Origin of the sequence: Clostridium sp. AF37-5 (genome assembly GCF_003477605.1) — a bacterium.
In the GTDB taxonomy this organism is placed as follows: domain Bacteria; phylum Bacillota; class Clostridia; order Lachnospirales; family Lachnospiraceae; genus Eubacterium_F.
In genome coordinates, this window is the sequence record NZ_QUDR01000004.1 from 1 (window position 1) to 57671 (window position 57671).

56 protein-coding genes, 1 tRNA gene and 1 pseudogene (1 of these 58 running past the window's edge) are annotated in these 57671 nt (G+C 41.1%); 13 read left to right on the top strand and 45 right to left on the bottom strand.

Annotated features, from left to right (window positions below):
• Positions 1-276: 276 nt before the first annotated feature.
• The 18 genes and pseudogenes from DW019_RS15610 to DW019_RS03655 all read right to left on the bottom strand — a co-directional run bounded on the left by DW019_RS15610 (position 277) and on the right by DW019_RS03655 (position 16428).
• Positions 277-408, bottom strand: coding sequence for a hypothetical protein (locus DW019_RS15610; protein WP_279217635.1), 132 nt, complete (start codon positions 406-408; stop codon positions 277-279).
• A 25-nt stretch (positions 409-433) separates the two neighbouring features.
• Entirely contained in the window at positions 434-658 is a 225-nt protein-coding gene (locus tag DW019_RS03580) for a motility associated factor glycosyltransferase family protein (protein WP_118442542.1), read from the bottom strand.
• Positions 633-980: pseudogene (locus DW019_RS03585) on the bottom strand (6-hydroxymethylpterin diphosphokinase MptE-like protein); the annotation flags it as partial. The pseudogene DW019_RS03585 and the gene DW019_RS03580, both read right to left, overlap by 26 nt.
• Before the next feature lie 14 nt (positions 981-994).
• A complete protein-coding gene (locus tag DW019_RS03590) occupies positions 995-1432 on the bottom strand; it encodes a hypothetical protein (protein WP_147353005.1) in 438 nt (145 codons plus the stop codon).
• A 12-nt stretch (positions 1433-1444) separates the two neighbouring features.
• Positions 1445-1567 (bottom strand): hypothetical protein, encoded by a 123-nt coding sequence (locus DW019_RS15615; RefSeq protein WP_279217636.1) that lies wholly within the window; start codon positions 1565-1567, stop codon positions 1445-1447.
• A gap of 67 nt (positions 1568-1634) precedes the next feature.
• Positions 1635-2123, bottom strand: coding sequence for a hypothetical protein (locus DW019_RS03595; protein ID WP_118442545.1), 489 nt, complete (start codon positions 2121-2123; stop codon positions 1635-1637).
• Between the two features lie 28 nt (positions 2124-2151).
• A complete protein-coding gene (gene fliS, locus DW019_RS03600) occupies positions 2152-2529 on the bottom strand; it encodes a flagellar export chaperone FliS (RefSeq protein ID WP_118442546.1) in 378 nt (125 codons plus the stop codon).
• Between the two features lie 24 nt (positions 2530-2553).
• Positions 2554-4704, bottom strand: a complete 2151-nt coding sequence (fliD, locus tag DW019_RS03605) for a flagellar filament capping protein FliD (RefSeq protein ID WP_118442547.1) — start codon at positions 4702-4704, stop codon at positions 2554-2556.
• An 11-nt stretch (positions 4705-4715) separates the two neighbouring features.
• A complete protein-coding gene (locus DW019_RS03610; RefSeq protein WP_118442548.1) occupies positions 4716-5129 on the bottom strand; it encodes a flagellar protein FlaG in 414 nt (137 codons plus the stop codon).
• A gap of 124 nt (positions 5130-5253) precedes the next feature.
• Positions 5254-5478, bottom strand: coding sequence for a carbon storage regulator CsrA (gene csrA / locus DW019_RS03615; RefSeq protein ID WP_022377334.1), 225 nt, complete (start codon positions 5476-5478; stop codon positions 5254-5256).
• Between the two features lies 1 nt (position 5479).
• A complete protein-coding gene (locus DW019_RS03620) occupies positions 5480-5935 on the bottom strand; it encodes a flagellar assembly protein FliW (RefSeq protein WP_118442549.1) in 456 nt (151 codons plus the stop codon).
• Positions 5936-5950: 15 nt separating this feature from the next.
• A complete protein-coding gene (gene flgL / locus DW019_RS03625; protein ID WP_118442550.1) occupies positions 5951-7438 on the bottom strand; it encodes a flagellar hook-associated protein FlgL in 1488 nt (495 codons plus the stop codon).
• Positions 7439-7494: 56 nt separating this feature from the next.
• Positions 7495-9375: a flagellar hook-associated protein FlgK gene (gene flgK / locus DW019_RS03630; RefSeq protein ID WP_118442551.1), complete on the bottom strand. Its 1881-nt coding sequence runs from the start codon at positions 9373-9375 to the stop codon at positions 7495-7497.
• A 4-nt stretch (positions 9376-9379) separates the two neighbouring features.
• Positions 9380-11203 carry a flagellar hook-associated protein FlgK gene (gene flgK / locus DW019_RS03635; RefSeq protein WP_182431034.1) on the bottom strand — a complete coding sequence of 608 codons (1824 nt, stop codon included), beginning with the start codon at positions 11201-11203 and terminating at the stop codon, positions 9380-9382.
• An 82-nt stretch (positions 11204-11285) separates the two neighbouring features.
• Positions 11286-11801: a flagellar protein FlgN gene (locus DW019_RS03640; protein ID WP_022377339.1), complete on the bottom strand. Its 516-nt coding sequence runs from the start codon at positions 11799-11801 to the stop codon at positions 11286-11288.
• 20 nt (positions 11802-11821) lie between these two features.
• Positions 11822-12091 carry a flagellar biosynthesis anti-sigma factor FlgM gene (gene flgM / locus DW019_RS03645; protein ID WP_022377340.1) on the bottom strand — a complete coding sequence of 90 codons (270 nt, stop codon included), beginning with the start codon at positions 12089-12091 and terminating at the stop codon, positions 11822-11824.
• Positions 12092-12201: 110 nt separating this feature from the next.
• Positions 12202-14484, bottom strand: coding sequence for a DNA topoisomerase (ATP-hydrolyzing) (locus tag DW019_RS03650; protein ID WP_022377341.1), 2283 nt, complete (start codon positions 14482-14484; stop codon positions 12202-12204).
• Between the two features lie 15 nt (positions 14485-14499).
• Positions 14500-16428: a DNA gyrase subunit B gene (locus DW019_RS03655; RefSeq protein ID WP_022377342.1), complete on the bottom strand. Its 1929-nt coding sequence runs from the start codon at positions 16426-16428 to the stop codon at positions 14500-14502.
• Between the two features lie 840 nt (positions 16429-17268).
• On the opposite strand from DW019_RS03655, the gene DW019_RS03660 reads away from it, so the two are divergent.
• Together DW019_RS03660 and DW019_RS03665 are read left to right on the top strand one after the other, a co-directional pair.
• The gene (locus DW019_RS03660; RefSeq protein WP_117477866.1) at positions 17269-18144 is read left to right on the top strand and encodes a phosphoribosylaminoimidazolesuccinocarboxamide synthase; all 876 of its coding nucleotides are present in this window, start codon (positions 17269-17271) and stop codon (positions 18142-18144) included.
• Between the two features lie 32 nt (positions 18145-18176).
• Positions 18177-19445, top strand: a complete 1269-nt coding sequence (locus DW019_RS03665) for a diaminopimelate decarboxylase (RefSeq protein WP_118442553.1) — start codon at positions 18177-18179, stop codon at positions 19443-19445.
• 94 nt (positions 19446-19539) lie between these two features.
• On the opposite strand, the gene DW019_RS14950 is transcribed toward DW019_RS03665, so the two are convergent.
• The 7 genes from DW019_RS14950 to DW019_RS03700 all read right to left on the bottom strand — a co-directional run bounded on the left by DW019_RS14950 (position 19540) and on the right by DW019_RS03700 (position 27477).
• Entirely contained in the window at positions 19540-21759 is a 2220-nt protein-coding gene (locus DW019_RS14950; protein WP_118442554.1) for a hypothetical protein, read from the bottom strand.
• Positions 21760-21989: 230 nt separating this feature from the next.
• Positions 21990-23435, bottom strand: a complete 1446-nt coding sequence (locus DW019_RS03675) for an NlpC/P60 family protein (RefSeq protein ID WP_118442555.1) — start codon at positions 23433-23435, stop codon at positions 21990-21992.
• Positions 23436-23559: 124 nt separating this feature from the next.
• A complete protein-coding gene (gene serS, locus DW019_RS03680) occupies positions 23560-24843 on the bottom strand; it encodes a serine--tRNA ligase (RefSeq protein ID WP_117477862.1) in 1284 nt (427 codons plus the stop codon).
• Between the two features lie 65 nt (positions 24844-24908).
• Positions 24909-25739: a prolipoprotein diacylglyceryl transferase gene (locus DW019_RS03685; RefSeq protein ID WP_117477861.1), complete on the bottom strand. Its 831-nt coding sequence runs from the start codon at positions 25737-25739 to the stop codon at positions 24909-24911.
• 68 nt (positions 25740-25807) lie between these two features.
• Positions 25808-26212 carry a hypothetical protein gene (locus DW019_RS03690; RefSeq protein WP_117477860.1) on the bottom strand — a complete coding sequence of 135 codons (405 nt, stop codon included), beginning with the start codon at positions 26210-26212 and terminating at the stop codon, positions 25808-25810.
• 218 nt (positions 26213-26430) lie between these two features.
• Complete coding sequence (locus tag DW019_RS03695; protein WP_022377350.1) at positions 26431-26742, bottom strand: hypothetical protein; 312 nt, start codon at positions 26740-26742, stop codon at positions 26431-26433.
• Between the two features lie 81 nt (positions 26743-26823).
• Positions 26824-27477, bottom strand: a complete 654-nt coding sequence (locus DW019_RS03700; protein WP_118442556.1) for an HAD family hydrolase — start codon at positions 27475-27477, stop codon at positions 26824-26826.
• A 173-nt stretch (positions 27478-27650) separates the two neighbouring features.
• Between DW019_RS03700 and DW019_RS03705 the strand changes: the two genes are divergently transcribed.
• Positions 27651-29384, top strand: coding sequence for a proline--tRNA ligase (locus DW019_RS03705; protein WP_118442557.1), 1734 nt, complete (start codon positions 27651-27653; stop codon positions 29382-29384).
• Between the two features lie 60 nt (positions 29385-29444).
• Here the strand turns inward: DW019_RS03705 and DW019_RS03710 are convergent, their stop codons facing one another.
• From DW019_RS03710 to DW019_RS03755, 10 genes are all read right to left on the bottom strand, one after another.
• Complete coding sequence (locus tag DW019_RS03710; RefSeq protein WP_181974906.1) at positions 29445-29948, bottom strand: CarD family transcriptional regulator; 504 nt, start codon at positions 29946-29948, stop codon at positions 29445-29447.
• A 454-nt stretch (positions 29949-30402) separates the two neighbouring features.
• Positions 30403-30837 (bottom strand): 3-hydroxyacyl-ACP dehydratase FabZ, encoded by a 435-nt coding sequence (fabZ, locus tag DW019_RS03715; RefSeq protein WP_117477857.1) that lies wholly within the window; start codon positions 30835-30837, stop codon positions 30403-30405.
• Between the two features lie 21 nt (positions 30838-30858).
• Positions 30859-32094, bottom strand: coding sequence for a beta-ketoacyl-ACP synthase II (gene fabF / locus DW019_RS03720; RefSeq protein WP_117477856.1), 1236 nt, complete (start codon positions 32092-32094; stop codon positions 30859-30861).
• 20 nt (positions 32095-32114) lie between these two features.
• Complete coding sequence (gene fabG, locus DW019_RS03725) at positions 32115-32858, bottom strand: 3-oxoacyl-[acyl-carrier-protein] reductase (protein ID WP_118442558.1); 744 nt, start codon at positions 32856-32858, stop codon at positions 32115-32117.
• A 22-nt stretch (positions 32859-32880) separates the two neighbouring features.
• A complete protein-coding gene (gene fabD / locus DW019_RS03730; RefSeq protein ID WP_118442559.1) occupies positions 32881-33813 on the bottom strand; it encodes an ACP S-malonyltransferase in 933 nt (310 codons plus the stop codon).
• A gap of 146 nt (positions 33814-33959) precedes the next feature.
• Positions 33960-34190: an acyl carrier protein gene (gene acpP, locus DW019_RS03735; RefSeq protein ID WP_022377358.1), complete on the bottom strand. Its 231-nt coding sequence runs from the start codon at positions 34188-34190 to the stop codon at positions 33960-33962.
• 109 nt (positions 34191-34299) lie between these two features.
• Positions 34300-34596 carry a hypothetical protein gene (locus DW019_RS03740; protein WP_117477854.1) on the bottom strand — a complete coding sequence of 99 codons (297 nt, stop codon included), beginning with the start codon at positions 34594-34596 and terminating at the stop codon, positions 34300-34302.
• Positions 34597-34699: 103 nt separating this feature from the next.
• Positions 34700-34772: transfer RNA gene (locus DW019_RS03745), tRNA-Thr, on the bottom strand.
• A 173-nt stretch (positions 34773-34945) separates the two neighbouring features.
• Positions 34946-36988 (bottom strand): molecular chaperone HtpG, encoded by a 2043-nt coding sequence (gene htpG / locus DW019_RS03750; protein ID WP_118442560.1) that lies wholly within the window; start codon positions 36986-36988, stop codon positions 34946-34948.
• Between the two features lie 89 nt (positions 36989-37077).
• Positions 37078-37524, bottom strand: coding sequence for a DUF5721 family protein (locus tag DW019_RS03755; RefSeq protein WP_118442561.1), 447 nt, complete (start codon positions 37522-37524; stop codon positions 37078-37080).
• Between the two features lie 89 nt (positions 37525-37613).
• On the opposite strand from DW019_RS03755, the gene DW019_RS03760 reads away from it, so the two are divergent.
• A complete protein-coding gene (locus tag DW019_RS03760; RefSeq protein WP_117477851.1) occupies positions 37614-37805 on the top strand; it encodes a hypothetical protein in 192 nt (63 codons plus the stop codon).
• On the opposite strand, the gene DW019_RS03765 is transcribed toward DW019_RS03760, so the two are convergent.
• Positions 37802-39658, bottom strand: coding sequence for an alpha-amylase family glycosyl hydrolase (locus tag DW019_RS03765; RefSeq protein ID WP_118442562.1), 1857 nt, complete (start codon positions 39656-39658; stop codon positions 37802-37804). The genes DW019_RS03760 and DW019_RS03765 overlap by 4 nt on opposite strands.
• A 149-nt stretch (positions 39659-39807) precedes the next feature.
• Here DW019_RS03765 and DW019_RS03770 point away from each other — a divergent pair, with 149 nt between their 5' ends.
• Positions 39808-40452, top strand: a complete 645-nt coding sequence (locus tag DW019_RS03770; RefSeq protein ID WP_022377364.1) for a phosphoribosyltransferase — start codon at positions 39808-39810, stop codon at positions 40450-40452.
• A gap of 64 nt (positions 40453-40516) precedes the next feature.
• Here the strand turns inward: DW019_RS03770 and DW019_RS03775 are convergent, their stop codons facing one another.
• Complete coding sequence (locus DW019_RS03775; protein ID WP_118442563.1) at positions 40517-41968, bottom strand: aminoacyl-histidine dipeptidase; 1452 nt, start codon at positions 41966-41968, stop codon at positions 40517-40519.
• A gap of 142 nt (positions 41969-42110) precedes the next feature.
• On the opposite strand from DW019_RS03775, the gene DW019_RS03780 reads away from it, so the two are divergent.
• Positions 42111-43214, top strand: coding sequence for a prephenate dehydrogenase (locus tag DW019_RS03780; protein ID WP_118442647.1), 1104 nt, complete (start codon positions 42111-42113; stop codon positions 43212-43214).
• A 3-nt stretch (positions 43215-43217) separates the two neighbouring features.
• Here the strand turns inward: DW019_RS03780 and DW019_RS03785 are convergent, their stop codons facing one another.
• Both DW019_RS03785 and queA read right to left on the bottom strand, forming a co-directional pair.
• A complete protein-coding gene (locus DW019_RS03785) occupies positions 43218-44111 on the bottom strand; it encodes a diacylglycerol kinase family protein (RefSeq protein WP_118442564.1) in 894 nt (297 codons plus the stop codon).
• 12 nt (positions 44112-44123) lie between these two features.
• Positions 44124-45155: a tRNA preQ1(34) S-adenosylmethionine ribosyltransferase-isomerase QueA gene (gene queA, locus DW019_RS03790; protein ID WP_118442565.1), complete on the bottom strand. Its 1032-nt coding sequence runs from the start codon at positions 45153-45155 to the stop codon at positions 44124-44126.
• Between the two features lie 173 nt (positions 45156-45328).
• Here queA and DW019_RS03795 point away from each other — a divergent pair, with 173 nt between their 5' ends.
• Positions 45329-46843, top strand: coding sequence for an exopolyphosphatase (locus DW019_RS03795; RefSeq protein WP_182431035.1), 1515 nt, complete (start codon positions 45329-45331; stop codon positions 46841-46843).
• 4 nt (positions 46844-46847) lie between these two features.
• A complete protein-coding gene (locus DW019_RS03800; protein ID WP_118442567.1) occupies positions 46848-48908 on the top strand; it encodes an RNA degradosome polyphosphate kinase in 2061 nt (686 codons plus the stop codon).
• On the opposite strand, the gene DW019_RS03805 is transcribed toward DW019_RS03800, so the two are convergent.
• Both DW019_RS03805 and DW019_RS03810 read right to left on the bottom strand, forming a co-directional pair.
• Positions 48898-49485, bottom strand: coding sequence for a ribonuclease H family protein (locus tag DW019_RS03805; RefSeq protein ID WP_117477844.1), 588 nt, complete (start codon positions 49483-49485; stop codon positions 48898-48900). The two genes, DW019_RS03800 and DW019_RS03805, sit on opposite strands and share 11 nt — an antisense overlap.
• Before the next feature lies 1 nt (position 49486).
• Complete coding sequence (locus DW019_RS03810; protein ID WP_022377372.1) at positions 49487-50194, bottom strand: pseudouridine synthase; 708 nt, start codon at positions 50192-50194, stop codon at positions 49487-49489.
• Between the two features lie 66 nt (positions 50195-50260).
• Here DW019_RS03810 and DW019_RS03815 point away from each other — a divergent pair, with 66 nt between their 5' ends.
• Positions 50261-50845 carry an N-acetylmuramoyl-L-alanine amidase gene (locus DW019_RS03815; RefSeq protein ID WP_022377373.1) on the top strand — a complete coding sequence of 195 codons (585 nt, stop codon included), beginning with the start codon at positions 50261-50263 and terminating at the stop codon, positions 50843-50845.
• Here the strand turns inward: DW019_RS03815 and DW019_RS03820 are convergent.
• On the bottom strand, positions 50834-51670 hold the full coding sequence (locus tag DW019_RS03820; protein ID WP_022377374.1) for an undecaprenyl-diphosphate phosphatase: 837 nt from the start codon (positions 51668-51670) through the stop codon (positions 50834-50836). The two genes, DW019_RS03815 and DW019_RS03820, sit on opposite strands and share 12 nt — an antisense overlap.
• A gap of 153 nt (positions 51671-51823) precedes the next feature.
• Between DW019_RS03820 and DW019_RS03825 the strand changes: the two genes are divergently transcribed.
• Genes DW019_RS03825 through DW019_RS03840 form a run of 4 tightly spaced genes read left to right on the top strand, consistent with a single transcriptional unit; the run spans position 51824 to position 55102 of the window.
• Positions 51824-52558, top strand: a complete 735-nt coding sequence (locus DW019_RS03825) for a phosphatase PAP2 family protein (RefSeq protein WP_243024092.1) — start codon at positions 51824-51826, stop codon at positions 52556-52558.
• Positions 52542-53582 (top strand): lysylphosphatidylglycerol synthase transmembrane domain-containing protein, encoded by a 1041-nt coding sequence (locus DW019_RS03830; RefSeq protein WP_118442568.1) that lies wholly within the window; start codon positions 52542-52544, stop codon positions 53580-53582. The genes DW019_RS03825 and DW019_RS03830 overlap by 17 nt, the downstream gene beginning before the upstream one ends.
• 17 nt (positions 53583-53599) lie before the next feature.
• Complete coding sequence (locus DW019_RS03835) at positions 53600-54223, top strand: CDP-alcohol phosphatidyltransferase family protein (RefSeq protein WP_022377377.1); 624 nt, start codon at positions 53600-53602, stop codon at positions 54221-54223.
• A 12-nt stretch (positions 54224-54235) separates the two neighbouring features.
• Positions 54236-55102 (top strand): phosphatidylserine decarboxylase, encoded by an 867-nt coding sequence (locus tag DW019_RS03840; RefSeq protein WP_118442569.1) that lies wholly within the window; start codon positions 54236-54238, stop codon positions 55100-55102.
• Positions 55103-55271: 169 nt separating this feature from the next.
• Here the strand turns inward: DW019_RS03840 and ptsP are convergent, their stop codons facing one another.
• The 3 genes in view from ptsP to DW019_RS03855 are tightly spaced (at most 41 nt apart) and all read right to left on the bottom strand, a layout consistent with a single transcriptional unit that may run on beyond the window.
• Entirely contained in the window at positions 55272-56888 is a 1617-nt protein-coding gene (gene ptsP, locus DW019_RS03845; RefSeq protein WP_118442570.1) for a phosphoenolpyruvate--protein phosphotransferase, read from the bottom strand.
• A 41-nt stretch (positions 56889-56929) separates the two neighbouring features.
• Entirely contained in the window at positions 56930-57187 is a 258-nt protein-coding gene (locus DW019_RS03850) for an HPr family phosphocarrier protein (protein WP_022377380.1), read from the bottom strand.
• A gap of 19 nt (positions 57188-57206) precedes the next feature.
• On the bottom strand, positions 57207-57671 hold the end of the coding sequence (locus DW019_RS03855) for a fructose-specific PTS transporter subunit EIIC (RefSeq protein ID WP_118442571.1). It continues 1584 nt past the right edge of the window; 465 of the gene's 2049 nt are visible here — the last part of the coding sequence; the start codon falls outside the window, past its right edge — the gene reads right to left on this strand; it ends in the stop codon at positions 57207-57209.

Here is a 57671-nt window from a genome sequence, read left to right on the forward strand (position 1 = left end):
CCTAACTGTCTGTTAGCGTTCATTGATGTAATGTTGTGTTGTACGATCATAATGATTACCTCCTTGTAATACACCGCAATTCCTTTTGCGGTTTGTTTTTAATTTTTTGTTATAATATCGAGAGGAGTAGCTTCCATCACAGCGGGCCCTGCCATGATTTCTCGCCCGCTCCGCTCGTTACTATCGTCTGTTTGGAAGTGTATTATCTTCCTAACACTATATATATCGGATAGACATCAACATACTTAACCCCTAAATTAAAATTTTTTTATTTTTTTATTCACCCTGTATTTCATGGTACAAAAGATCCGCTGCATATGTATAATCTGCCCGCTCAATCGCATCAAAAATCGGATTAATCAATGGGGCTGTGCTCCTATTTGTACCAAGTTTTGCTACATTTGCCATAAACAAGTCCATGCCGTCTGCAATTTCATTCTGATAAAAGCAAACCGCCTTTGGTTGCATTCGTCACAGTAATCGATGGGTAAAGGGCAATCATCTTCTCAAACCAGTCTTTAAATTCCAGCCAGTCCATGCGGGAATACACTTTATCTCCATAATAACCGTCTGTTTCAATTCCGCTCGCGTCTCCATAATATTCTTTTTTCCCATTTGTATGAGATGAACCATCAGATGCATATGCCAATTCCTGCACGTTTCTGCATCATCAAAATCTGCTCATGGTCAAATCCCCAGATTTTCTTTGCGGTATTACGGTTTAAAAATTCAGTTCTTGTATTGGAAGACCCTAATACAGGAATCAGGTTACTTCTCTCATCTTCAAAACAAAATAAACCTTTTCCCGCATCCACACTAGCAACTAAGTCCGGTATCACCTGATGAGAAAGCAGCGTCGGCAATGCAGCATCCGCACACCAAATCAGTGCATGTCCCTTCGCCTCTTTTAAATCTTCCACATTCTTCTCTAACGATGGTCCCGCAGACACTAAAATAACCGAAATATCTGCATTTTCCTTTCGGTAAAGGCGCCTTAATGGAACTCTTTTGTCATGTTCGGGAAATTCGCAATCTGGTTTTGTATCATCGCCACAGCAAAACGCTTTAGCGGTGCTCTCATAAAAGTAATATCATCACATATTTTCTGACAGATTTCCTGCACTTTCAAAAATTCTTCCTCATACCAGTCCACATAACCCAGATGCAGCGCAAGCATCGTTTCTTCCACCCAGTCATCATCCAGTAAATCTTTTGCAGTACAAGAAAATTTAGCATATTCGGATGCTTGAAAAATTTTCACACGGCGGCATTTCACCGCTTTTTTATACAGATTACTTGTTTGCATCTGTGAAAACACTAAGTTTTCCGGCTCATAAACTAATATCTGCCCCGGCACCTTTTCGATAAGTTCCAACACAATCCGGCAGTCCCCCATGCCAAACAAAATGATATTTTCCGTCCGTTTTGACACCACTTTTTCGCACTAGCATGACGCCGCAACCGCTCCATCATACATACTTCCAAGATGTCTTTTAAGTCCATCTCTTTCTAAAACCGGAACCGGATGACCGTCTTTTGCCCGCAGGATGGTTCCCTTTATATCCATTTATTTTCTCCCTTCATAAAACAATCTAGGACAGGTGAATAAGACCTGTCCTAGTCTGTCTAATGACTTATTGCTTTTCATTGAAATAATACGACTGCTCCGGTCGATGTGAATTTGCCATATTCTGATAATAACGTGATGCCGTCTGACTGTTCACATGATAATCATGTATCTGCTTGCGCTTTGACGCAAGATAGATTTTGAAACGTTCACTATTCTGCGCTTCCAGTGCCTGAATCCGCAGGCCCAAATCCGATACCGCAGAAATCAATTTCTGCATCGTAACAATCTCTGTCAAATAGTTTTTTTTGTGAACCGTGATTTCTTTTTCAACCTTCTTAAACAGAGCATCAAAACCTTCATCAATCTGATTCAGTTCATCGATTTGTCTTCCTTTTTCATCTAAATGTTCTTGAAAACGGTCGTAATCGACGTCCTCCTGTTTTAGAATTACTTCCTGTTCTTTTGTCTGTTCCAGAATCTGTTGCAAAATTTTTTCTTTTCTTTTCAGCACATCCACCATCATTCTCACATAGACACTATTGTTTGAATTCATTGGCATCCCCTCACATCTGTCCTGCCGGTTATTTTGCACCGGCAGCTTTCTTCATTACTTCCTTCCAAGTGTCACGCATCTCACGGATATACTTCAGAGCATCTTCAATCACATCAATCTCTTTGCTCATGTTCCCCTCTACGAGACGTCTGTAAATATAATCGTACACGCGGTCAAAATCTTCCCACACCGAGTACTTATGATCAAGTGTAACGCGGAGTTCGGAAATAATCGCCTGTGCTTTTTTCAGATTCACATGCGCCTTTTCCATATCCTTCTTTTCAATTGCCACAATTGCAATGTTGCAGAATTTAATCGCCCCATCGTAAAGCATCAACGTAAGTTCTGCCGGCGATGCCGTCAAAATAGCATTCCGCTGATATGCATTAATCGTATTTTGATTCATACTCAAACTTCTCCCTTATTTTTATCAATTACCAAAAAGACTTGACATAGAACTCTGCTGTGACTGCAGTTTCGCAAGTGCAGTTTCCATTGCTGTAAATTTGCTGTAATAACTGTCTTCCATCTCTGCCAGTCTGTCTTCCCAGTCCTCAATCTCATCGTCATACGATTTCACATCACTCTTCATCTTGATATCATTGTAGAAAGTCAAGGAACTGCTGTATTTCGTTGCCGACATCTTCTGGCTCATAGTCTCACGAAGTTTACCAAAAACACCGGTCAATGTTGCAATTACAGCATCCGGATCTTCATCAAGTGCTTTTTTTAGTTTATCATCTTTTGCTGAATATACAGAATCATCCGCATCTCCATAAATATGGAGCAGACCACCTTCCGTATAATCCGTTGATGTGATAATACCAAAACTGGAAAGTGCATATGTTTTGCCATCATATTCAACTGTTGACATCATAGCTGAACGCATTGAACTCATAATGCTGCTCAATGTTGAATCACTGCGAAGCAGGGAGTTTTTAATCTTATCCTCCCAAAGTTTCACATCGTCATCTGACATTGCCTCTTTTTCCTCACTGGTCAATGGCTCATAACCTTTGGCAGAATCCGCATTGTAAAGTGTGTTCATTTCCTTCATTACAGAATTATATTCTTTCAGAAAACTCTTAATGGAATTATAAACACTCTCCGTATCATTTGTTACAGAGAAAGTAATTGGCTCATCTGTTTTTGTCAATCCGGTCAGTGTGATATCCAATCCATTCGCCGAAACAACGGCTGAAGAGGATGTAAGCTCTGCCCCGTTCAAAATAATCTTGCTGTCAGAAGCTTCAATCAACGCCATCCCCTTTGGAATCGTGGAATTACTGCTGTCATTTGCTCCACCATTAACCGTAACATTTCCATCTGCATCGACTGCGATATCAGCCATACCAAGTCCGGATAAGGCGGAACCTGCCAGAACCTCATCACGGTCAGAAATAGAAGCATAATCCTGTACATAGGAAGTAAGGCGTTTTTTTTCGCTCTCCTCATCTACGCCATCCATACCGGTAAAGGCAGTTACCGTTTCACCATAATATTTCTTTACTGCCTCTTCACTGAAATCAGCCATATCCGCTTCCGTCTTGCCGGAAAAAGCTGCTTCATTAATTCGCAGCTTCACATCGCTATCATTTAACTGCGTTCCAACATACGAAGTTGTATCAGCATCTGCCTGTTTTGCCACTGCTGCATCATAAGCCTCTTGTGTCTTACCCGGTTTCAGACTGCCATCTTCTTCAAAATAGGTGTCTTTTAACTTCTCTTTTGCCTTTTCTTCATACTCACTATACTTCTCACTGTAAATTTTTGCTTTTACGTAAGTCGTCGCAGCATTTTCCGCTGACGTTTTCTTCGTCTCATAGGAAAGCTTTGCAATCGTATTTAATGCACTGTTATAATCATCGGTTCCTACACCCGACGTCTGCAGTTTCTCCATTGCAGAATCAAACAGTTTCTTATTGCTGCTTGTCATACTGCTGTAACCGGCCGCATCGCAAAGTGCCTTTCTGCCATTCACCTCCGCATCCGTAATACCAGATGTCGTGATAGAAAAAGCATTTTCAAGACCACTTTCTTTACTGCTGATAAACAGACGTTTCTGTGCATCGTCAAAATTTGCATTTAAGCCCGCGCTCTGCAAAGCACTCGTGAAGTCTTTTAATGTAGTGTCTGCAGTAACAGCAAACTTTGTTGTCTTGGTACCAACTGTAATACTGATTTCTTTATTCAAAAGCGAAGAATCAATATCTGCCAATTTATCCGATGCAGATGCATCAATTTTAGCACCGGTCAGATACTGGGAAGTTGCGATGTTTTTAATTTTCATCGAATAACTTCCGTTTGCAGCAGCTGTCTTCGCTGCAACACTTGCCTTTGTCGCATCCGAAACTGTTGTTTTCTTTGTCTTATAAGCAGTAGATAACTGCATTTTAGACACAAAATTATTATAAAGACCTGTCAGCTTGGTATTCAACTCTGACCATTTAGTCTGTGTCCACTCTAGTTTTGTTTTTGCCTTCACTACTTTATTTTTCTTCATACTCTGGGCGGACATCAATTCTTTTACAATTGCCTCTGTATCCATACCGGATAATAATCCACTCATTCTGATTCCCATAGTGGTACCTCCTATCTTTTCTCATCTACTAAGATACCAGCCATCTCCCACATCTTCTGAAGCATATCCAAAGATTTTTCCGGTGGAATTTCACGGATGACTTCATCGGTATCCTCATTAATCACTTTAATCGAAACACGATTTGTCTCTTTGTGATACGAATACTCACAACGCGTATGCTCCATACGGCGGTTTGCGCTTTTTACCGCATCGTCAATCGTTGCTTCGCTTGGGTTATGCTCTTTGTTTCCACGGTTCTGATTCGTCGCTTCTCCGGATTCAGATACCGTTCTCACAACTGCAGAAGAAGCCTCGGAAACAGACTGCGCTGCTGTATGTGCACTTTCAACCGGTGCACGCTTAACCTTAACACTCTCTGTCGAGCTATAATTTGAATTAACACTACTAATACTTTCCATATCCATAATAACACCTCCGTGTGTAATAAAAAAGAAACGTTTTCCCTAACTTAAAGTAAATATCGGCTATCTTTTTAAAAAAATTAACCCCTTTACTAAAATTCGTAAAACGCTTCTTCTTTTGTCCTATTTATTTGTCTTTTAACAGCTCACCAAGTGCTGCCGGATTTACCGTATTGGCTGCCGCTGCATTTGCCTCCTGTATCTGTACAAAAAGTTCTTTGCGGTAAATCGGAACATCTTTTGGTGCGTTAATACCAATTTTCACCTGATCCCCTTTTACTTCCAAAACAGTGACTTCAATATTATCATTTAAAATAATAGATTCATTTACTTTTCTTGCCAGGGCTAACATATTAACATTCCTCCTTTTTCTCATTGAGGATGTCATATATTTTGTATTTCACCTCATAATCGTTATTCTCACAGATAATCTGGGCACCCTTTCTTGTGTCAGCATTCACAATAATCGGTGCTTTTAAATTCACTGACATCTGTTCAATCTGTTCTGGAACTGTCATTGTGACTAAAATCACAAGATTCTCTTCTGTCAATTCTCCAATATGAGAAAGCAGCTCGTCTTCAACAATCGGATTATAATCTTCCTTTATAATCCATGGTTTTACAACCGGAAGTGCTAAAGTTGGTTCCTCAACACTCTGTAACCAGGAAATGTTGCTGTTCTCTTTTTCACAGTCATATAAAATCGTGAATTTTTTATAATCAGCAAGCCCAATCAAACCGCGTTCAAAAGTAATGATTTTTTCCTCCGGTAAATCGACTTCCCCAAAAAATTTTGTTTTTACTAACATCCCAATTCCTCCTTATTAAATAAAGTTAAGCAGTGACTGACCGAGTATCTTCGATGTCGCATTCAAGGTCGCCTGATACAGAAGGTCTGCCTCCGAGAAGTTTACATAAGCCTCTCCCAAATCTGCATCTTCATTATCGGATTTTGCTTCTTTTGTATCAATCTGCTGCTGTTCCAGTTTCGATTTTGTCATACTCATACGGTTATAACGGGAACCATGGTCAGCAAGTGCCACATTCAATTCATCTTTTGCTGACTGGCAGGTCGTAATTGCAGAGCCCAGCGCTTTTCCAAGCACCGTCTTCTGAAGCTGAATCTCTGTCTCAATCTGGCTCTTTAACTCATTGAGATTGGCCAATGTTGTTTTATCATTTTCATCACAGTCATTAATCCGCTTCTCCACAGACTTCAGATTGGCTTCCATCACATCCAAGTCATTACAGATATTTGTAATATCAGAAATCGTTCTGCCAACTGCCAGATTAATGGAATCACAGCCTTCTGTATTAACAACCAAAGTCTGACTGAAATTAATCTGGTACATCATATTCTGAGTACCTGCTGTGCGGTAATTCGATACCTCTCCGGTTGTATTATCCACTGCCGTACAGTTAAAATAATGTTCCGGACGCACATCTTTTGCAGCAAATTCTGTTTTCTTGTAATCAACGCTCAAATCTTTTCCGGCACGAATACTGTCATAAACATCGTCACCAAATACAAGCTCACCGGTTTCCGGAACAAAATACACCTCATCAGCTCCCGGGTGCAGATGCTCATTATACTTTGTATCCGCTGCTACACTCTTCGTAATTGCAGTAACTGTCTGCTGTGTTCCGGTCGAGTCCGTATAAGTAAGTTTTACTGTTTGGTTATCATCTAATTTATCATAAGATAAAAGTGCACGGTGCGTCGTTGCAAACTCGGATGCCTGATTGGCATAGTCCGCCGCACTGCTTCCCGCATTGTAAGACGCCTCTCCATATACATACTGATATTTATTAATGGTATTAATATCAATATTCTCTGTAATCGTATAAGTAGTCCCCGTCTCCTCTTTATCAAAAAGCATCGGCACATCGGTACGAAATCCTGTAAACAGATAACGTCCGGCATAATCCGCATCGGCATTCTGCTCATAGATATATTTTGAAAACTGTTTTAACTGTGTCACAATATCCGCGCGGTCTTTCTCATTATAAGTACCGGTAGCCGCCTGTGTACAGTAATCAATCATATCCGTAAGTTTTTTATTAACTGCATTCAGACAAGTTTCTGTCGCACCCATCCAAGATGTTGCATCCTTGATGTTTGTCAAATACTGATCAATTTCTGCCAAAGTTGTACGATATTTGAGGGCACGTGCCGCAATCGTCGGATCATCCGATGGTCTCTGTATTTTTTTCTGCGTATTATACTGTGTCAGATATTTATTATATGCCACCTTATTTTTCTGCATATTCAACATGGAATTGTTACGCATCATCGTATTCGTTACTCTCATGTCAGCCCTCCGTTTCCGAATTTCAAATTCATCTTTTTATACTTTATTTATCGGCATCACACGCCGGTTTCATTAATCAATTTATCCAGCACTTCATTTAACACATTTAACATCTTGTACTGGTTAAACAGCATATTCTGGAACACAATCATATCCGAACCCTCTTCATCTTCATCTACGCCGGATACCGATTTACGGTTGGTATCAATGGCATACAAAAGATTGCTCTGGCTCTTTTCCATCGTATCCGCTTTTTTCGCATCAACACCAAGCAGTGCAGTCAGTGACTGAATAAAGGAATCCGGTGCACCGTGGACAAACATTTTCGAGTTGTCCTTGATTTCTGTCAGTTTCTGCAAATTATCACCGTTATCATTTCCTACATTATCATCCGGATTTGCTTTTGCCTTGCATGCAAGTAATCCCGGGTCATCCGCAACTTCCTTTGTAATCGAGAAGTTCAATGCAGTCATGTAATAGTAAGAACCGGTGTAGGTGCCGTCTGCATTTTTCTTCGCCTCCGAAGTAAAGGAAGCGTCTTTTCCGTCTACCGACTCCCGGAAAATATAGTTGTCGCCGGTTGCTTTGACCGTTGCATTAAAGAAGTCAACACCCGGATTATCATTCAAATCATAACCGCCATTCTGAACACGGTTAAATTCCTGTGCAAATGTACGAACAAATTCATTTAACTGTGCCATATAATACGGAACACCGCGGTTGTCAATCGAATCGCCAACCTGCGCGGTATAACCATTCGCCACAGCAATCTGAAGCGCTTTCGCATCAGCAGCTTTTGTTGTACCTTTCAACGTAAAGTCATAAGTAAAATTACCTGCCGCATCCACTTTTACTTCAAAATTATCATACGCATAAGTGCGGTTATTAATAGTAATCTCACCATCATGTGCCGGAATATTTAACACCTGCACATCATTGCAGTTTGTTCCGGTAACAGTAAGAACAAGTTTTCCATCGGCATTGTTCGCAATTGAGTCAACAGCGCCATGAAGATTTGTTGCATTATTTCCGTCACGAGTCTCAATACACGACTGAAGTTGTCCACCAATTGCCGTACTATGCATATTGAAGGTACTTCCATCTGCCCAGCTGACATCATACAAACCAGTGATATCGTTAATGTTTACATAGGTGTCTTTCTGCTTAGTTACCAGTGCGTTCACTTTATAGGTGTCCACAAGTGTTCCCCCATTGATATAAACATAGAACTGATTTTCACCTACGCCGTTATCCGGTGGGATTTCTTTTGTCTCCACATCACAATACTGGGACAACTCATCAATCAAAAGGGATCGTTGGTCGCGAAGGTCATTCGCAATTCCGCCATACGCCTCTACTGTGTCAATCTGTTTATTCAACGCCACGATTTTTTCTGCGTACGCATTAATCTGATCAACGCAGGTTTTCACCTGTGTATTTGCCTCATCCTGGAGTTTTTGCAAACCGGTTGCCACATTCTGCACATAATCAGTAAATGTTTCCCCCAGTGTTACCGCCTGACGGCGAATGGTGCTGTTATTGGCATTTCCTCTAAGATTACTTAACGCACTGAAAAAATCATCAAATGCATCGGTCAGTCTTGACTTCTCATCACTGGTTACATTTCCGCAAATCTGATCCTGTAATGCTTTCAGATAATGGGACTGTGTCTGATAGTAATTGTAAGTTGACTGCGTGCGCTGATATTTCGTATCGTAATATTCGTTTCGGTTTCTTGTGATACTTGCAACATTTACACCGAACCCCTGAACTGTTACAGAAGTTTTATTACCAACTAACGAAACCATATTTACTGTCTGTTTGGAATAGCCTTTTGTTTCAATATTTGCCACGTTATGTGCCGTTGTCTGCAATGCTGCATTGTATGCCATCATACCGGATTTTGCTATTTCCAAAGAACCAAATGTTGATGCCATATCATCATCCTCCTAACCGTTCAATCAAATATTCTAACATCTCTGCCACTGTCGTAATGTATCTTGACGACGCATTATAACACTGCTGATATTTAATCATATTGGAGAGTTCTTCGTCCGTACAAACTCCCATTACATTCTGTCTCTCATTGTCAATGGTATTTACTGTGATATTCTGGTTATCAATAATACCATTCCACACATTTCCCTGTGTACCAAGTTCTATCACCATACCCTCATAAAAATGTTTGATATCGTATGTTGTCAGCGAATTTGGATTTAGTGTTCCAATAGATTCATCAAACGCCTGCGCAATGCCAAGCAGTTCATTATTTGCATAACCTTTCTTACCATCACTCTTATCACTGTACATCGTCGGCAGTGTGGAAGAATCTCTTCCAACAGTCGGATTCAGTACAAGCTGGCTCGTCGTGTACATCGTATACACATCGGACGGATCCTCTTCCTGATAACGGTAAACAGGCACTACACTTGTCGTACCATCATCATTTACAACTGTTACATTTTCTTTGGTGTAGCGTTCCACACCACGGCGGGAAAATAATTCTGTTCCCATCGTACGGTTTTTATCATCACCAATCAGTGCCTTCTCTTCATCCAGTACTTTAATTTTTTCGGTATGTGTTCCGGTCACAACGCCATTTTCATCTTTGTCCTCAACTTCGATTGTAATCTCTTTGTTCGGGCAGAGCACATCATTGACGGTTGTTACAATCCCATGAATCAAAGTATCTAATTCACTCTGAATCGTCATCACAACGGAAGCACCGATGGTTTTGTTATAAACTTCCAAATCATCATTAAACTGATCCATAGCGCGGTTATAAGCATTCACATCCAGCACGCCGCCATTTTTGTAATCTTCTTCCTTTGGTTTTTGCGGAACATTTACATAGGTTGCCGCATAACTGCCGCGTGCCACCAAAAGTCCGCGAAGCCCGCCTACATCCGTATTATTTTCACTGGAATACTCTAGGCTGTCATAGCGGTAATAATTCTCACCGGTCTCCCAGACCGGTTTTAAAAGTTTGGAGGTGTCACTTTCGTATTTTGTTGTAAGAAAATACTGGTTCACCGCATCCAAAAGATAACCGCCCTCCGAATAAATCGTGATGGTTCCATCCGGCTGCTCATTCGTCTCAAATGTTATGTACTGACTGAGCTCATCTAAATACTCATTTCTCTTGTCACGGTAGTCATTTGCCGGCTCTCCGGTTGCCTCGTACTTCTGGATTTCCCGGTTTAAATCTTTGATCTTTCCAACCAAATCATTAATCGTATCCACCTGTTTTTTTACTTCCGTGTTCAGACTTGTCTGATAGGTATTTAACTCATCCTGCAATACCTTTGCCCGCTCAATAAACTGGGATGCCATCATTACAAGCTGGTCTTTATATACAATATCGTCCGCGTGGGTTGCCAAAGAACTCAACGCACCACAGAGGTCTGTAATGCTGCTCTGAAATTCTTCACCGTGCAGCTCACCCAACATATCTTGTATTTCCAGTGCCGCATTGCTGTTCGCCTGATAAAACTGCTGGCGTCCAACCTGCAGCCGGTACTGATCATCCAAAAAGGTATTGCGAACCTGTCTTGTCAATGAAATCGTCGTTCCGGTACCAACCGCCATGACATTGTCATGTACTCCGTACGATTTCTGATAAAAAGAATCCGTCACAAGAACCTGCTGTCTTGTATAGCCTACGGTTCCCGCGTTGGCAAGATTATGCGATGTAACGGTCAGCGACTGCTGTGCGGAGTGAAGTCCCGAAACACCCGCATTAAAACTTGTCATCAGATTACCCATGTTCTCATCTCCATTCTTTATAAAAAAAGTACAACCGTCCTCGAAAACAAAACAGGCGGTGGCTATCGCATCCATGCGCCTGTTATTGTTTTGCATCAAACATCCCATGCTGAGGTGCCATACCTGCCACCTCGGACGCATCACTGGAATAGTTGCTGCTTCCTGAAGACATCCGTGTACTTCGTATCACATTCATATTATATTCAACCATATCAATTGCTTCTTTTAAAAGCTGTTTGTTCTGATTGTTCAGTTCCTGCAGTCGTGAAACGGTTCTCCGTAACCGGTCATGCACTTCCTGCAGTTTCTTTTGGTCTGCCGGCTGATTTTTCAACACCGATGCAATCTGTTCAAGTGTAATCGTCTTCGGGTCACGCCCAAGAACAGTAGCAATATCAATCGCCACTCGTTCCCGTTTGTTTTCCAAGGCAGATGTCTCATCCACCAAATCATGTTCTCTGACGGTTATATCCTGCAAAGCTTCTAAATCATTTGCAATAATCGCCCTCGTCTTCTCTTCCTCAATCGGAATCAATTGAGAATAACACTTTTCTTCTGCATCCAGCGTCTGAATCAGTTCCTCCATCAAACTAGCCAAATGTATACCCTCCTATGTCATTAAGAAAGCAGTGCATCTGCCATCTTGTCTGCGACATCTTCAATTGATACAGAATAGGTTCCTGCTGCCATCTGTGCCTGAATCTCTTTCACTTTGTCTTCTCTGACATCAGATGCCTGTGACGCAGCCTGTTTTGCTACCTGATAAGCATTTCCGAAACTGGAAATCTCTAAGGAATCACGACTGCCTGCCTTTCCTGTCTTTGGAGCGTTTTTGGTTTTGTTTGCCTGGTAAATCTGGCTTACCTGCATATACGCATCAATTCTCATAAAACAACGCCTCCATTCTTATTATATTAAAACGCATTTACCGTTTCTTACTATATTTATCGGACGAAGGCATAAAAACATTAACGTAAATTTGAAAAAGTTTCATTTTCTTATTCAAGTGTAAGTGTATTCTGCATCAAATTCGCTTTCTGCCCCTTCGCCGCACGCTTGCGGTTTCGTACCCTGCGTGCATTTAAAGTCTTTCCTTCATATTCAAATGTTTCCGCAGCCGGATGAACAACCGTTGCAAATGCAACGGTATCCTCTTTCTCCAATGTAATTCCTTTTACACCTCGGCTTGTCTTTTTGAGTTCGCTCACTTCGCTAAGCGGGAATCCAAGAGAAAGACCGTCTTTTGTCAAAAGAATTACTTTTTTTGTTCCGGTGAGAACATCGCTTGCCGAAAGCATTATTACACCAACTACTTCATCGTCCGCATCCAGTTTTGTCGCCGCAATCATCTGGCGTCCGGTCTCAAATTCCGCTCCGGACACTAACTTAATATAACCGTTCTTTGTCACAAATAACAAAATGGACTCAAACAATTCTTCAAAGCTGACATAGAGAAGTCCTTCTTCGTCATTTTCCATTTTACACAGTGAGTGAATCAATGTACCTTTATCCTTCATCTTGCATCTTGGCACTTTCTCCATCTTCACCTGATGCATATTGCCTTTGTCTGTAAAAATGCAGAGTTTATCCGTGTTCTTGATTTTCAGTACAAAACTGAAGTCTTTCTTTGTTTCCTCGCTTGCCCGTCCAAATGCAGCCGCATCAATTGCCTTGGTATAGCCAAAGCGGTCAAAGCAGACATACAAATCTTCAATAACCACTTTTTCAACATAGGCTTTAGCCACCGTATCCATAAGGCTTGTCCGGCGCGGCGAATTAAAGATTTTCTTAAATTCACGAAGTCTTCCCTTAATAACTTTATAAAGTTCTTTACTGTCCGAAAGAACCTTTTCATACTCTGCAATATTCGCAATTAATGTATCATTTTCCTCATGAAGTTTTAAAATTTCAAGTCCGATTAACTTGCTCAACTGCATCGCAAGAATGGCATCCGCCTGATTTTCCGTAAAGGAAAGTGTGGCTGCTTCTTTTTCCGATGCCTTACTCTTAAACTTGATTCCCTCCGTAATTCCCTCGATAAGGCACGTCTTTGCCTGTTTCACGGAGGAAGAACCACGAAGAATTTCAATAATCAAATCGATTACATCGGTTGCTTTCATCAACCCTTCAACGATTTCCAGACGTTTTTTTGCCTTTTCCAAAAGGAACTGATACTCTCTTGTATACAAATCCTCTTGGAATAAAACAAATTCCTCGATCAATGATTTCAAATTAAATACTTTTGGCTGTCCGGTTCCATTTTCTGTCGGACGGATTGCCAAAAGGTTTACGCCATAGGTATCCTCCATCTGGGATTTCTTATAAAGTCCATTTAAAAGATTGTCAATATCGCGGCCTTTTTTTACTTCGACAACGATACGAATACCCTCTTTGGAGGACTCGTCGCGCACATCATAAATCTCATCAAATACTTTATCTTTTGCCAGCGCAGCTAAACTTTCCACGAGTTTTAATTTATTTCCGGAAATGGTGTAAGGAATTTCCGTGATAACAATGTTTGTTCTGCCTGCATCTCCTTTTTCAATTTCTGTACGGGCACGCAGACGGATTTTTCCCTCTCCTTTTTCATAAATATCCCGCATATCGGAAGCGTTGATAATAATTCCCCCAGTTGGAAAATCCGGTGCCGGAATGTAATCCATCAATTTATCAATGGAAATTCCCGGTCTGTCCATGTACGCAATTACAGCGTCAATGACTTCTGTCGGATTATGTGGCGGAATGTTTGTTGCCATACCGACAGCAATTCCTGTTGTTCCGTTAATTAAAAGGTTTGGCAGTGTGGCCGGCAGTACAGCCGGTTCTTTTTCACTGTCATCAAAGTTTGGTAAAAAGTCAACCAGACCTTTGTCCAAATTATCCAACAGCATCATACCAGGTTTTGACAAACGTGCCTCGGTATATCGCATGGCAGCCGCACCGTCTCCGTCAATTGATCCGAAATTTCCGTGACCGTCAACAAGCGGTGCATTCAGTGAATAATCTTCTGTCATATGCACGAGCGCATCATAAATCGAACTGTCACCATGCGGATGATATTTACCCATCGTATCACCGACAATACGCGCACTTTTTCGATGTGGCTTGTCCGGCGACAAACCGAGTTCTTTCATAGCATACAAAATACGGCGCTGAACCGGTTTTAACCCATCACGGACATCCGGGAGAGCACGTGCCACAATAACGCTCATTGCATAATCGCGGTAAGATGTTTTCATTTCTTCTGAAAAATCTAACTGTATAATATTTTCTTCACTCATCTGATTTTCCTCCCGTTAAATGTCCAGATTGGCGTATTTCGCCTCATCCATAATAAACTGTCGTCTCGGTGGAACGTTACTTCCCATCAAAATATCAGTTACTTCATCGGCTTCTACCGTATCGCTGATAGATACCTGTGCTAAAATACGGCTCTCCGGGTCTAAGGTCGTCTCCCATAACTGCGTGTCATCCATCTCTCCGAGACCTTTGTAACGCTGCAATTCCAAAATCTTTTTCCCGGTCTTTCGGAATTTTTCAAGTTCAAAATCATTGAACAAATATTCGGATACTTTATTCTTTTTCTTACCTTTTTTATCTTCATACGATACCCGGTACAGCGGCGGCAGACCGCGGTATACTTTTCCCTGATAAATCAGTTCGGGCATAAACCGGTAGAAAAATGTAAGCAGCAGCGTGCTGATATGTGCCCCATCGACATCGGCATCGGTTAAAATGATAATTTTATCGTAACGAAGTTTTTTAATATCAAAATTTTCACCGATTCCGCAGCCAAAAGCAGCAATCATTGTTTTAATTTCGTTATTTACCAAAATTTTTTCAAGTGGTGCTTTTTCTACATTCAGAATCTTTCCGCGAAGTGGAAGAACCGCCTGTGTTCTTCGGTTCCTCGCCGTCTTAACAGTACCACCCGCAGAATCACCCTCGACAATATAAATTTCACATTCCTCTGATTTTTTTGAAGAACATGCTGCAAGTTTACTTTTGGTATCCACATCAAGGAGCTGTTTCATCACACCTTTTCTTGCCTTGTCACTTGCTGTTCTCGCCTTAAAGGATTTATGTACATTTTCAAGGATTCGTTTTAACACTTCTACATTTTTATCAAAATAACGCTGTGCCTCACGGTTAAATACTTCATCCACTGCGGTTTTTGCATCCGTATTACCCAGTTTGTTTTTCGTCTGGCTCTCAAACTGCGGGTCCGGATGTTTGATGGAAACAATCGCAACAAGGCCATTCCTGATATCTTTTCCGTCAAAATTATCTTCTTTATTTTTTAAGAAATTTAATTCTCTCGCATACTGGTTCATAATTCGTGTCAGTGCCGTTTTAAAACCGGTAACCAGCGTTCCACCGTCTGCCACATTGATACGGTTGCAGTAAGCGTTAATCTGCTCGCTGTAATTCTGTGTATACTGAAAAGCGACTTCTACCTCAATGTCTCCACTTTTTCCTTCTATATAAATAACATCATCATGGAGAACCGCAGTATCACGATTAATGTACTTGATATAGCTCTGAATTCCAAACTCCTCCAGATATGTTTGCTCTTCTCCCGTATGCTCGTCCTTGAAAACAATTTTGAGATTTTTATTCAAGTAAGCAATTTCTTTTAATTTTTTACGAATCGTCTCCGGCTTAAATTCCACCGTTTCAAAAATGGAATCATCGGGATAAAAAGTAACTTTTGTGCCTGTCTTATTTTTCATGCAGGTTCCCACAACCGGTAAAAGTCCTTTTTCTAATTTTGTCACCGGCTTACCGCCATCTTTATACTCATCCCGGTACACTTTTCCATCTCGTCTTATTTCCACAATCATGTGGCTTGACAGTGCATTTACAACCGATGCACCCACACCATGCAGACCACCGGAAACTTTATACACATCACTATTAAATTTACCACCCGCATGCAATACGGTATATACAACACGTGCCGTCGGAATCTTCTTTGTCGGATGAATGTCAACCGGCACGCCACGTCCATTATCCTCGACAACAACGCCGCCATCCTTTAACAACGTTAAATGAAGTTCGTTACAAAATCCGGCAAGATGCTCATCAATTCCATTATCAAGGATTTCCCATATCATATGATGAAGTCCTCTCGTTCCGGTACTTCCGATATACATTCCCGGACGCTTTCGAACTGCCTCTAACCCCTCTAAGATTACAATATCACTGCCGCTGTAATTGCTCATAAAGATAAACCTCTCATTCTAAAACTAGCCTTTTATCGGCACATATGCCTTTTTTGCTCAATCGTTATTAGTATAAAGCAAACATTTGTTTTTTTCAAGTAAATCATGGGGTGGGTGGTGTCAAGTGTTTAATAACGTTTTTTCGTTTTCCGTAATTTAAAAGAAAAATTTTGCACCTCATGGGCGTTCTCACTAATTGAGTGCGTAGCGGTATGGGCACTGAAACTACCAGTGCCACATACCGACGTACTCAAAACCCACGAGTTACAAAGTTTTTCTTTTAAATTACTGGAACTACGAAGAAATTAGCATTAAACACTTGACACACACCTGCCATCTCCTCCCCAGACAACTCTTTTTCCTTAATTTGTCCTTTATGGTTGCATTTTGGAGGCATTATCCCGATTGAGTAAAGAAAATTGGGCTGTAAAACAACGTTTTTTGCCAATTTTCTTCTTCATGGTTGTTTTTTTCAGAAAATAATAAAAAACTATGCAACTCTTTTTTTGTTTGGCAGCAATTTAGGTTGCATGCACTTTCAGACAGTAACTTAAATCAAGAAAGATTTGACTAAATTAATTCAATTGTAATTTTTCAAGAAAAGGTGTCCGCAAATTTCACCATGAAGGATTTTGAACACCGTCGGTGCGTAGAGGGCGTAGTATGCCCTCATGCACCGCTACGTGTGTTCACCTAAGCGGGAGCGTTCCTGAATGGGAAATTTGCGAACACCTTTTCCTAAAAATACAATGAATTTGATTTAATTTGCCTTGTTGACAGGTTCGTTAAAAAAATTTATACTATGTAAATGACGAACATATAAAAGATGGAGGTACCGCTATGAGCGAATGGAAACCAATCAAAGAAGGTAAAGTACGAGAGATTTACGACAACGGTGACAGTCTGATTATGGTCGCAACTGACCGCATCAGTTGTTTTGACGTAATTCTGAAAAACATCATTTCTAAAAAAGGAACTGTTTTAACCCAGATGTCGAAATTCTGGTTTGACCTTACTGAAGACATTGTCCCAAATCACATGATTTCTGCCGACGTAAAAGATATGCCGGAATTCTTTCAGCAACCGGCCTATGATGGCAACAGCATGATGTGCCGCAAACTGACTATGCTTCCGATTGAATGTATTGTGCGCGGATATATCACTGGCAGTGGCTGGGCAAGCTATCAAAAGAACGGAACCGTATGTGGCATCAAGCTTCCGGAAGGTTTACAGGAATCCGACAAATTGCCGGAACCAATTTACACACCTTCCACAAAAGCCGAAATCGGTGATCACGACGAGAATATCTCTTTTGAGCAAAGCGTTGATGTACTGGAAAAAGAATTTCCTGGCAAAGGAAAAGAGTATGCCGAAAAGCTTCGCGATTATACCATCGCTCTTTATAAAAAATGTGCAGATTATGCATTGAAAAAAGGTATTATCATTGCCGATACAAAATTTGAGTTTGGTCTTGATGAAAATGGGAACATTGTTCTCGGTGACGAAATGCTGACACCGGATAGTTCCCGTTTCTGGCCTGCCAAAGGATATGAGCCGGGTCACGGCCAGCCATCCTTTGACAAACAGTTTGCAAGAGACTGGCTCAAAGAAAATGAAGGAAACCACGATTGGGAACTTCCGGAAGATGTTGCCAAGAAAACGATTGACAAGTATCTGGAGGCTTACGAATTACTTACCGGCGAAAAATTAAAGTAATTCCCACTACATCATTTGGAGGAATTTTCACCATGGAAAAGAAAACAATTTTAACTTTGGATCAGGTTAAGGAAATTGAAAAAACTTATCCGACTCCATTTCATATTTATGACGAAAAAGGAATCCGCGAAAATGCCCGCGCTTTGAAGAAGGCATTTTCATGGAACAAGGGTTATCGCGAATATTTCGCAGTAAAAGCAACACCAAACCCATTTATCCTTAAAATTTTACAGGAAGAAGGCTGCGGTGTTGACTGCTCCTCTCTGACCGAATTAATGCTTTCAGAATCCCTTGGATTTCATGATAATGACATCATGTTTTCCTCAAATGTGACACCACTTGCTGAATATGAAAAAGCAAGCAAACTCGGTGCTTACATCAATCTGGATGATTTTACTCACATTGACTTTTTAGCAGAGAATGTCGGCATTCCAGAGACCATCTGCTGCCGTTACAATCCAGGCGGCGTATTTGAACTCGGTACAGACATCATGGACAACCCCGGAGATGCCAAATATGGCTTCACCAAAGAGCAGATAATTGAGGGCTACAAAAAATTAATGAAACTGGGTGCTAAAAACTTTGGTATTCATGCTTTCATTGCCAGCAATACTGTAAGTAACGAATATTATCCGACACTTGCCGGTATTCTGTTTGAACTTGCAGTAGAACTGAAAGAGAAAACAGGTGCCAATATTACATTTATCAACTTGAGCGGTGGTATCGGTATTCCATATACGCCAGACAAAGAACCAAACGACATTGCGGTAATCGGTGAAGGTGTCCGCAAACAGTTCGAGAAAATTCTAGTACCGGCAGGACTTGGTGATGTATCCATCTTTACTGAACTTGGCCGCTTCATGCTTGGACCTTATGGCAATCTCGTAACAAAATGTATTCATCAGAAACATATTTACAAAGAATATGTTGGTTTGAACACTTGTGCCTGTGATTTGATGCGTCCGGCTATGTACGGTGCTTATCATCATATCACCGTCCTCGGCAAAGAAAATGCACCATGTGACCACAAATACGATGTCACCGGTTCTCTTTGCGAGAACAATGATAAATTTGCCGTAGACCGTATGCTCCCAAAAATTGACATCGGAGATTATCTGGTTATCCACGATACCGGTGCTCATGGATATGCTATGGGTTATAACTACAACGGTAAACTGAAATCGCCGGAGCTTCTTCTCAAAGAAGATGGCAGCGTGCAGATGATTCGCCGCGGAGAAACTCCACAGGATTATTTTGCAACCTTTGACTTCTGTGATATTTTAAAAGATATGAAATACTAAAATAGAACGAATTCAAACATAAGCAGGGAACAATAACTGTGCTCGCACAAAATCATTGTTCCCTGCTTTTTTCTAACAGAAAATTTCTAAATCGTTACATGGATACTTTTTTCACCTTGCTCCATTTTCCATAATAAATCACTCCATTTTTCTTTTTCACACAACGGACACGCACGTAATAGTTCTTTCCAATCTTTTTGTTCGATATCACATAGTAATTCTTTTTCACTTTCTTTTTATGTGCTTTCTTAAACTTAACATTTGTGCTCCACTGAACCTGATAGGAAACACCCTTCTTTTTCTTCCAGCGAAGCAGCACTCGTTTGCCTTTCCTGCTGCATTTCAAAATAGATGTTTTCGGAACAATCGGAGATTGAATCTTCGATGTCTTTGATACAAGCTGCGTAATCATAAAAGTTGTCGTCGGTTTTGTCTCCGCCACTCCATTACTGCCCTGTTTGGATGTATTTTTCTCTCGTACGACAGGAGTAGTGCACGGTACTTCCGCTGATTCCGGCAATGGTGTAAGGGATGTTTTCTCTGTCGGTACCGGCGTTGGAGTCAACGTTGGCAATGGCGTCGGCTTTGGAGTCAGCGTTGGCAATGGCGTCGGCTTTGGTACCACAGTAAGATACACCTGCATACAGATATTTCCCTTTTCATCCTGCTCATAACTGCTCCAGTCATAATTATCGGAGTCTGCCGGGCAAAAGAGTACCGGATACCAGCCTGATATATCTGCTTTCTGCACCGGATTTTTCCATGTCACCGTTCCCGTTTTCGCAGGCTCAAGCGACAATGCGCATCCGGAAACCGTTTCGCCTTCTTTCCATTCCTTAGCTTTTATCGTTGGCAGTTTTCCTTTCACCGGACACACAGTAATCGGAATTGAGCATGTAATTGTCTTTGTCTTCTCATCATACCCTGCCACCTTGCTCCAGTCATACCGAATGGTGTCTGCCGGACGAAACACAACATGGACACCTGAATTTTTAACCGATGGCCGAACTTTCTCATCTTCCCAGAAGAAAATACCATATTCGTTTTTCTGGAAACTAAGAGAAGAATTCGACAAATCCTCACCAAAGGAAAGATCGGAGCACGATGGCCACTCAAATTCCTCCATCTCTTTTGGCAGTGTTTCCACCAAAACTTCGCTCTCCACAGTTTCATAACCTTTCCCATCCGGGATAAATAACATTGTGTACCCGCAGGTTCCAAGTTTCAATGGTTGGCTGCCATCTTTCCACTCAAAACTTCCTTTGATGATTTCCCCCGTTTTCGGATTTTTATATTTTCCTTCAAGGAAGCGTATCTGATTCAAACGGTCCCCATAGATTCCATAATTGCGGACAACCGGTGGTGCTGCCTGCTCCGGTTTCACCGATACAATATCAACGACCACTATATCCGTAACCGACTGATAATTATTATCCTGCGGCGAAAACACACCCGATATCTCATGTTTTCCAACATCATACTCTTTGGCATCCGTAGAAAAGGTAAATTCACCTGCTACCTTTTCACCGGTAACCGGACTTACATACATCAAGTCCGGATGAATTTTCGTTAAATTCTGACCGGCAAAAGTCTGTACTTCTTTTTCATCCTGTCGTCTTGGGATAACAGTATTTACCGTTACTTTCCCACTCTTTGTAAAGAATAAGGAATCATACGTCATCGGATATTTCGGCACAAATACAATATCCTGATTGGATGTTCCCGATTGTGGGACTAAGTCTCCTTTCACAAACTGCCACGTTCCCTCAACCGGCACTGACCACTCAACTTTATCCTCGGGAATCTGTGCCTCTTTCAGTTTCTGACCGTATAAAATACTTTTTGCTTCCAAACAAATGGAACTGTTATTTTTATTCACGGAATATGATTTTTTAATCACACGTCCATCTAACAACTGAACCTTTCCGGAACCATATAAAATCCCCTCCGATTTTTCCAAATCTACTGTTCCGCCGCGAAGCTGCAAAGTTCCATTCATCCGCAATCCTTTTTTTCCGATTGTCAACGTAACGCCCTCCGACACTACAAGAGTAGTATCCTTATTTATTGTATCATAATAAATAAAATCTGGGAAATCATAATGTACATCTTTTTCCAAAATAATCTCTCCACCACGTGATGAACAACTCTGTAATGCTTCATCAAGATTGTCCGTATACCGCCCCTGCTGCCCCTTCGGCACAAAATAAATCGTACTGTTTGAAGCGGCTTTCACCATTTCCTTTGGCATCGAACCATATACACACAGGCACACAAGCACCCATGCAATTACTTTTTTCATTTTTAAATTCATAGACAGTCCTCCCTATCTTGTCTTTTTATGTCATGTAAATAGCTGCGATTCTCATTTACCAGATAAACAGATAAAATGAAATTAGATTCACCAGACAAACACCACGCTGTCTGATAAAGCAAAAGCAGTGCCTCCCCTGCGCATGAGAAACACTGCTTTTTGCTGTTCCTTTCGAAAGGAACTTTATTGTATCACGTGATATTTTACTCGTCAATTACTTTTTTTACAAATTATAGGCGTACAACGACCGGAATTTCGCTCTTTTTAAAAACGCCTCTGTCTCTTATTACAACATTATTATAGGTTGAACTACTCTCCATTGTCTTACCATTTCCAATGTAAATTGCAATGTGATATATTCGCTTATACCGTCCGTTTCTTCTTGCCTTCGAGCCGCCAAAGCAAATCAAATCTCCCGGTCTCATTTTCTTTTCAGAATAGTTTTTCTTTGCCTTAATGCGCTTTCCTTTTCTCACATAATAGTGGCCGATGTCCGCCGCCACCGGCGCCCAGCTTGTTTTGCAGACAAGATATCTTCCTACCGCACGATAGGTCCGGTAAACAAAAGAGGAGCAGTCATAATAGTTTTTATCCATCCGCCTTGCCTGACTGTACTTTTTCTTTCCTATCTGTTTATAACCATACCGCATCGCCCGGACAGCCGTTTTCGTACTTACTGCCAGATAATAATTTACTGTCTTTCCATCGACCTCACAGGAAATCACAGCACTTCCATACTTTTTCGTTGTCACCTTTCCTGAAGTTGTCACAACAGCAACTTTTACATCGGACGAACGAAAGACCGGTCGGCTTTCTGCATTTAACCCAGTCACCTTGACCGCCAGTTTTTTCTTTTTCTGATAAAAACCATATGCCTTTTTCATTATCGGGTTTGTGACCGTAATCACACATTCGGTCTGAACGCCATCCACCTGCGCCACTACAGTAGTAGAACCTACTTTTTTCGCCTTAACTACAACTCCTGCCTGATTATAGGAAACAATCGAAACAATGGAAGTATCCCTTGTCTGATAAACAACCGGATTTCCTGCAACAGATTCTAACAAAAGTGTTGTCTGACAGCCCTTCGCTAAATTCTGCTTTTGGATTGTAAATTGGGGCTGCAAAATTTCAACACCAAGCACAAAAGAGTACACACCGCCATATGAATCCGTAACCGTAACAGAAAATTCTGCAAAGCCTGCGCGAACCGGCGTAATAATTCCCTCCTGTGTAACTGTGGCTGTTTCCGGCGTTCTTGCCTGCCACACACACGTCATCGATTCAAACTGCGGTATCGGTAGCTGAAAAGAGCCACCACCCAAAGGATGTGCCGTAAACGACTGTCTGTTAAAACTCAAATCCGAAAGAATCTCATTTTTCTTTACTTCAATTTCTGCATAGTCAACTGTCTCCGCCTTCGTTTTCACGGAAATCGTAACCGTACCTGCACCAATTGTCGTAACAACTTTGTTTGCCGATACCTCAACCACATGCTCTTTACTTAAAACGACTTCCCCTTCCGGCAAATCCGCAAGAGTAATCTTTTGTCCTAAGTAGAGACAAATTTTTTGTGTCGTCTCCTTTGCCTGCACATAATTCGTCTGATTCACTCCGGCAAATGCCAAAGCAAACAGAAGAAATAACAGTGCAAAATACCTTTTGCTGCTTCGCATTTCCTCTCACCTTTCTTTGTAAATTTTTATATTTATCTTTCCTTAAATCACAGAACAAAGACTACACGATAGCAGAATCTTCTGTCATCGTGCAGTCTCACTATAAAACCACACTGTGTCATTTTTATTTCACTTCAATTTTTTCTTTACCGCCCATATATGGCTGTAATGCTTTCGGAATCTTAACTGAACCATCCTCACATAAGTTATTTTCTAAGAACGCAATCAACATACGTGGTGGTGCAACAACCGTATTATTTAAGGTGTGGGCAAAATACTTACCACCTTCACCGACAACACGAATCTTCAAACGGCGTGCCTGCGCATCTCCTAAATTCGAGCAGCTTCCCACTTCAAAATATTTCTTCTGGCGTGGAGACCATGCCTCTACATCAATCGATTTCACTTTCAAATCAGCCAAGTCACCGGAACAACACTCTAACGTACGTACCGGAATATCCAATGTACGGAATAAATCAACGGTGTTCTGCCACAATTTATCAAACCACATTTTACTGTCTTCCGGTTTGCAGACAACAATCATCTCCTGCTTTTCAAACTGATGGATCCGGTAAACACCGCGTTCCTCAATTCCGTGAGCACCTTTCTCCTTACGGAAACATGGAGAATAACTGGTCAAAGTTTTTGGCAGCTGTTCTTCCGGAATAATTTTATCGATAAACTTACCAATCATAGAATGTTCACTCGTACCAATCAGATACAAATCTTCACCCTCGATTTTGTACATCATCGCATCCATTTCATCAAACGACATAACACCTGTTACAACATTTGAACGAATCATAAACGGCGGCACACAATAGGTAAATCCGCGGTCAATCATAAAGTCTCTTGCATAGGAAATAACTGCAGAATGAAGTCTGGCAATATCACCCATCAGATAATAGAATCCATTTCCTGCAACGTCACGTGCCGAATCCAAATCCAGTCCATCAAATGATTCCATAATCTGTGCATGATATGGGATTTCAAAATCCGGAACCACCGGATCACCAAACTTCTCAATTTCTACATTTTCAGTATCATTTTTACCAATTGGAACACTCGGGTCAATGATGTTTGGAATTACCATCATGCGCTTATTCAATTCCTCTGCAATTTCTGCCTCTCGTGCTTCTAAATCAGAAAGTTCTTTGGCATAACCGGCAACCTCTTCCTTCATTGCCTCAGCTTCTTCTTTTTTGCCCTGACCCATCAGCGCACCAATCATCTTTGAATTTTTCTTACGAAGAGCACGAAGGTCATCTGCTTTCTGCTGTGTCTCGCGGCGCTCTTTATCAAGTGCAATCACTTCATCCACGAGTGGCAGTTTGTGCTCCTGAAATTTATTTTTAATGTTTTGTTTTACAACATCAGGATTTTCTCTTACAAATTTGATATCTAACATAATTTTCTTCCTTCCATATCTTTCTCACCGGTCATCCTGTCCCGCCGGCATTTTTCTACGGAAAATTATACACCACTTTTTTCTTCCTTGCAATGCTTTTCCACCCATTTTCCACGCACCAAAACAATTCCAACCGGCAGTAAAATCAAACTAATTAACTGCGAGGTGGAAAAAATGCTGATACTTCCTCTGATTTTATCCCCGCGAAGCATCTCTAACAAAAATCTGGCAATGGAATAATAAATCAAATAAATTCCCATCAACCGTCCATTTCTCAAATTCTTTTTCTTCATAAGGCAAAACAAAATACCACACAAAAGAAAATTCATAAGCGCCTCTAAAAGCTGCACGGGGAAACGCGGCACCTGACTTAATTGCGGAACAGCCTCATTATACGGAAACTGTATCGCAAAAGGGCCATGGTATTCAATGCCATAACAGCACCCGGAACAAAAGCATCCAATTCTTCCAATACCGTGAACAAATGGAATCAATGGTGCAAACACATCCATATACGAAACATAGGATAAATGATACTGCTTACAGTAACAAAAGATCCCCAAAAAGGCACCAATCAGGCCACCATAAAAAACAAGCCCGCCAAACAAATAATTCATTAAAAATAACAGTGTCTGCATGAAATTTTTATCAAAACCAGCCGCAACTGCATCCCATTTCTGTATCAGGCTCGGAAGCCTTGTCAAACAATACAACAGTTTAGAGCCGATAAGAATACCAATCGCCGCATAGATGGCACCATATAAAACATCCTCCTTGGCCAGACGATAGCGGCCTGCTATTTTTCTTGCTATAACAATGGCTATAAAAAAACCTGCCAAAAAAATTGTGCTATAAGTTGGAATATCTGCAAATCCTAAATGAATTGATGGAAACATTTTCTCCTCCTTAGAAAAAAGGCTGCTGCCTAAGCAGCAACCTTCTTTATTTTGGTTATATTGTTCTCTTAGTTGTAAGCATCTGACAAGTCGTTCAATGCATTGCTCAAGTCATTTAAACTATCTGCTGCATCATTAACATCACTGCTTACTAAACAGGAACCACCAACGCATCCATAACAAGTATAACTTGTTTTGGTACTGCTGGACTCAACAGCACCACAAATTGAACATCCTACTGCAAAAATAACAGCAAAGATAATACCAATCAAACCACAGACAAAACCAGCCTGACCTTTTGTGCCTCCTGTCTGTTTTTTGGCATTAATACCGAGAACAACTGCTACGATACCTAAAATCAAAGCAATTGCGGCACCAATTACACCAAAGGTAATTCCTCCGATGATAGCGAGCACTAAGCTCACAATACCAAGAATGGTAGAAGCTGTTGCTGCTCCGTTTTTCTGTTCCATAAAAATATCCTCCTTCCTCAATTATTTATCCCATAAAACTCCCTATAACAATTTATATTCTACCATACCAATATATTCCAAGCAATAAAAATTTTGACAAAAAAACTACATATTTTACATTTTTTTCATTTACCTTAACTATTTCGCATAAAAATATATATGTACAAAAAAGAAGCAGTTTCGGTCAATCCCGTTGCTGCTTCTTTTTCATCCCATTATTAATTTTTATCGTTTCCCGTCACATCATCAACGGCGTCATCCACACCGTCAATTACGTCGTTTACACCGTCAGCAGCATCATCCACGCCGTCTTTTACATCATCCGATAAATCGTTATCATCGTTTTTGTTGTCATCCGTCGCATTTGGCGTTGCTGTGTTATTATTTTCATTCGTTGGCGTCTGTGTCGCTTCATTTGTTGCTTCCGGGGAAGCAGATGGGTCCGTTGCGCTGTTATTTTTATTGCCGCACCCGGTTACCATAGCGGACAAACAAACAACAAGCATTGCAAAAACTACTATTTTTTTCATTGAAATATCCTCACTTTCTACAAATAAATCGTTTCTTACAATGCTATTGTGACCCATTTTATTGTTTTTATTCGTTTGTTTTTATTTGAAAAATTTTTCAATTTCTTCCGGTTTATCGACAATGTAATCGGCACCATGCTCTTCTAAAAAAGTTCTTCCCCGAAATCCCCAGCTCACACCAATGCAGTCCATTTCACTGGCTTTTGCTGTCGCTAAGTCAACATCCGAATCACCAATATAAACAGCATTTTTCTTATCACACCGTAACTCTGCCAATGCCTTATTAACCATATCCGGAGCCGGTTTTTTGCGGATTCCCTTTTCTTCCATCTCTCCTAATGCCACATCAAATAAATTGTTGAAATAAACCGGTATCAATTCTTTCACAGCAAAATCCGCTTTATTTGAAACAACCGCCATTTTAACTCCTTTTTCTTTCAAATTTTGAAGAAGCGCAAGAATTCTGGGATACGGTGCAGTTTTATCATGACAATGCTCTCCATAGTAATCCTTAAAATCCGAAAGTGCCTGTTCAAACGCCGGATTTTCTTTCCCGGATGGGACAGCACGCTCCATTAACTTTACAATCCCATTTCCCACATACTGACACACCTGCGTAATTGTACAAAGTGGCATTTTGTTTTTTTTAAGTGAATAATTCACGGCGTCCGCTAAATCTTCTAATGTATTTAATAACGTTCCATCCAAATCAAAAATTGCTGTCTGATATGACATATTCCTTCATCCTTTCTGCATTCGCTCCAAATTACGCACATTGTACCACTCTCTTTTGGTTTGTGCAAGTTGACATTTGCTCGGCTAAATGCTAACATAAATGTAATTGTTCAAAATCGTTTTTGAGCACTTACATTTGATGTACGAATTTATTTTTGGAGGAAATGACAATTATGAAACTAGACAAATTAGTAGGCGAACGCTTCAAAGAAAAACCAAGCGATTGTGTCATTGAAAGTCATGCACTGATGATGCGCGGCGGCTATATGAAAGATGTAGCCAAGGGAATTTACTCACAATTCACCCCATTAAAGCGCATTTGCCAGAAAATAGAGACGATTATCCGTGAGGAAATGGATGCCATTGACGGACAGGAAGTTTTGTTCCCGGTTGCTCTTCCGGCCTCTTTGTGGGATGAGTCCGGACGTTACGAAAGTGTCGGCAGTGAGCTTTTACGTTTTACCGACCGCAACGGCTCAAAAATGGTCTTAGGAATGACTCACGAGGAAGCTGCCGTTCAGCTTGTCCGCGATTATGCAAAAAGTTATAACAGTTATCCTTTTATGATTTATCAGATTCAGACTAAATTCCGTGATGAAGCACGTCCACGTGCCGGTTTAATCCGTGTCCGCGAATTTACTATGAAAGATGCTTATTCTTTCCACACTTCACAGGAAGACTTAGAGCGTTATTATCAAATTTGTTATGATGCTTATAACCGCATTTTTGCACGTGCCGGTATCCCGGAAGTAGTTACCGTTGCCTCCGACTCCGGTATGATGGGTGGAAGTCTTTCCCATGAATATATGCTCTTAACACCAATTGGAGAGGATTCGATTGCCATCTGTTCCGATTGTGATTACCGTGCAAATATGGAAGCTGCTGAATCGGTTATTGAAAATGCGAAAGATGCAGCCGATGAACCACTGACAAAAGTTCACACACCTAACATTCACACCATTGAAGAAATCTGTGATTTTCTTCATTCTCCATTGGAGAAATCGTGTAAAGCTGTTGTTTACCAGAAAAATATGACAGACGATTTTGTTGTTATTTTCATCCGCGGCGATTTAGATGTAAATGAAACCAAATTAACAAACTATCTCGGTGAAGAAGTTCATCCGGCTGTTATAACAAGCGACTGTGGTCTGAATGCCGGCTATATCGGCCCGGTAAATCTTACCGTAAATGGCAACTACACCGTGCTTTATGACAAATCACTTCAGGGAACAAATAATTTATCCTGTGGTGCCAACGAAGAAGAATATCATTACACGGGACTCTGCATGGAGCGTGATGTTGTCGATGCCGAATATGTGGATTTAGCAAAAATCGTTGATGGCGGCATCTGCCCACACTGTGGTAAAAAGACCATCCACATTTCCCGCGGTATTGAAGTAGGAAACATCTTCCAGCTCGGAACGAAATATACAAAATCTATGAATATGCAGTATTTGGATGCGGATGGCGAATCCCATTATCCAATTATGGGCTGTTATGGTATTGGCGTTGGACGTCTTGCTGCTTCTGTCTGTGAAGCACATCACGATGACTACGGTCCGGTATGGCCGATTACCATTGCCCCATGGCAGGTTCACCTGTGCTGTCTGCGTGCAGACGATGCCGAAGCAAAAGCTTTTGCTGATGAATTATATGCAAGTCTGCAGAAAGAACACATTGAAGTTATTTATGACGACCGAAATGTCCGCCCGGGTGTTATGTTCTCTGACGCAGATTTACTTGGTGTTCCGATTCGTCTTGTAGTCAGCCCAAGAAATATGAAAGATGCAGTTGTAGAGCTTTCCAGCCGTGATAAGTCTGTACAGGATAAAGTTGCACTTGCTGATGTTGTACCAGCAGTAAAAGAATTGATTGCTAAGATGACAAAAGAAATTGAATCAAAATAACAAAAAAAATGAAGCCGGTCTGCGAAAAAGCGAACCGGCTTTTTTTCATAATAAATTCATTTACTCTCCACGAATCTGTGCTACAAAATACTCCTCTGCTTCTCCCTTTGTCATTTCAAAAGGAATTGCTAATTCACCAAACAAATTATCCTCTGCCATATGCAGATAACGCTCATCACTTGTTGTTGCTTTTTTTCCTTTTTGTAATCTGGCCTGATTTCTCTGATAAGACGTCTTAATCAGTTTAACCCACTGTCTGCTGTCACAGGAACGGAGTGCCTCTTTGTACACCTCTTCCCGCTTCTTATCGTTCTCTACCCAGAGTGTCTCAATTTCGTCCCACTCTTTTAATAATGTCTCTGCTTCTTTTTTCGTCATAACCGGACGTGTTACTACTCTTTTTCCATCCGTTGGTACAAACAGTTTACTGCCCGAAGTATAAATCGGAACCAGCGTATAATACGTGCGCTGTGGGGCACCATCTATGCCATCCATATTTTGAATCGATTCTACCCGGCAGACTCCACTATTCCCATGCACTACATAGTCTCCTATTTCAAACAAGTCTATCCATCCTTTCTGCCGACTGCGCCACGACTATAAGAGGCGCTTATATTTTCTGTCTACACTATTAGTATACCACTTTTTTGCTGTTATCGTAAGATTTTTTTTAATTTCTTTTTGATACCTTTTTGATATTCGTTTGGGGTAAGTGCTTGATGGTTGTTTTTTAGGGTCCGTAAATTAGTCGAAAATGTTTTGCGACTAATTTACTGGAATCCTAAAAGATTAGCATCAAACACTTGGCACAAACTTCCCACTAAAAACTAGTTAAGCATTATTTGGTCGTTTGGCGACACATCCCCCTCTCTCTTTTACAAAAGCACAGTCGAACAATACAGTTAAAATAGAAAAAAAGAAATTCAATTGGCGAGAGACTATAATGTGAAACATTATCCTGTCTCAAGACAAATGAATTTCTTTTTTCTATTTCATAATTATATTATTTCGACGCCTTTTACTTAGCATCCGTACACATAAAGCTGATTTCTGCTTCTGCTGCTAATTTACCATCTACTGTTGCAACTGCTTTGCCAATGCCCATTGGTCCTTTGCATTTAATAATTTCTGTCTCTAAGCGCAGACGGTCGCCCGGAATTACCTGCTTTCTGAATTTGGCATTTTTGATTCCGCCAAAGAAGGCAAGTTTCCCTTTGTTTTCCGGAAGGCTTAATACTGCAATCGCGCCAACCTGAGCCAATGCCTCAATGATTAACACACCCGGCATTACCGGCTGCTGTGGAAAATGGCCCTGAAAAAATGGCTCGTTCATCGTTACATTTTTATATCCTACCGCTCTTACTCCCGGCTCCATCTCTTCGACGCAGTCAACTAAGAGGAACGGATAACGGTGTGGGATAATCTTTTGAATATCGTTGATATCTAATAACATTTCGTTTTTCCCTTCCGTTTTTTATTCTGCAAATGCCTTGAAAATCAATACAGCATTATGTCCACCAAATCCAAGAGAGTTACTCAGTGCTACATCAACTTTTGTTTCAACAGCCTCTTTCGGACAATCCAAATCACATTCCGGATCCTGATTTACAAGACCAATATTGGCATGTACATAGTTTTCCATAATAGATTTTACACAAGTAATTGCCTCAACACCACCGGCAGCACCAAGCAGATGTCCTACCATGGATTTTGTTGAATTAACTTTACACTGGTAAGCCGCATCTCCCATCGCAAGTTTAATTGCCTTAGTCTCGAATGCATCATTCATGTGTGTGCTGGTTCCGTGTGCATTGATATAATCAATATCTTCCGGTTTGATGCCCGCATCTTTGATTGCAAACTCAATTGCTTTTGCATCGCCGCTTCCGTCGTCAATCGGTGCTGTCAGATGATGTGCATCACTCGTTGCACCATAACCAACAACTTCTGCGTAAATATGAGCACCACGTGCTTTGGCATGCTCTAATTCTTCAAGAACTAAAATACCAGCACCTTCACCCATAACAAATCCACCACGGTCTACATCAAACGGAATCGAAGCTCTTTTCGGGTCATCTGTTGTATTCAATGCATTCAATCCGGTAAATCCGGCAACACCAAGCTCGGTAATCGCACCTTCTGAGCCACCGGCAACCATAACATCTGCCTCACCATATTGAATGGATCGGTATCCCTCACCGATACAGTGAGTACCTGTTGCACAAGCTGTTACCACGTTGATATTTTTACCTTTTAACCCAAACTGAATTGAAATATTTCCGGCTGCCATATTGGAAATGAGCATCGGAATCATAAGCGGAGCTACACGGTTTGGTCCTTTTGTCAAAATTTTCTCATAATTTTTCTGCACACACTGAAGACTTCCAATTCCACAGCCGACGCTGCATCCTACCATAAATGGATCTTCCTTTTCCATATCCAGTCCACTGTCTTCAAGTGCCTCTTTTGCAGCTACAACCGCATACTGTGCAAAATCTTCCATACGTCGTGCGGATTTTTTATCCATCGCAATCGTCGGATCAAAATCTTTAACCTCTGCAGCCAAATGTGCTTTGTAATCGGTTGTGTCAAACTTCGTAATTGGTCCGATTCCAACGGTTCCTTTTTTTACATTTTCCCAAAAATCTTTTACATTATTTCCGATTGGGGTTACTGCACCCATACCGGTAACTACAACTCGTCTACTCATTCTTTCCTCCATTCATTTTGTTACATCGCAATACCGCCATCGACACACAATACCTGTCCGGTAATGTATTTTGCACGGTCAGACGCTAAAAATACAACTGCTTCCGCTACATCTTCTACCGTACCAAATGCACCGAGCGGAATCGTTTTACATGCTTCTTCTTTTACCGCATCCGAAAGCTTGTCCGTCATCTCTGTTGCAATAAATCCAGGTGCTACTGCATTTACTGTGATACCACGGGATGACAATTCTTTTGCCGTCGCTTTGGTAAGACCAATTACACCGGCTTTGGAAGCGGAATAATTTGCCTGTCCCATATTACCGATAATACCCGATACGGAAGCCATGTTAATAATACGTCCCTGACGCTGTTTCATCATCGGACGCGTCACAAATTTAATGCCATTGAATACACCGGCAAGGTTTGTCTGAATAACATCCTGAAATTCCTCTTCCGACATTTTCATAATCAGATTATCTCTTGTAATTCCGGCATTATTTACCAAAATATCAATTCTTCCATATTCTTTTACTACGCCGCCAAAAAATTCTTTTGCCTGATCAAAATCGCTGACATTGCACTGAATGGCTTTTGCTTTCCCACCATCTTTTTCAATCTCAGAAACAACTTCGTCGGCACGCTCTTTGGAACCATTATAATTAACAATTACCATTGCACCTTCGCGGGCAAGCGCTTTTGCAGTTGCTCTTCCGATTCCTCTGCTGGCACCGGTAACGACTGCTATTTTGTCCTGTAATAACATACTGCCTCTCTTTCATAAAGCACTATTTGAGCGCTTCTACAACCTTGTCAATATCTTCCATTGTTGCCACATTATATGTAGTCAGTTCCTTGCCAATGGCTTTGGCAATTTTTTTATTAAATCCTGCCAATGTTCTTCCCGGTCCAATCTCGATAAAGGTATCAACACCGTTTTCTACCATCTTTTCCACTGACTGCTGCCAACGTACCGAATGGCTGACCTGACTTACAAGACGAGGCATAATGTCTGCCTGCTCTGTAATATAGGAAGCGTCTACATTTGCCACATAAGGAATCTGCGGTTTTTCAATCGTAAGTTCTTTTAATACAGCCTCTAATTTTTCACCGGCTCCTGTAAGAAGGCTTGAGTGAAATGGTCCGCTTACGTTTAAAAGAACGGCTCTTTTTGCTCCGGCCTCTTTTAATTTGTCTGCTGCCTGTTTTACCTGTTCAGTCTCTCCGGAAATTACAATCTGTCCCGGACAGTTATAGTTTGCAACCTGAACTTTATCAAACTCTTCAATATTTTTATCAATCTCTGCAGCATCCATACCAAGAATTGCTGCCATAGTACCTTTTCCTGCCGGTACTTCTTCCTGCATGAAAATACCACGTTTACGAACTGCTTTTGCAGCATCTACAAAATTCATAGAACCTGCTGCTACTAACGCACAGTATTCACCAAGGCTAAGTCCGGCTGCCACATCCGCCTTTACACCTCTGGTTTTCAATTCTTCCATAATTGCCACACTGGTTGTAAGAAGACATACCTGCGTAAATTCTGTAATATTAATGTCGTTATTTTCTTCAAAACAAAGTGCTTTCAAGTCCAAATCAACTGCCTTAGATGCCTGTTCAAACACATCTTTTGCCACTGCTGAATTTTCATAAACATTTTGTCCCATTCCTACCACCTGTGCTCCCTGTCCGGGGAAGACAAATGCAATTTTACCCATAGTTCTATCCTAGCCTTTCTTTCATCATTCTCTCATCATTGGTGCGTATACATTGCACTCTAAAACATTGACACCAAGAGAAGCGGACTATGTCAAACCTTCTTGGTGTCAATCTTGACCTGTTTATCAGGTTATGTGCAATTGTTTTACTCTACACCTTTGCTCTTTAAGAAATTAATTACGTCGCCTACTGTGTTGATGCTTTCCAAATCATCCGTAGGAATCTCAACATCATACTCCTCTTCAAGAGCCATGATCAATTCATAGAGATCAAGAGAATCTGCTCCCAAATCATCTTTGAAAGAAGATGCTTCTGTGATGCTGTCTGCATCTACGCTCAACTGATCTGCGATAAGTTCCTGCATTTTTTCTAACATAATACGATTTCTCCTTTTTACTTAAATTCTTTTTTTATTCGTTCAAAAATATACTTTGAATCACCATGTATTGTAGCGTATCCACATACGTTTGTCAAGATTTTTCCATTTATATAAACTGGAGTGTAAAACAAACCACCGCCGCCAAGGTAAGCAGCACATAAAAAACGATTGCTTTCTTCCTCTCCGGATAGGCTTTCAGGGCATTTAAAACAAACAGCACAATAACAATTCCAAGCTCCGTTTTTAACATCCAGCCCTTATTCATCCCCATGCCCACATCGATAATGATAAAGATTAACAATATGGCAGTCAGTATACTTTGTAAAATCATGAGCACTTTTTCTTTCTGTCTCATAAGCCCCCACGCGCCTGCCATATCCTGCGAAAATTTTCTATCTGCCATTTATTTCTCCTTTCTTATTGAAACTGCCTGCATCCACTTTACTGTAAATGCAGGCAGTTCGAAAATAGTATACAAAATAGTATATTGTAAACAAAATAAAGGAAGCTTCGAAAGGGACTTGAACCCTCGACCCCTTCATTACGAGTGAAGTGCTCTACCGACTGAGCTATCGAAGCACACGGTGTATAACCGACAGAATATATAATACACATTCCTAATTTTTTTGTCAAGTAATTCATTCATACTTTTGGTCATTTTTTTCAAATAAGCAAAGACACCCACCGACACATAAAAAGCAAGTCCTGCCTCTCATGCACCGGTGGTGCTCTCCTAATCATAATACCTTACATTACTTAGTAAGCAGCATCATAATCTCATTGCTTCGATTAATAAACTCTGTCATCTTATCTGCCTGCAGTGGCTGATGGCTAATCATTGCCAGATCATAAAGCTGTTTGCAGAACATATCGCTGTGCTCGCCATCTTTGTTCGCCAGCAGATACTGGACCAAATCATTGTTTGCATTCAGAACAAGTGTCTGTCCGACATCCGGCAGTTCCATACCGCCCATGCCATTTGCGGAATACATCTTCATCATATCCTGCATCCTTCTGGCCTCTTCAGACAAGGTAATCATAGAAGAAACTTTATCATTTTTCAATTTCTCCACTTTAACCTCTAACTGGTCTTTTCCGGTTGCTTTGCGGAACAATTCTTTCAAAGTCTCAGTATCTTCTTTCAGTTTTTCCTCATCACCTTCTTCTTTGAAAGCATCCGTCAAATCTGCATCAATTCTCTGGAATTTCACATCGTCATCGCCGGCTTCCAATGCCGATACAAACGGCTGGTCAATGTTATGAAGAAGAACAACTGCATTCATATCCTGCTCACGGAACATCTTCACATACTGGCTCTGCTGCTGCAAATCGGTAACATAGTAAACAGTCTTCTTTGGTGCCTCTGTCTCTTCTGAAGATTTCTCATCCTCTTTACCTTCTTCAACCACTTCTGCTTCCACTTCCGGCTCCGGAATTGTCTCCAAATACTCTTTTAATGTACTGTATTTGTCGTCTAAGTCTTTGAACAAAACATAATCTTTAATTTTCTCTTTGAACTTCTCATCTTTCAAGCAGCCAAATTTGATAAACGGGCTGATATCATCCCAATATTTCTCGTAATTCTCGCGGTCTGTTTTGCACATACCGGAAAGTTTATCTGCCACTTTTTTCGTAATATAATCCGAAATCTTCTTCACAAAGCCATCATTTTGCAAGGCACTACGACTTACATTCAATGGCAAATCCGGGCAGTCAATAACGCCCTTCAACAACATCAGAAATTCCGGAATTACTTCCTTAATATTATCCGCAATAAATACCTGATTGTTGTATAACTTAATCATACCTTCAACATTCTCATACTCTAAGTTTACTTTCGGGAAGTACAAGATACCTTTTAAGTTAAACGGATAATCCATATTCAAATGAATCCAGAATAACGGCTCACGGTAATCATTAAATACTTTACGGTAAAATGTCTTGTATTCCTCTTCGGTACACTCATTTGGATGTTTTGCCCAAAGTGGGTGCGTATCACTAATGGATACCGGACGTTTCAAAATTTTGGTCTTTTTAACCGGCTCTTTTGCTTCTTCGCCCTCTTTTTTATCGTCTTCTTTCGGCTCTTCTACAATTTCCTCAATCACCGTATCTTCATCTGTCACTTCTTCGCTCGGAATCGTCTCGTACTCCGGCTCAGCATTCGCTTTAGTAAGGAAAATTTCAACCGGCATAAAGGAACAATATTTATCAAGCACCTCACGAACACGGTATTCGTTGGCAAACTCGTAACTGTCCTCATTTAAATGCAGAATAATCCGGGTACCTACTGTATCTTTATCGGATGGTCCCATCTCGAACGTCAAACCACCGTCAGACTCCCAATGAACCGCTTCCGAACCTTCTTTATAAGAAAGGGTATGAATTTCTGCAGAGTCCGCTACCATAAATACAGAGTAAAAGCCAAGACCAAAATGTCCGATAATCTGCTCTTCATTTGCTTTATCTTTATATTTTTCCAAGAAATCAGCAGCACCGGAAAAAGCAATCTGGTTAATATACTCTTTCACTTCGTCTGCCGTCATACCAAGTCCATTATCGGTAAACGTAATTGTTTTATCTTCCGGATTTACTTCCACCTCAATTTTAGCTTTGTAATCATCCGGCAGAGAAGTCTCACTCATCAGATCTAATTTTTTCAATTTCGTAATCGCATCACAAGCATTACTTACAACCTCGCGGATAAAAATATCATGGTCTGAATACAGCCATTTCTTAATAATCGGGAATATGTTTTCTGAATTAATCGCTAAATTTCCTTGTTCATTCGTCATGTTATCAACCTCCAATTAGTAATTCAATCTTGTTCTAACAGATATGATAACGCTGTCACAATCGAATGTCAAGAAAAATTTAGCACTCATTAAAGTTGAGTGCTAACAATTTCATGTTTCTTTATAAATTGCAGACAATTGTCATCCCACGCTTCTTGCCCTTTTTTATCCAGAGAAAACTCCTTTTGCATATATCCGGTCACAAACTGAAGTTTTTCCTTTTCATAGCGGATTTGAATCGAGCCGACATCTCCATTTGGCATGTAATGACAAAAATCAAAAAGCATCTTCTGTGGCACTTTATTTCCTTTTATCCACGAAAAAACAAATGTTTTCATCATATTCCATGTAACCAGACCGGTTTCATCTGTCCGTTTTTCATCACTGTCAAACCAATCATCAAAACATCTGCCGTCAATATGAAACGTGGCAAATGTTGTCACCTCGCAGGAACGCAGATGAAAACGGTCAAACATACTGCCCTGAAACATATGCTGCATAAATTCTTTTACGCTGTCAATTTCCAATACAATCATTTCGTATATTATCCTTCCTAACTGCTCATACTAGCATTGTTGCAAAGTAACAAAATTCACTCTATGTAGTGAAAGAATGGAGGCCAATTATGCGTGCAGATGAACAAACTTACCGCGAGGTAGCAAAAAACTGTAGTGCCTATGAAGTCAAGGACTGCTGTAGCTGCAGCAACAAATCCGGCAATGTCAATGTTTCCTGCGTAACATGTAAACATTTTACGTCTGACAAACATTGTTCTTTGGACTTGTTCGATCCAATCGTGGAAAACCACAATCTTTAGGCATTTTTATGCCCTTTTGCCGGGATTTTCTTCTTACCGGAAGTCCCGGCAGTTTTTTTAACCGGTACATTCTCAAAAACGGCAATTGAGCGCGGTGCCAGTTCATATTTCTTTCCATCCACTGCCATTTCCATAGTATTTGAAGTATCAAATACCCGTTTCCATTCTTTATTTTTTTCAATTTCCGGGAGATAAAATACATGTGGCTCCCAGTGAAAATTAAATGCAAAATACAAGGAATTTCCGCCGTAATAGCCACCGAAAAACAAAACACCAAGTTCCCTGCTATAATAAGAAAACCTCGCATTCCACGGCTCTACTCCGTGACAGGATACATCCGGTGCACCAAGCCCCTCAGAATCCATACCGGTCAAATACCGTCTGCTCTGATAGAGAGGATGTTCTTTACGAAACTCAATCAGCTTCTTTACATAGGAAAATAATTCTTTATTTTTCTCTAACAGACTCCAATCAAGCCACGTAATCGCGTTATCCTGACAATATGCATTATTATTTCCTTTTTGTGTATTTCCAAATTCATCCCCAGCTAAAATTCTAGGCGATGCCATACCAAGCATAAGCATAAGAAATGCATTTCGTTCCTGACTGGCACGTTTTTCACGGACTTCTTTTTTTCTCGAAGGTCCTTCTGCCCCACAATTCCAGCTGTAGTTATACTCTGTTCCATCGAGATTCTTTTCTCCGTTTGCCTCGTTATGCTTCACATCATAAGACACCAAATCCCGCAGAGTAAATCCGTTATGCCCGGTAATCGAGTGAACCATGGCAACTCCTTTTTTCTGCTCGCGGAATTGATAATAAAAATCCTCAACCTGTCCTTCATCACTTTTTAGAAAACGTCTTGCCGTCACCAAAAAACGGTCATTCATCTCGCAGAACATTTCCTGACCGGCTTCATAGCCACATTCATCCCAGTGATAACCAAATAATTTCAAATGGGATAGAACCGGGTCCTGTCGCAGCCATTCAACAGACACACACTCCTGATTAAACCGAAAACCGTCGATATGAAAACGCAGTGCATAATACCGCATACAAGTCAGCATAAATTCAGGCGAAACATCCTTAAAATAAAAATCCATCACCACGTTCATCCCCTGTGAATGAACTGCTTTAATCAGCTTCTGAAACTCCTTTGCCTGTTCACCCTCTTTTGCTGCATAACCAGCCTTCGGGGCAAAATAAAACGCATCCTCTGTATAGCCCCAGTAATTAACTTTCTTTAAATCCACGCCATTTTCATCATGCATACATTCATTAAAATCATATGCCGGCATGAGTAACAGCGTATTTACCCCTAAATCTTTCAAATAAGAAAGCTTTTCCTCCATACCGGAAAATGTACCCGGATTTTTTACATTTGACGACTTATGTTTCGTAAATCCACGGACGTGGCATTGATATAAAATCATATCACGCGCCGGAATCTTTTTCCAATTTTCTCCTGTCCAGTCAAAATCCTGAAAATCAAAACAAGCTCTCACTTTTCCCTGACGTCTGCCAAAGTACTCTCTTCCGGTAATCATTCTGGCATAAGAATCGCAAAAAGTTTCACCATCTGCCACAAAAAAATAAGGCATTCCCTGAAGCCTGTCTGCCAAATTCTCCGCTTGTAAGACAACTGTAAAATAATCTTCCATCCCGCATATTTTCGCCGGATACATCGGAAACAGTTTCCGCTTCCCCTCTGCTATGACTGCCAACTGACATTTCTTCGCTTTTGGCCGCCAGACAGAAACCAAAACCTCATTTTCATTCTGTCTTCTGACACCGCATGAAAATTCCTGCTGCATCTCATATGGTCTTGTCTTTATCATCTCGAATAATGTCATGCAATCCTTCCTCCGTAATTTCTAAAACAATTCGTCCAAATTAAGAACTTTTCTTTTATTATACCGAAAAAGAGTGGAAGTAACAAGAAAAATATGATAAAATAGAAGTCGACACAAATAATCTACAAATCTGGGAAAGGAGATTTTTTATGTTATTAGACAGAGAATACAAAGTACCTTCCAAAACGAACAGCAAAATTAATTTAAAAGTCGTTCCGGGACATTTTGCAACGACATCTTCACACATTAATTTTTATATGGATATGACCACCTTAAAAGTTCGCCAAAAGGAAGCTTATGAAGTAGCAAGAGAAATGGCAAAAGAATACCAGTACAGCAAACCGATTGACACCATCGTATGCATGGACGGCTGTGAAATCATCGGTGCCTGCTTAGCAGAAGAACTGAACAAAAACGGTATTATGTCATTAAACCAGCATGACAGTCTGTATGTCATTACACCGGAGTTTGACGGAAACGGACAGATGATTTTCCGCGACAACTTACAGCCGATGGTAAGAGGAAAGAACATACTTCTTCTTTTAGCATCCGCAACAACCGGACGTACCATCGCCAGAAGTCTGGAGTGCATTCAGTACTACGGCGGTATCATTCAAGGCATTTCAGCAATTTTCAGCGCAGCAAAAGAAATTTACGGTGAGCCTGTCCACTGCATCTTCTCAACAGAGGATTTGCCGGACTATAACACCTTCACACCAAGTGAATGTCCACACTGCAAAAACAAAGAAAAAATCGATGCGATTGTAAACGGATTCGGATATTCCGAACTGTAAATCGTACATAATAAAAACGGTAAATCAACGGAAATAGGTTTCCTAGATGATTTACCGTTTTTTGTCATTTCAACTGTTTCAATATTTCAAGCAGATATTCCCACGTTCGTTTCACGCTTTCCACATCCATACTCTCTTTCGGCGTGTGGATATCTTTCATATCCGGTCCAAACGAGACACAGTCAAGTCCCGGTATTTTCCCGGCAAAAATACCACATTCCACCCCTGCATGAAGTGCCTCCACAATAGGTTCTCTGCCATATTGCTCTTCAAATATCCGGCACATCAAATCACGCAGCGGTGAATTTTCCAGATACTCCCATGCCGGATAATCTCCATTTGTGGTAACCGTGCCGCCTAATGTTTTTGTCAGACAGGCAATCCTTTCAAGCAGCGCCCGCTTTTCCGACTCCACACTGCTTCGCACCGAAAATGACAGTGAAACATGGTCTCTCTCCGTCTTCATAATTCCTAAATTTAACGAAGTCTGAACAAGTCCTTTCATTTGAAAACTCATCTTCTGAATTCCTCCCGGCAGACAAAGAAGGGCGGTAATCATCTTATCCGCAGAATCTTTCGTCATTGCCAATTCTTTTTCTACGATTGTAGTCTTCTTTACTTCCACCAAAATCAATGGGTCTGTTTCCAAAAACTCATGTTTTATTTCAGAGGAAATCTCAGCAATCTTAGTATTGATTTCAGGCTGCCATTTTTCCGGACATACAATAACTGCTTCTGCCTGTCTCGGAATGGCATTATCTTTCAACCCACCATTTAATGAACACAGAGAAAATGGAATTTCTTTATGCAGTTCATAGAGAGCCCTTCCTAATATCTGACAGGCATTGGCGCGCCCCTTATCAATTTCAACACCGGAATGGCCTCCCATTAAACCACTGACAGAAATAACGTATTTCTCCCCATCGCCTGTCTCAAAGGAAAGTGGAAGTTCCACCTGCGCTGTCACACCACCGGCACAGCTGACTAACAAATGCCCCTCATCTTCGGAATCCAAATTCAACATCGTTTTTGCACGAAGAGGTGAAGTATCCAAAGCTGTGGCACCTAACATTCCGATTTCTTCATCTACCGTAAGCACAATCTCCAACGGCGGGTGTGGATATTCATCCGTCTCCAATAAAGCAAGAGCATACGCAACGGCAATACCGTCATCTCCCCCAAGCGTTGTTTTTTCTGCTGTCACAATGCCATCTTCCACCTGCAGACAAAGTCCATCCGTCTCAAAATCAATGTCACAGCCCTCTTCTTTTTCACAGACCATATCCAAATGCCCCTGCAGCATAACCGGAGCCGAATTCTCATATCCTTTTATGCCGTCTTTCCATATTATCACATTGTTATATTCATCCTGCAAATAAGTAAGGTGATGCTCTTTTGCAAAAGAAACACAATAATCACTGATTTTTTTCGTATTTCCCGAACCATGCGGTATGCCACAGATTTCTTCAAAATAATGCATCACACGTGCCGGTTCTAATGCTCCCAAAACACTCATTGTCAATTCCTCCTTGCTCTGTGTAAACTTTTTTCACTTCTATTGTATGAATCCACATTCTCTGTGTCAAGCAATTGTAATTTACCCAAAAAGGTGCTAAACTATGTTTATTAACTTTGCAAAGAATGGAGATTATTATGCTATGAAACATTTAGAACTTGGCTTTGTCGGATTTGGACTCATTGGCGGTTCCATCGCAAGATCACTCAAAAAACAAAATGAGGATGTGTCCGTACACGTCTATTCCAGAAGAAAAAATCCGGCACTTGATGAGGGCATGGCGGAAGGAATTATTGATTCTATCTGGTATGAAATTGATGAGCGTTTTTCCACCTGCGACATCATTTTTCTCTGTGCGCCGGTTCTAAAAAATACAGACTATCTGTCCGTCTTAAAACCGCTGTTGAAACCTGGCTGCATTCTTACCGATGTTGGAAGTGTAAAGGGAAATATCTGCAAAAAGGCAGCCGAACTTGGACTTAGCCGCCAGTTTATCGGCGGACACCCAATGGCCGGTTCCGAAAAAACGGGGTTCGAAAATTCCACTGATATTTTGTTGGAAAATGCATACTATTTATTGACACCATTTGAGGAGACGCCGTTAGAAAACTTGTCTCTGTTAAAAGAATTGGTAGCAAAAACCGGTGCAAACTGTGTCGTTTTATCACCATCGGAACATGATAAAATCACTGCTGCCATCAGCCATGTGCCACACATTATCGCCGTTTCCCTGGTTAATATGGTTCGCACAAGTGACAACGAGGAACAGAATATGAAAGCATTTGCCGCCGGCGGTTTCAAAGATATTACAAGAATTGCCTCGTCCTCTCCACAGATGTGGCAGGATATTTGCTTAGCAAACAGCGAAAGCATTGATTATTTTCTCTCCCATTTCGAAAAGCAGATTGAAGATTTCCGCCACATGATAGCAGAAAAAGACGGTGCTTCCATTCAGGACGAATTTCACACAGCAGGCGACTACAGGGATTCCATCCCGGCAAAGAAAAGCAGTGTAATTGCCCGTTCGTATGATTTATTCATAAACATCGATGACCGTGCCGGCGCCATTGCCACAATCGCCACGATTCTGTCCGTGAACGGCATCAGCATCAAAAATATCGGCATCATTCATAACCGTGAATATGTAGATGGTGTTATGAAACTGGAACTTTACAAAGAAGATGATGAGAAAAAAGCAAGAGAGCTTTTAATCCAGAATCGATATGATATTGTGGATAGGGATTAACACCTATCCACAAAAATAAGTAATTGCCTGCGGATGATTTTGAATCACCGCTTTTTTATGTTTTCCACCATTTTCCCCATCCAGCGTATACGCTAACGCTTCCTTACAACTGATTTCCACATGGGAACTGTGTATCACCTTCACATGCGAATTTGCCTTTCCGTGCAGTAAAAATGCCATTACCTGATTCAACTCAATCGGATTTTTCGGTGTTTTCACAAAAATCCCATCAAGCAGACCATCTTTTAAACTGACACTGTTTTTCTTATATAATTTTAATCCTGCTACCGATTTTGCATTTGTCACCATACCAAGAATACAATCCTGCTCCCAAGCTTCCAAATCTGTCTGCACCTTTATATGATAACTTTTAGTTTTTCCCAACTTTACCGCACCATCTAAAATATAGGCCGTCTTTCCAAACAAGTTTTTCGTCGCCTGTGGTGTTTCATAAGAAACCGAGGTAAAAGCTCCAAATGCCGCTACATAGGAAAAGAAATTACCGTTCATGTCCCCGACATCATAAGCATCCTTTTTGTCCCCCACCGCAATCTGTGCACAGGGAATCACTCGTTTTGGCAGCCTGATACTATTTGCAAAATCATTCACCGTTCCGGTTGGAATATAACCACAGGCCGGACGCATATCGGGTGGCAAAGCCATCAAGCCATGAATCACCTCATGCAGTGTACCATCGCCGCCGCTGCATATCACACGGTCACAGCCGATTCCCTTTTGTATAATATATTCGGCTGCATCTCCAGCCTTCTGTGTTGCCGCAATCGAAACATCCCACTGTCTTTTCATCATCAAATCTATGATATCGGCAAGTTTGTTCCGCAAAGTCCCCTTTCCGGCACGCGGATTATAAACGAATAACACCTTTTCTTTTTCCATAAAAACCCCTCACTAGTCGTCTAATATAATCATCGCATCTCCAAACGAGAAGAATCGGTATCTCTCCTGCACTGCTTCTTCGTACACACGCATAACCTGCTCTTTTCCTGCAAGTGCAGAAACAAGCATTAAAAGCGTTGATTCCGGCAAATGAAAATTCGTAATCAGCACATCCATCATTTTGAAAGAATAGCCCGGATAAATGAAAATATCGGTATCGCCCTGTCCCGGCTTAAGCACACCATTTTCATCGGCAGCCGACTCAATCGTCCGGCAGCTTGTCGTTCCCACGCAGACAATCCGTCCACCGGCCTGTTTTGCCTTGTTAATTTTATCTGCCTCTTCTTTTGTCACCTGATAAAATTCAGTATGCATATGGTGTTTCGACACATCATCCACTTTTACTGGTCTGAAAGTACCAAGCCCGACATGAAGCGTAACATTTGCTACAAGTACTCCTTTTTCCTCTAATTTTTGAAAAAGCTCCTCCGTAAAATGGAGCCCTGCCGTTGGGGCTGCTGCCGACCCTTCGTATTTTGCATAAACGGTCTGATAACGGTTCTTATCTTTCAATGTATGCGTAATATAAGGCGGAAGCGGCATCTGTCCAAGTTGATCTAAAATCTCTTCAAAAATCCCCTCATATCGAAACTGAATCAAACGGTTTCCATCCTCTTTGACATCGACAATCTCTCCTGTCAAAATTCCATCCCCAAAAGAAATCACAGCTCCTTTACGCGCTTTTTTTCCCGGTTTTACAAGAGTTTCCCAGACATCATTCTCCATGCGTTTGAGAAGCAGAAGTTCAATTGTTGCCCCGGTATCCACTCTGGTTCCGTATAATCTTGCCGGAATTACTTTCGTATTATTCCGCACCAAGCAGTCTCCCGGCTTTAAATACTCTACAATATCCGTAAACACTCTATGCTCCACGCGCCCGGATTTCCGATGCAGCACTAAAAGTCTCGATGAACTTCTGTCCTCAAGCGGGTCTTGCGCAATCAATTCTTTTGGTAAATCATAATAAAAATCACTCGTTTTCAACCGTCTCATCCTCTCTGTTTTTCTGTTCCCCTATTGTAGCACATGCGATGACGGTTTTCAATTCTCGAATTTTACATAAAATTTACGTAAAAATCAGATAAATACGTCTTTCCATTTTTGCAAATTCATTGTAAAATAGAAACAAAGAAATTGGTTTCAGAATGGAGGTATTTATGGCTTCTACAACTTATGCGGCAATTCATGTCGGCTCAAATGAATTATGTATGAAAATATATGAAATGTCCCGTCAGAATGGAATTCGTCAGCTCACTTATGTACGCCACCCGCTCAGTCTCGGTGCGGAATCGTACACCGAAGGAGTCATTTCCTATCAGACACTTACAGAAATCTGTAACACACTTAATGATTTCAAACGGATTATGACAGAATTTCATACTGATAACTGGGACGTCTGTGCCACCAGTGCAATGCGCGAGGCAAAAAATGTTTTAGTTGTCACCGACCAGATAAAAATCCAGACAGGATTCAAAGTAAAACTTTTCAGTAACAGCGAGGCAAGATTCCTTTACTTCAAAGGAATGGTTCACAATGAAAACCAATTTGAACCACTCAGCGAAGAAGGGTGTCTCGTTCTTGATATTGGTGCCGGCAGTGTCCAGCTCTCTCTTTTTCAGAACGGACATCTGCAGCTGACGCAAAACCTTTTACTTGGTTCTTCACGTATTCAGGAACTGCTGTATGCAATGCAGGATGAAGCCTATGATTACGATGCTTTGATTGATGAATACATTGAAAAGGATTTGTCTTTATTCAAACGACTGAATTTAGATAAAAAAGAGATTCACTGCATTTTGGCAGCCGGTGAAATGATTCCGGAAACCTACTATCACATAAAGGAAACAAAAAAAGACTTTGAAGGCTTTTTGCCGGATAAAATATTTACCAAAAAGAAAATATTAAAATTAATGGGTAATATCCATGCACAGTCACTTCTGCCTACTTTGCTTTTAATACGCAAAATCACGCAACTTACGGATTGTCAGAATGTCCTTCTATCTCCAATAAATCTTTGTGATGGATTGGCTGCTGATTATGCAGAGCGAAAGCTCCATCTTTCCTGCGGACATGATTTCACGGAGGATATTCTGAGTGCTTCAAGAAATGTGGCACAGAAATACGAAGTTGACTTAAGCCACATCGACACCGTGCAGACCCTGGCACTCCAGATTTTTGACCGAATCAAAAAAATACACGGTCTTGGAAAACGCGAGCGCCTGCTTTTACAGCTCGGTGTCATTCTTCACAGCTGTGGCGCTTATATCAATGCACTGCACGCAAGAGAATGTTCCTATCACATTCTTTTGTCAACGGAGATTATCGGAATCTCTCATAAAGAACGTCTCATCGTTGCCAATATGATTCGCTATAACGATGAATCTTTTCCTTCCTTTGAAGAATTGGACGGTGATTTTTCAAGAGAAGAATATATTACAATCGTAAAATTGAATGCAATTTTAAAAATTGCTAATGTATTAGACAAAAGCAATCGTCAGAAAATTAAAAATGTCGGTGTATCCGAGCGAAATGGAATACTGACAATCACGGCGGACACCATGGCGGATATCACCTTGGAAAAAGGACTCTTCTTACATAAAGCAGATGTCTTTGAGGAAGTCTTTGGTATCCGGCCGGTACTAAAACAAAAACGAACAGGAAAGCGAGGATGATGATATGACCCAAAGCGAACGATTTACTAACCGCGAGTTAAGCTGGTTAGCCTTTAACAAGCGTGTTTTGTCCGAGGCAAAAGACAACCATCTTCCGTTGATGGAACGATTAAAATTTTTAAGCATTACCGCCTCCAATCTGGATGAATTTTTCATGGTCCGCGTTGCCTCTCTGAAAGACCAGGTAAATGCCGGTTACACAAAAAAAGATATTGCCGGTATGACCAGTAAAGAACAGATTGATGCGATTTTAAAAGAAACGCACAAATTTACGACGGCTCAGTATAATACCTACAACCGTTCTTTTCTTCCTTCACTGAAGAAGAATGGTTTAAAAATCGTCACAGAATTTGAAAAATTAACAGAAGAACAGGCAGACTATGTTGACAACTATTTTCAGAAAGAAGTTTTCCCTGTCCTCACTCCGATGGCTGTGGATTCTTCCAGACCTTTTCCGTTAATCCGCAACCGCTCGCTTAACATCGGTGCACTGTTGATGGATAAAAAGAAAAAGGGAACCATTGATTTTGCCACCGTGCAGGTTCCATCCGTTCTGCCGCGCGTTGTTACAATTCCGACCGATGGCGATAACTGCACCACTGTAATCCTTTTGGAGCAGATTATCGAAAAGAACATTCAAAAACTATTTTTGAATTATAAAGTTCTTTGCCAGGCTCCATTCCGGGTAATGCGAAATGCCGACCTCTCCATCGACGAAGACGAGGCAGCAGACCTTTTAATTGAAATCGAGAAACAGTTGAAGAAACGCCAGTGGGGCGAGGCAATCCGCTTAGAAGTCGAAGATAATATCGATAAGCGGCTGCTGAAAACGCTCCGAAAGGAATTGAATTTAAGTGAAGATGCCATTTTCAAAATTAATGGTCCTCTTGACCTGACTTTTTTAATGAAAGTATATGACATCGAAGGTTTTGACCACTTAAAAGAACTAAAATATACACCACAGCAGCCAAAAATGCTGGATGCCTCAAGAGATTTATTTGAGCAGATACGGGAACATGACATTTTGCTTCATCACCCGTATGAAACCTTTGACCCGGTTGTCAATTTTGTAAAAAAGGCGGCAAGCGACCCAAATGTACTTGCAATTAAGCAGACACTTTACCGTGTCAGCAGTCATTCACCGATTATTGCTTCTCTGGCGCAGGCAGCAGAAAATGGGAAACAGGTGTCTGTGCTCGTTGAATTAAAAGCACGTTTCGATGAGGAAAATAATATCGTGTGGGCGAAGAAATTAGAGAAAGCCGGGTGCCATGTTATCTATGGACTAGTCGGCTTAAAAACTCACAGCAAAATTACACTGGTTGTCCGCAAAGAGGAAGACGGCATCCGCCGTTATGTCCATTTGGGAACCGGAAACTATAACGACTCCACCGCCAAACTCTATACCGATATGGGTATGTTTACAAGTAAAACCCGCTACGGGGAAGACGCCACGGCTGTCTTTAATATGCTCTCCGGCTATTCTGAGCCGCTTGTATGGAACAAACTGTCCTTAGCCCCCCTGTGGCTGCGCGGCAAGTTTTTGTCCTTGATTGAACGTGAAAAAGAACATGCCAAAAATGGACGCACGGCAAGAATTATCGCAAAAATGAATTCCTTGTGTGATCCGGGAATTATTGAAGCACTCTATGATGCCAGCGAGGCAGGCGTGGAAATTGATTTGATTGTACGCGGCATCTGCTGTCTGCGTGCCGGAATCAAAGGCTTAAGTGAACATATCCGTGTGCGCTCCATCGTTGGTACCTTTTTGGAACATTCCCGCATTTTCTACTTTGAGAACAATGGAAATGCCGAATATTATATGGGAAGTGCCGACTGGATGCCAAGAAACTTAGACAAACGTGTAGAAATCTTATTCCCGGTTGAAGATCCTATATTGCAGGAAGAGATTTACCACATTTTACACATACAGCTCTCGGATACAAAAAAAGCCCACCTTCTCATGCCGGATGGACACTACGTGAAGGTAGACCAGCGAGGAAAAACTCCTCTGAATTCACAGCTGTATTTCTGCGAAGAAGCAATGGCAAACGCTAAAAAATAACGCTTTTTGCCAGTTCATCCGCAAGGTCATTGTACTCATCTCCGGAATGTCCTTTGACCTTTTGAAAATGAATGATTAGTTTATCCTTTAGGGAATCAAAGTATGCTTTATAGGCTTTGGTTCCCTCTTTATTTGTTTTCCATTCTCCGGTACACCACGAGGCAATCCCTTGATAATCATGGACAATCGTAAGACTTTCCGCCCCCTGTTCTACCGCCATCTTCATTGCCACCTGTGCTCCGAGAATTTCGCCTGCCACGTTCCGCATAGCAGCAAGTTCTGAGTCGGTTCCCTTTTCGCAGTACTCTGTTTTTTCCCCTTCAAAAAAGAACACAACACCGCAGCTGTACTCACCGGTCTCGACATTGTAACTTCCATCTACATAGGCAAGTGCTTCATCTTCTATCTTATTCTCTTTCGTATTATTTCCTAAGAAAGCTTCCGCTTCTTCTTTTGTCGGAAAACTTTTAAAAGACGCATTAGCAAATCCATCCACCTGTGCCTTGCACGCATCCCAGCTTGTATAAATTCCCGGCGTTCTTCCGGCTCTCACTGCATAATATTTTTTCTTCGCCATCTTATTCTCCCTCTTTTAATTGGTTGATTTCATTTTCTGTCAATTTCCGGTATTCCCCCGGTTTTAAGGCAGGGTCCAAATTTATTCCGGCAAATGATACCCTTGCTAATTTTGTCACCTTTGCCCCCAAAACAGCAAACATCCGCTTTACCTGGTGAAACTTTCCTTCCGAAATCGTAAGCCTTGCGTGCCCGGATTTCATGAGTTCCAGTTTTGCAGGCAGCGTTTTTTTCCGCTCTCCAATTTCCAATCCTTCCGCAAACAAAACTACTGCATTTTCAGGCAAAGTTCCTTCGTAAATCACATCATAAACTTTTGCCACATGATAAGCCGGCGATAACAAACGGTGTGCAAGCATTCCATCATCCGTCAAGATAAGAAGGCCCACCGTATCTTTGTCCAGACGCCCCATCGGAAATAATTCCCGTTTCATCTCCGGCAGTAAGGAAAGGACGGTACGCTCCTTCTCATCTTTTGTTGCCGAAACCACACCTGCCGGCTTATTTAACATATAATAAACGAACTCTTCAGCCCTAATCTCTTTTCCGCAGTAAGTCACATCTTCTTCACTGTCAATTTTACAATTCGCCTGTTTTACGACTGTTCCAGCCACGCAGACAAGTCCGCGCCGAATTGCCTCTTTTGCCTCTTTTCTCGTTAATTCTACATAAGTAGAAATATACTGGTCTAACCTCATTTGCCTCCCCATTTTCACCGCACCTTTCTAACTGCATATATTGATAGCAAACTCTTTTACCGGATAAGGAGCAAACTTATGCCCATTCGTATTTATATCGACCAGGGACACAATCCCTATGGTTTTAACGCCGGTGCCGAAGGATTTGGATTACGGGAACAGGATATCACCTATTTAGTTGGTGCTTATCTTGCAAACATTTTAAATGCGGATTCCCGCTTCACTGCTATCACATCCCGCACATCACCGGATGAAATTTTAGGTTACGACACCAATTCAAGTCTCAGAACCCGCACCGAGCAGGCAAATCAATGGGGGGCTGACTACTTTTTAAGCATTCACACAAATGCCAATGTAAATCCCGCCATCAACGGTACGGAAGCATACGTCTATGCCGTCAACACGCCTTCTTATGAACTCGCCGTCAATATCGTAAATGAAATTGTAAGACGTTTAGGTACAAAAAACAACGGTATCTATGCCCGTCCTTCCCTCTACGTATTACGGCGGACCAATATGCCCGCCGTCCTCATTGAACTGGCTTATCTCTCAAATGAAGGCGACGCTGCCCTCTTAGCCGATAAACCATATGAATTTGCTTATGCCATTTATGTTGGTCTTCTGAATTACCTTGGTCTTCCTCAAATCCCTTTATTTGAATAGGAAGAAGTAAACAAGAACAACAACACCTAACACAATTCGATAATAACCAAATGCCTTAAAATCGTGTTTACGGATATAACTCATGAGGTATCGGATTACAAACAGAGACACCACAAAGGCAACTAACATACCAACGAGTAAGGTCACATAACCCATGGCACCAAAGCTTAATCCACTCTTTATAATCTTTAAGACACTTGCACCAAACATAACCGGAATTGCCAGATAAAAAGTAAATTCTGCTGCTGCACCACGAGCCACACCAAGAAGCAAGGCACCAATGATGGTAGCACCGGAACGAGAAGTTCCCGGCACAACAGCCGCTAATAACTGAAAAATACCAATGATAAGCGCAGTGTCATATCCGATTTCCGTTACCGAAGTAATTGCCGGTTTTCTTCCCTTATTCCAGTTCTCTACAATAATAAATAAGATACCATAAACAATCAAAGCACCTGCCACAACATACGCATTGTAGAACACCTCGTCAATCCAGTCATCAAACAAAATGCCTACAATTGCTGCCGGAAGACATGCCACGATAATCTTAAACCACATCTGCATAATCTTCCAGTCAATAATGGATTCGCCCCGCTCTCTCTTTGTAAAACGGAATGGCCATATCCTGCTCCAAAACAAAAGAACAACGGCTAAGATAGCACCTAACTGCACAACAACCAAAAACATTTGAGAAAACTGTTCATCCTGAAATTTCAAAAATTCTTCCACTAATATCATGTGTCCTGTACTACTTACCGGCAGCCACTCGGTGATTCCTTCCACAATACCCCAGATCACCGCAACGAAAACATCGAAAATTCCCATTTTTATCCTCCATTTGCTAAGCAATATATTTTCTACTGTCCCATATTTTAGCACATCCCCTGCCTCAAAACAATCATAAGTTGCAAAAAGAAAAAAAATATTGTAGAATAAGAAGAGTATGTTTTCAAAATGAACAAAAAAGAGGATATGATTATGTATCAATGGATGAAAAAGTATCTTGATCCAATTTGTCCGCTTTTTGCCATCCTGCCACTGTTATCCTGTTTTGGATTAAATATGCTTATTTACAGTGGAACGATGGTAATGTGTGCAGACTGGTATCATTATGACCTTACCACTTCTTTGGATCAGGCAATACCACTTGTTCCGGGCTGGATGTACATCTACTTTGGATGTTTCCTGTTCTGGACTGTGAATTATATTATGGTTGCCAGAATTAACCGGAATGACCCGGACACGTTTTATCGTTTTGTTGCAGCCGATATGATTTCCCGCCTTGTCTGCGGAGTTATTTTTATGGTATTTCCAACAACAAATGTACGACCGGAAGTAACAGGCACAGGATTTAGTGTCTTTCTGCTTCAGTTTTTATACGGATTGGATCAGCCGACAAACCTGTTTCCATCCATTCACTGTCTGGTAAGCTGGTTTTGTTACACCGGCATCCGGGGACGCAAAGAAGTACCTGCCTGGTACCGTGCATTTTCCTGCATTTTTGCTCTGCTGGTTGTCCTTTCAACACAGTTCACTAAACAGCATTATATTGCCGATGCCATTGCCGGTATCCTGCTCGCAGAAGTTCTTTCACTTCTCACACGCAGAGTTAGCTGGTATCGCGCACCAAAGTTAATCTTCACTTGGGTAAACCGGCGGTTGCTTTATGTATTGATTCGAACAAAAGGAGTAGCACGTGAGCAAAAAAACTAAAAGAAATTTATTTAACGCTCTATTTTTGGTAGCTTTGCTTGGTTTAACCATCTGGGCTGTTTTTAAAGACCAGGACTTTGGCGTTATTTTACACACACTCTCCCAGATTGCACCGGGATTTTTGTTAGCTGGCTTTATTCTGGTAATTGTGTATGTGTGCAGTGAGTCTGTTATTATTAAATACCTGTTAAGTACCGTGCAGATTAAAGTTCCTTTATTTAACTGCATCCGTTATTCTTTTGTAGGTTTTTTCTACAGCTGTATCACCCCGTCAGCAACAGGCGGACAGCCGATGCAGATTTACTACATGAAAAAACAAAACATTGATATTCCAACGGCTACTATCATATTAATGTTAGTAACGATTGAATATAAATTTGTACTTGTTTTCATCGGATTGGCGGTTGCCATATTCGGACAGGATCTTATCACATCGCTGAGTGTTGACGTTCAGTTTTTTCTTTATTTAGGAATTGCACTCAACGTATTCTGTGTACTATTTATGAGTTTACTGGTATTCCTGCCCGGCACGGCAAAATATTTAATCACCAAGGGATTTGCTCTCTTAAAGAAACTTCACCTGATGAAAGAGAAAAATAACCGCACCGAGCGCTTAGAGCAGTCGATGGAAACTTATAAGGGAGCCTCTCGCTTCTTAAAGGAAAATAAACTTGCGATTTTTAACACAACGATTATTTCTTTTATCCAGCGCTTCTTCCTTTTTGCGATTACTTATGTTGTATACCGAAGCTTTGGGCTGAATACGGAGACTTTCTTCACTATTACAATTTTACAGGCAGTCATATCCATTTCTGTTGATATGTTACCACTGCCGGGTGGAATGGGAATCAGCGAGAGACTTTACCTGCGTATCTTTACCCCGATTTTCCACGGAACGGCTATGACAACCGCTTCGCTGCTTGTCAGCCGCGGATTCAGTTATTACATCCTTGTAATTGTTAGTGGTATTGTTTCCTTTATCACACATTTGACTGTCACAGATAAAAGTAAAAAAACAGAGTAAAAGAAAAGAGGATATTTATGATTGGATTTTATAATTATTCAGTAATTGTTACCTACATAGGTGTAGCGCTTTCCGTAAGCGGTATGGCACTTGCCAGCACCGGTCAGTTTAAGTTTGCCATTTTATGTCTGGCACTTGCCGGCGCCTGTGATACTTTCGATGGAAAAATTGCACGTGCTATGAAAAACCGGACAAAAGAAATGGAAATTTTCGGCATTCAAATCGACTCTCTCTGCGACATGGTGTGCTTTGGAGTAACTCCGGTTATCATTTCCTATCAGATGGGTCTGAATTCTGTCTGGGGTATTGCAATTGAAATTTTGTTTGTTCTATGTGGTGTAATCCGCCTTGCTTATTTTAATGTATTGGAAGAATTAAAACATACCAATCCTGAAACCGACCAGGCAAAAGGCTATCGTGGTCTGCCAATTACAACAATTACAATTATTTATCCAATTGTATATTTGTTTCACCCATTGGTCAGCCATGAAACATTTCTTTTATTCCTTGCCATCATGCACATCGTAGTTGCTTTCCTGTACGTTCTTGATTTTAAACTCAAAAAACCGGGCAACAGTGTAATTGCAGCCATGATGGTACTTGTGACCGCTGTGATGGTTTGCATTTTATTTGTCGAATAATAAGGAGGACTTATGGATTACATTGATTTACAAGGGAAAAAAGTAAGTAATATAACAAACCAGGATAAATTATTATCCTTTTTATATACCAACATTTTCGGGCGTATGCTCTTAAAACCATTGATTCAGCCGCAGGTTTCCAAACTTGCCGGACGCTATCTTTCATCTGCTCACTCAAAATGGCTGATTTCTAAATTTATTGAGCGCAATGAAATTAACATGGACATTTATGAAGAGTGTGACTACTCTTCTTTTAATGATTTTTTCACCAGAAAAATCAAGCCGGACTGCCGGCCTGTTCCGGAGGACCTTGACGTGCTTATCAGTCCATGTGACTGTCTGGCAACGGTTTATCCGATTCAGGAGAACACAACATTTTCCATCAAAAATACAGAATACACCCTGCGTTCTCTGCTTCGCAGTCCACGCTTAGCAAAACGTTTCCGTGGCGGGTATGCCTACGTACTCCGCTTAACCGTGGAAGATTATCACCGCTATCTTTACTCTGTGTCCGGGAAACAGTCGAAAAATTATCACATCGACGGAACTTTCCACACGGTAAATCCGATTGCCAACGATTACCTTCCAATTTATAAAGAAAACACGCGCGAATACACAGTGATTCGCTCAAAAGAATTTGGCGATGTACTTCAGATGGAAGTCGGTGCTCTCTTAGTTGGCAAAATTTCAAACCACAAACAAAGCACAGTCGTAACCCGTGGAGAAGAAAAAGGATTCTTTGAATATGGCGGTTCTACAATCGTCGTGCTCACTCAGAAAGGCCGTGTTACACCTCGTTCTGACTTGCTGACAAACAGTAAAAACGGCTATGAGACAAAAGTCCTTCAGGCACATCCACTTGGTATTCTTCCTCATTAATGAAGAAAGATTAAATACGCCAAAATCACACTAAAGCCACAGGCTAAAATCAACATATCATGAAATTCATTCAACATAACAATCATCCTCTCACATATTTTATGAGAGGATGATATCATGGATAAGTGTACAATAAAACGTACATCTTTTTTTATTAGATTTTTTCTGTTTAATCTTCAATATTTCTAACTGCTTCTCTGACTTTTAAAACCATCGACGGACTCACGGACAACTCATCAATTCCCATTGAAACAAATGTTTCTGTCAGGGAAGTGTCTGCTCCAAGTTCTCCGCAAATACCAACCCAGCATCCCTCTTTATGTCCATTTTCAACGACCATACGGATCATGCGGAGAACTGCTTCATGGTGAGAATTATAAAAGTCGTCCAACTTCGGATTCTGCCTGTCAATTGCTAACGTATACTGAGTCAGATCATTGGTTCCAATGCTGAAAAAATCAACTTCTTTAGCAAGTAAATCGCTAATCATTACCGCTGCCGGCGTCTCAATCATGATTCCCAGTTCTACCGTTCCATATGGAATTTCCTGCTCATCAAGTTCACCCTTGACTTCATTTACAATTTGTTTAATCTCTCGTACTTCATCCACTGAAATAATCATTGGAAACATAATCGATAATGTACCATAATGGCTCGCACGGTAAATGGCACGAAGCTGTGTACGGAAAATATCCGGCTGCTTTAAGCAGATACGGATCGCACGATATCCAAGTGCCGGATTGTCTTCTTTGTCCAAACCGAAATAATCTACCTGTTTGTCCGCCCCAATATCCAATGTTCTTACGATTACTTTTTTACCGGCCATCGTTTCTACAACTGTCTTATAGGCCCGAAACTGCTCTTCTTCCGTTGGAAATGTCTCGCTTTGCAGATACAAAAACTCACTGCGGAACAAACCAATTCCATTGGCATCGTTTGCCAGCACCTCGGCAACATCCGATACACCGCCAATGTTGGCATACAGATTGATTTTCTTTCCACCCTTTGTAATAGTCTCTTTGCCTTTCAGTTCCAGAAGAAGTTTCTGTTTCTTTTCTTCTTCTTCCTTCTGTTTCTGATAGCGTTCAAGTGTTTCTTCATCCGGTTCAATATAAACCTTTCCGTCAAATCCATCAACAATTGCCATTTTACCGGAAATATCTCCCGGAAAATCCACGCCGATTAATGCCGGAATATTCATTGTGCGGGCTAGAATTGCTGTGTGGGAATTGGTCGAACCGTGTTTTGTAACAAATGAAAGGACAAGACTTTTATCAAGCTGTACCGTCTCACTTGGTGCCAAATCCTCTGCCACAAGAATCACCGGCTCATTTCCGGTTATTCCACCGCTCTGCTTTCCCATTAAAACACGAATCACACGATTGGAAATATCTTTTACATCCGCTGCACGCTCTTTCATGTAAGCGTCATCCATACCGGAAAACATCGCAGCAAAATTGTCTCCTGTCGTTGCCACTGCGAACTCTGCATTTACCTTTTGTGTCTCAATCATATTGCGGATGGATTCGATATAATCCAAATCATCCAACATCATCTGATGTACATCAAAAATCATGGCGTTGGCTTCTCCTACTTCTAGGAGTGCCTTCTCATACAATGCCTTTAATTCCTCTTTTGCTTTTTCTTTTGCATTCTCAAAGCGTTTGATTTCCTCATTTGTATCTTCAATTGTCTTACGTTTTACCGGGTCATCGCCCTTTTCAAAAAGGGCGATTTTTCCGATTGCGATTCCACCAAAAACACTTTTTCCATCCAATACAATCATAGTACCTCCAATCTAAGGTATCTAACAATTACCTTAACACATTACAGATTTTCCTGTAAAAATGCGCTCAATTTTTCAATTGCTGCGTCTTCATCATCACCATCTGCTCTCAGTACAATTTCCTGGTCTTTCTTTACGCCAAGTCCCATAACACCAAGGATTCTTTTGGCATCCACTTCTTTGCCATCTTTACTAATTGTTACTTTGCTTGAAAAGGCTGCTGCCTCTTTTACAAACATTCCTGCCGGTCTTGCGTGAATCCCCTGCTCATCTTTAATTACATACTTAAACTCTTTCATTTTCCTTTCCTCCTTTTACTTATGCTTTCGCATCTTTTTTGATAAATCCTAACATCACTGCCGTCACAGCGGACCCAACCAGCCATGCGACAATATATAATAACGGCTGTCCAACGGTAGCGAATACGAACACGCCACCATGCGGAGCCATTAAGGTACATCCAAAGAGGGCGGATAACAATCCTGCCACACCGGCACCAGCCATCGTACACGGAATAACATGCAGTGGATCAGATGCCGCAAATGGAATTGCGCCTTCGGTAATAAACGAGCATCCCATTACAATATTCGAAACTGCGGAACCCTGCTCTGCTTTTGTAAATTTCCGAGGAAACAATTTGCAGGCTGCTGCAATACCAACCGGTGGCACCATACCACCTACCATGATGGAAGCCATTGCCATATAACATGCCTGAACTGCCGGGTCAGAAGCCTGTGCTCCCTGTGCCATCATCTGCGATGCGGTTGCTAACATACCGGAGCC

What these genes read in the sequence shown, in the direction of transcription:
- DW019_RS03650 (WP_022377341.1), bottom strand. Translation starts at nt 14,484, where the DNA reads ATGAGTGAAGAAAATATTATACAGTTAGATTTTTCAGAAGAAATGAAA.
- DW019_RS03840 (WP_118442569.1), top strand. Translation starts at nt 54,236, where the DNA reads ATGGATTACATTGATTTACAAGGGAAAAAAGTAAGTAATATAACAAAC.
- serS (WP_117477862.1), bottom strand. Translation starts at nt 24,843, where the DNA reads ATGTTAGATATCAAATTTGTAAGAGAAAATCCTGATGTTGTAAAACAA.
- DW019_RS03610 (WP_118442548.1), bottom strand. Translation starts at nt 5,129, where the DNA reads ATGGATATGGAAAGTATTAGTAGTGTTAATTCAAATTATAGCTCGACA.
- DW019_RS03675 (WP_118442555.1), bottom strand. Translation starts at nt 23,435, where the DNA reads ATGCGAAGCAGCAAAAGGTATTTTGCACTGTTATTTCTTCTGTTTGCT.
- DW019_RS03685 (WP_117477861.1), bottom strand. Translation starts at nt 25,739, where the DNA reads ATGTTTCCATCAATTCATTTAGGATTTGCAGATATTCCAACTTATAGC.
- DW019_RS03700 (WP_118442556.1), bottom strand. Translation starts at nt 27,477, where the DNA reads ATGTCATATCAGACAGCAATTTTTGATTTGGATGGAACGTTATTAAAT.
- DW019_RS03705 (WP_118442557.1), top strand. Translation starts at nt 27,651, where the DNA reads ATGAAACTAGACAAATTAGTAGGCGAACGCTTCAAAGAAAAACCAAGC.
- DW019_RS03740 (WP_117477854.1), bottom strand. Translation starts at nt 34,596, where the DNA reads ATGGCAGATAGAAAATTTTCGCAGGATATGGCAGGCGCGTGGGGGCTT.
- flgM (WP_022377340.1), bottom strand. Translation starts at nt 12,091, where the DNA reads ATGAGAATTGATGCGTATATGCAGGTAAGCCAGATTTACCAGGCAAAC.
- DW019_RS03780 (WP_118442647.1), top strand. Translation starts at nt 42,111, where the DNA reads ATGAAACATTTAGAACTTGGCTTTGTCGGATTTGGACTCATTGGCGGT.
- DW019_RS03620 (WP_118442549.1), bottom strand. Translation starts at nt 5,935, where the DNA reads ATGTTAGTAAAAACAAAATTTTTTGGGGAAGTCGATTTACCGGAGGAA.
- DW019_RS03770 (WP_022377364.1), top strand. Translation starts at nt 39,808, where the DNA reads ATGTTATTAGACAGAGAATACAAAGTACCTTCCAAAACGAACAGCAAA.
- fliD (WP_118442547.1), bottom strand. Translation starts at nt 4,704, where the DNA reads ATGGGAATCAGAATGAGTGGATTATTATCCGGTATGGATACAGAGGCA.
- DW019_RS03755 (WP_118442561.1), bottom strand. Translation starts at nt 37,524, where the DNA reads ATGATTGTATTGGAAATTGACAGCGTAAAAGAATTTATGCAGCATATG.
- DW019_RS03775 (WP_118442563.1), bottom strand. Translation starts at nt 41,968, where the DNA reads ATGAGTGTTTTGGGAGCATTAGAACCGGCACGTGTGATGCATTATTTT.
- fabZ (WP_117477857.1), bottom strand. Translation starts at nt 30,837, where the DNA reads ATGTTATTAGATATCAACGATATTCAAAAGATTATCCCACACCGTTAT.
- DW019_RS03835 (WP_022377377.1), top strand. Translation starts at nt 53,600, where the DNA reads ATGATTGGATTTTATAATTATTCAGTAATTGTTACCTACATAGGTGTA.
- DW019_RS03795 (WP_182431035.1), top strand. Translation starts at nt 45,329, where the DNA reads ATGGCTTCTACAACTTATGCGGCAATTCATGTCGGCTCAAATGAATTA.
- acpP (WP_022377358.1), bottom strand. Translation starts at nt 34,190, where the DNA reads ATGTTAGAAAAAATGCAGGAACTTATCGCAGATCAGTTGAGCGTAGAT.
- DW019_RS03800 (WP_118442567.1), top strand. Translation starts at nt 46,848, where the DNA reads ATGACCCAAAGCGAACGATTTACTAACCGCGAGTTAAGCTGGTTAGCC.
- ptsP (WP_118442570.1), bottom strand. Translation starts at nt 56,888, where the DNA reads ATGATTGTATTGGATGGAAAAAGTGTTTTTGGTGGAATCGCAATCGGA.
- fliS (WP_118442546.1), bottom strand. Translation starts at nt 2,529, where the DNA reads ATGAATCAAAATACGATTAATGCATATCAGCGGAATGCTATTTTGACG.
- DW019_RS03825 (WP_243024092.1), top strand. Translation starts at nt 51,824, where the DNA reads ATGTATCAATGGATGAAAAAGTATCTTGATCCAATTTGTCCGCTTTTT.
- flgK (WP_182431034.1), bottom strand. Translation starts at nt 11,203, where the DNA reads ATGGGTAATCTGATGACAAGTTTTAATGCGGGTGTTTCGGGACTTCAC.
- DW019_RS03805 (WP_117477844.1), bottom strand. Translation starts at nt 49,485, where the DNA reads ATGGCGAAGAAAAAATATTATGCAGTGAGAGCCGGAAGAACGCCGGGA.
- DW019_RS03820 (WP_022377374.1), bottom strand. Translation starts at nt 51,670, where the DNA reads ATGGGAATTTTCGATGTTTTCGTTGCGGTGATCTGGGGTATTGTGGAA.
- fabF (WP_117477856.1), bottom strand. Translation starts at nt 32,094, where the DNA reads ATGAGTAGACGAGTTGTAGTTACCGGTATGGGTGCAGTAACCCCAATC.
- fabG (WP_118442558.1), bottom strand. Translation starts at nt 32,858, where the DNA reads ATGTTATTACAGGACAAAATAGCAGTCGTTACCGGTGCCAGCAGAGGA.
- htpG (WP_118442560.1), bottom strand. Translation starts at nt 36,988, where the DNA reads ATGACGAATGAACAAGGAAATTTAGCGATTAATTCAGAAAACATATTC.
- DW019_RS15615 (WP_279217636.1), bottom strand. Translation starts at nt 1,567, where the DNA reads ATGGATATAAAGGGAACCATCCTGCGGGCAAAAGACGGTCATCCGGTT.
- DW019_RS03850 (WP_022377380.1), bottom strand. Translation starts at nt 57,187, where the DNA reads ATGAAAGAGTTTAAGTATGTAATTAAAGATGAGCAGGGGATTCACGCA.
- DW019_RS03810 (WP_022377372.1), bottom strand. Translation starts at nt 50,194, where the DNA reads ATGGGGAGGCAAATGAGGTTAGACCAGTATATTTCTACTTATGTAGAA.
- DW019_RS03595 (WP_118442545.1), bottom strand. Translation starts at nt 2,123, where the DNA reads ATGAATTCAAACAATAGTGTCTATGTGAGAATGATGGTGGATGTGCTG.
- DW019_RS03785 (WP_118442564.1), bottom strand. Translation starts at nt 44,111, where the DNA reads ATGGAAAAAGAAAAGGTGTTATTCGTTTATAATCCGCGTGCCGGAAAG.
- DW019_RS03695 (WP_022377350.1), bottom strand. Translation starts at nt 26,742, where the DNA reads ATGAAAAAAATAGTAGTTTTTGCAATGCTTGTTGTTTGTTTGTCCGCT.
- DW019_RS03815 (WP_022377373.1), top strand. Translation starts at nt 50,261, where the DNA reads ATGCCCATTCGTATTTATATCGACCAGGGACACAATCCCTATGGTTTT.
- flgK (WP_118442551.1), bottom strand. Translation starts at nt 9,375, where the DNA reads ATGGCATCAACATTTGGTTCTTTGGAAATAGCAAAATCCGGTATGATG.
- DW019_RS14950 (WP_118442554.1), bottom strand. Translation starts at nt 21,759, where the DNA reads ATGAATTTAAAAATGAAAAAAGTAATTGCATGGGTGCTTGTGTGCCTG.
- fabD (WP_118442559.1), bottom strand. Translation starts at nt 33,813, where the DNA reads ATGGGTAAAATTGCATTTGTCTTCCCCGGACAGGGAGCACAGGTGGTA.
- DW019_RS03690 (WP_117477860.1), bottom strand. Translation starts at nt 26,212, where the DNA reads ATGGAACAGAAAAACGGAGCAGCAACAGCTTCTACCATTCTTGGTATT.
- DW019_RS03665 (WP_118442553.1), top strand. Translation starts at nt 18,177, where the DNA reads ATGGAAAAGAAAACAATTTTAACTTTGGATCAGGTTAAGGAAATTGAA.
- DW019_RS03660 (WP_117477866.1), top strand. Translation starts at nt 17,269, where the DNA reads ATGAGCGAATGGAAACCAATCAAAGAAGGTAAAGTACGAGAGATTTAC.
- csrA (WP_022377334.1), bottom strand. Translation starts at nt 5,478, where the DNA reads ATGTTAGCCCTGGCAAGAAAAGTAAATGAATCTATTATTTTAAATGAT.
- flgL (WP_118442550.1), bottom strand. Translation starts at nt 7,438, where the DNA reads ATGAGAGTAACGAATACGATGATGCGTAACAATTCCATGTTGAATATG.
- DW019_RS03760 (WP_117477851.1), top strand. Translation starts at nt 37,614, where the DNA reads ATGCGTGCAGATGAACAAACTTACCGCGAGGTAGCAAAAAACTGTAGT.
- DW019_RS03765 (WP_118442562.1), bottom strand. Translation starts at nt 39,658, where the DNA reads ATGACATTATTCGAGATGATAAAGACAAGACCATATGAGATGCAGCAG.
- DW019_RS15610 (WP_279217635.1), bottom strand. Translation starts at nt 408, where the DNA reads ATGGCAAATGTAGCAAAACTTGGTACAAATAGGAGCACAGCCCCATTG.
- DW019_RS03655 (WP_022377342.1), bottom strand. Translation starts at nt 16,428, where the DNA reads ATGAGCAATTACAGCGGCAGTGATATTGTAATCTTAGAGGGGTTAGAG.